Annotated in this window: 39 protein-coding genes and 2 pseudogenes; 14 read left to right on the forward strand and 27 right to left on the reverse strand. The window is 73.2% G+C overall.

The window, feature by feature from the left end; translation table 11 throughout:
* Positions 1-55: 55 nt before the first annotated feature.
* From KBX37_RS15615 to pgl, 4 genes are all read left to right on the forward strand, one after another.
* A complete protein-coding gene (locus KBX37_RS15615) occupies positions 56-1,696 on the forward strand; it encodes a glucose-6-phosphate isomerase (RefSeq protein ID WP_210776714.1) in 1,641 nt (546 codons plus the stop codon).
* A gap of 10 nt (positions 1,697-1,706) precedes the next feature.
* A complete protein-coding gene (zwf, locus tag KBX37_RS15620; protein WP_247658143.1) occupies positions 1,707-3,248 on the forward strand; it encodes a glucose-6-phosphate dehydrogenase in 1,542 nt (513 codons plus the stop codon).
* Between the two features lie 61 nt (positions 3,249-3,309).
* Complete coding sequence (locus tag KBX37_RS15625; RefSeq protein WP_210776682.1) at positions 3,310-4,326, forward strand: glucose-6-phosphate dehydrogenase assembly protein OpcA; 1,017 nt, start codon at positions 3,310-3,312, stop codon at positions 4,324-4,326.
* Between the two features lie 122 nt (positions 4,327-4,448).
* Positions 4,449-5,219, forward strand: a complete 771-nt coding sequence (gene pgl, locus KBX37_RS15630) for a 6-phosphogluconolactonase (protein ID WP_210776683.1) — start codon at positions 4,449-4,451, stop codon at positions 5,217-5,219.
* Between the two features lie 51 nt (positions 5,220-5,270).
* On the opposite strand, the gene KBX37_RS15635 is transcribed toward pgl, so the two are convergent.
* The 8 genes from KBX37_RS15635 to rapZ all read right to left on the reverse strand — a co-directional run bounded on the left by KBX37_RS15635 (position 5,271) and on the right by rapZ (position 12,263).
* Positions 5,271-5,615: an RNA polymerase-binding protein RbpA gene (locus tag KBX37_RS15635; protein WP_210776684.1), complete on the reverse strand. Its 345-nt coding sequence runs from the start codon at positions 5,613-5,615 to the stop codon at positions 5,271-5,273.
* A gap of 130 nt (positions 5,616-5,745) precedes the next feature.
* Positions 5,746-6,006, reverse strand: coding sequence for a preprotein translocase subunit SecG (gene secG / locus KBX37_RS15640; protein WP_210776685.1), 261 nt, complete (start codon positions 6,004-6,006; stop codon positions 5,746-5,748).
* A 95-nt stretch (positions 6,007-6,101) separates the two neighbouring features.
* Positions 6,102-6,893 (reverse strand): triose-phosphate isomerase, encoded by a 792-nt coding sequence (gene tpiA, locus KBX37_RS15645; RefSeq protein ID WP_210776686.1) that lies wholly within the window; start codon positions 6,891-6,893, stop codon positions 6,102-6,104.
* On the reverse strand, positions 6,893-8,092 hold the full coding sequence (gene pgk / locus KBX37_RS15650; protein WP_210776687.1) for a phosphoglycerate kinase: 1,200 nt from the start codon (positions 8,090-8,092) through the stop codon (positions 6,893-6,895). The genes tpiA and pgk overlap by 1 nt, the downstream gene beginning before the upstream one ends.
* Positions 8,089-9,093 carry a type I glyceraldehyde-3-phosphate dehydrogenase gene (gene gap, locus KBX37_RS15655; RefSeq protein WP_280840718.1) on the reverse strand — a complete coding sequence of 335 codons (1,005 nt, stop codon included), beginning with the start codon at positions 9,091-9,093 and terminating at the stop codon, positions 8,089-8,091. The genes pgk and gap overlap by 4 nt, the downstream gene beginning before the upstream one ends.
* A gap of 264 nt (positions 9,094-9,357) precedes the next feature.
* Positions 9,358-10,338: a DNA-binding protein WhiA gene (gene whiA, locus KBX37_RS15660; RefSeq protein WP_210776688.1), complete on the reverse strand. Its 981-nt coding sequence runs from the start codon at positions 10,336-10,338 to the stop codon at positions 9,358-9,360.
* Positions 10,339-10,392: 54 nt separating this feature from the next.
* A complete protein-coding gene (gene yvcK, locus KBX37_RS15665) occupies positions 10,393-11,355 on the reverse strand; it encodes a uridine diphosphate-N-acetylglucosamine-binding protein YvcK (protein WP_154943662.1) in 963 nt (320 codons plus the stop codon).
* Positions 11,352-12,263, reverse strand: a complete 912-nt coding sequence (gene rapZ, locus KBX37_RS15670) for an RNase adapter RapZ (RefSeq protein ID WP_210776715.1) — start codon at positions 12,261-12,263, stop codon at positions 11,352-11,354. Before rapZ ends, yvcK begins: the two co-directional genes overlap by 4 nt.
* Positions 12,264-12,493: 230 nt before the next feature.
* Here rapZ and recQ point away from each other — a divergent pair, with 230 nt between their 5' ends.
* The gene (gene recQ / locus KBX37_RS15675; RefSeq protein ID WP_210776689.1) at positions 12,494-14,335 is read left to right on the forward strand and encodes a DNA helicase RecQ; all 1,842 of its coding nucleotides are present in this window, start codon (positions 12,494-12,496) and stop codon (positions 14,333-14,335) included.
* Positions 14,336-14,394: 59 nt separating this feature from the next.
* On the opposite strand, the gene KBX37_RS15680 is transcribed toward recQ, so the two are convergent.
* From KBX37_RS15680 to rsgA, 5 genes are all read right to left on the reverse strand, one after another.
* Positions 14,395-15,072: a C39 family peptidase gene (locus KBX37_RS15680; protein ID WP_210776690.1), complete on the reverse strand. Its 678-nt coding sequence runs from the start codon at positions 15,070-15,072 to the stop codon at positions 14,395-14,397.
* 629 nt (positions 15,073-15,701) lie between these two features.
* A complete protein-coding gene (uvrC, locus tag KBX37_RS15685; RefSeq protein ID WP_210776691.1) occupies positions 15,702-17,642 on the reverse strand; it encodes an excinuclease ABC subunit UvrC in 1,941 nt (646 codons plus the stop codon).
* 134 nt (positions 17,643-17,776) lie between these two features.
* A complete protein-coding gene (locus KBX37_RS15690) occupies positions 17,777-18,259 on the reverse strand; it encodes a Rieske (2Fe-2S) protein (protein ID WP_210776692.1) in 483 nt (160 codons plus the stop codon).
* Between the two features lie 160 nt (positions 18,260-18,419).
* Complete coding sequence (gene uvrA / locus KBX37_RS15695) at positions 18,420-21,365, reverse strand: excinuclease ABC subunit UvrA (RefSeq protein ID WP_210776693.1); 2,946 nt, start codon at positions 21,363-21,365, stop codon at positions 18,420-18,422.
* 184 nt (positions 21,366-21,549) lie between these two features.
* Entirely contained in the window at positions 21,550-22,629 is a 1,080-nt protein-coding gene (gene rsgA, locus KBX37_RS15700) for a ribosome small subunit-dependent GTPase A (protein WP_210776694.1), read from the reverse strand.
* Positions 22,630-22,812: 183 nt separating this feature from the next.
* Between rsgA and KBX37_RS15705 the strand changes: the two genes are divergently transcribed.
* Together KBX37_RS15705 and KBX37_RS15710 are read left to right on the forward strand one after the other, a co-directional pair.
* On the forward strand, positions 22,813-23,529 hold the full coding sequence (locus tag KBX37_RS15705) for a maleylpyruvate isomerase family mycothiol-dependent enzyme (RefSeq protein ID WP_210776695.1): 717 nt from the start codon (positions 22,813-22,815) through the stop codon (positions 23,527-23,529).
* Positions 23,530-23,536: 7 nt separating this feature from the next.
* Entirely contained in the window at positions 23,537-24,190 is a 654-nt protein-coding gene (locus KBX37_RS15710; protein ID WP_210776696.1) for an MBL fold metallo-hydrolase, read from the forward strand.
* Between the two features lie 15 nt (positions 24,191-24,205).
* Here the strand turns inward: KBX37_RS15710 and KBX37_RS15715 are convergent, their stop codons facing one another.
* Both KBX37_RS15715 and KBX37_RS15720 read right to left on the reverse strand, forming a co-directional pair.
* Entirely contained in the window at positions 24,206-24,829 is a 624-nt protein-coding gene (locus KBX37_RS15715) for a DedA family protein (protein WP_210776697.1), read from the reverse strand.
* Between the two features lie 100 nt (positions 24,830-24,929).
* Complete coding sequence (locus KBX37_RS15720) at positions 24,930-25,643, reverse strand: methyltransferase (protein ID WP_210776698.1); 714 nt, start codon at positions 25,641-25,643, stop codon at positions 24,930-24,932.
* A 155-nt stretch (positions 25,644-25,798) separates the two neighbouring features.
* Between KBX37_RS15720 and KBX37_RS15725 the strand changes: the two genes are divergently transcribed.
* Positions 25,799-26,002 carry a cold-shock protein gene (locus tag KBX37_RS15725; RefSeq protein WP_088961229.1) on the forward strand — a complete coding sequence of 68 codons (204 nt, stop codon included), beginning with the start codon at positions 25,799-25,801 and terminating at the stop codon, positions 26,000-26,002.
* Positions 26,003-26,090: 88 nt separating this feature from the next.
* Here KBX37_RS15725 and KBX37_RS15730 read toward each other — a convergent pair whose 3' ends face one another.
* Together KBX37_RS15730 and KBX37_RS15735 are read right to left on the reverse strand one after the other, a co-directional pair.
* The gene (locus tag KBX37_RS15730) at positions 26,091-26,975 is read right to left on the reverse strand and encodes a hypothetical protein (protein ID WP_210776699.1); all 885 of its coding nucleotides are present in this window, start codon (positions 26,973-26,975) and stop codon (positions 26,091-26,093) included.
* A 322-nt stretch (positions 26,976-27,297) separates the two neighbouring features.
* Positions 27,298-27,802 (reverse strand): annotated as a pseudogene (locus tag KBX37_RS15735) (MarR family winged helix-turn-helix transcriptional regulator); the annotation flags it as partial.
* Positions 27,803-27,976: 174 nt separating this feature from the next.
* On the opposite strand from KBX37_RS15735, the pseudogene KBX37_RS15740 reads away from it, so the two are divergent.
* A pseudogene (locus KBX37_RS15740) lies at positions 27,977-30,102 on the forward strand (efflux RND transporter permease subunit).
* 154 nt (positions 30,103-30,256) lie between these two features.
* On the opposite strand, the gene KBX37_RS15745 reads toward KBX37_RS15740, so the two are convergent.
* Positions 30,257-31,615 carry a DedA family protein gene (locus tag KBX37_RS15745; RefSeq protein WP_210776700.1) on the reverse strand — a complete coding sequence of 453 codons (1,359 nt, stop codon included), beginning with the start codon at positions 31,613-31,615 and terminating at the stop codon, positions 30,257-30,259.
* 134 nt (positions 31,616-31,749) lie between these two features.
* Here KBX37_RS15745 and typA point away from each other — a divergent pair, with 134 nt between their 5' ends.
* Complete coding sequence (gene typA / locus KBX37_RS15750; RefSeq protein WP_210776701.1) at positions 31,750-33,618, forward strand: translational GTPase TypA; 1,869 nt, start codon at positions 31,750-31,752, stop codon at positions 33,616-33,618.
* A gap of 82 nt (positions 33,619-33,700) precedes the next feature.
* On the opposite strand, the gene KBX37_RS15755 is transcribed toward typA, so the two are convergent.
* Positions 33,701-34,375: a class I SAM-dependent methyltransferase gene (locus KBX37_RS15755; RefSeq protein ID WP_210776702.1), complete on the reverse strand. Its 675-nt coding sequence runs from the start codon at positions 34,373-34,375 to the stop codon at positions 33,701-33,703.
* Positions 34,376-34,446: 71 nt separating this feature from the next.
* Here KBX37_RS15755 and KBX37_RS15760 point away from each other — a divergent pair, with 71 nt between their 5' ends.
* Complete coding sequence (locus tag KBX37_RS15760) at positions 34,447-35,313, forward strand: serine hydrolase (RefSeq protein WP_210776703.1); 867 nt, start codon at positions 34,447-34,449, stop codon at positions 35,311-35,313.
* An 11-nt stretch (positions 35,314-35,324) separates the two neighbouring features.
* Here KBX37_RS15760 and KBX37_RS15765 read toward each other — a convergent pair whose 3' ends face one another.
* Positions 35,325-36,122 carry a tyrosine-protein phosphatase gene (locus KBX37_RS15765; protein ID WP_210776704.1) on the reverse strand — a complete coding sequence of 266 codons (798 nt, stop codon included), beginning with the start codon at positions 36,120-36,122 and terminating at the stop codon, positions 35,325-35,327.
* A 44-nt stretch (positions 36,123-36,166) separates the two neighbouring features.
* On the opposite strand from KBX37_RS15765, the gene KBX37_RS15770 reads away from it, so the two are divergent.
* Positions 36,167-37,264 carry a mandelate racemase/muconate lactonizing enzyme family protein gene (locus tag KBX37_RS15770; protein ID WP_210776705.1) on the forward strand — a complete coding sequence of 366 codons (1,098 nt, stop codon included), beginning with the start codon at positions 36,167-36,169 and terminating at the stop codon, positions 37,262-37,264.
* Positions 37,265-37,321: 57 nt separating this feature from the next.
* On the forward strand, positions 37,322-38,236 hold the full coding sequence (locus KBX37_RS15775; protein WP_210776706.1) for a C40 family peptidase: 915 nt from the start codon (positions 37,322-37,324) through the stop codon (positions 38,234-38,236).
* A 63-nt stretch (positions 38,237-38,299) separates the two neighbouring features.
* Here KBX37_RS15775 and KBX37_RS15780 read toward each other — a convergent pair whose 3' ends face one another.
* From KBX37_RS15780 to pnuC, 3 genes are all read right to left on the reverse strand, one after another.
* Entirely contained in the window at positions 38,300-39,298 is a 999-nt protein-coding gene (locus tag KBX37_RS15780; protein ID WP_210776707.1) for a TerC family protein, read from the reverse strand.
* Positions 39,299-39,666: 368 nt separating this feature from the next.
* Positions 39,667-40,743 (reverse strand): AAA family ATPase, encoded by a 1,077-nt coding sequence (locus KBX37_RS15785; RefSeq protein ID WP_307849084.1) that lies wholly within the window; start codon positions 40,741-40,743, stop codon positions 39,667-39,669.
* Complete coding sequence (gene pnuC / locus KBX37_RS15790; RefSeq protein WP_210776708.1) at positions 40,740-41,393, reverse strand: nicotinamide riboside transporter PnuC; 654 nt, start codon at positions 41,391-41,393, stop codon at positions 40,740-40,742. Before pnuC ends, KBX37_RS15785 begins: the two co-directional genes overlap by 4 nt.
* A 103-nt stretch (positions 41,394-41,496) precedes the next feature.
* Here pnuC and KBX37_RS15795 point away from each other — a divergent pair, with 103 nt between their 5' ends.
* Positions 41,497-41,790, forward strand: a complete 294-nt coding sequence (locus tag KBX37_RS15795; protein WP_210776709.1) for an antibiotic biosynthesis monooxygenase — start codon at positions 41,497-41,499, stop codon at positions 41,788-41,790.
* A gap of 186 nt (positions 41,791-41,976) precedes the next feature.
* Here the strand turns inward: KBX37_RS15795 and KBX37_RS15800 are convergent, their stop codons facing one another.
* From KBX37_RS15800 to uvrB, 4 genes are all read right to left on the reverse strand, one after another.
* Positions 41,977-42,900 carry a helix-turn-helix transcriptional regulator gene (locus KBX37_RS15800; protein WP_210776710.1) on the reverse strand — a complete coding sequence of 308 codons (924 nt, stop codon included), beginning with the start codon at positions 42,898-42,900 and terminating at the stop codon, positions 41,977-41,979.
* 127 nt (positions 42,901-43,027) lie between these two features.
* The gene (locus tag KBX37_RS15805; RefSeq protein WP_210776711.1) at positions 43,028-43,396 is read right to left on the reverse strand and encodes a VOC family protein; all 369 of its coding nucleotides are present in this window, start codon (positions 43,394-43,396) and stop codon (positions 43,028-43,030) included.
* A 24-nt stretch (positions 43,397-43,420) separates the two neighbouring features.
* Complete coding sequence (locus tag KBX37_RS15810) at positions 43,421-44,269, reverse strand: AraC family transcriptional regulator (RefSeq protein ID WP_210776712.1); 849 nt, start codon at positions 44,267-44,269, stop codon at positions 43,421-43,423.
* Between the two features lie 11 nt (positions 44,270-44,280).
* On the reverse strand, positions 44,281-46,389 hold the full coding sequence (uvrB, locus tag KBX37_RS15815) for an excinuclease ABC subunit UvrB (RefSeq protein WP_210776713.1): 2,109 nt from the start codon (positions 46,387-46,389) through the stop codon (positions 44,281-44,283).
* Between the last annotated feature and the right edge of the window lie 412 nt (positions 46,390-46,801).

Below are 46,801 nucleotides of genomic sequence, written 5' to 3' on the forward strand. Positions count from 1 at the left end.
CCCCGCCCCGCGAGGCACCACGCCGCCCCCCGGGGCGGGTGGCGACAGGGGTGACCTGCGGGCCGGCCCGGCGGACGCCGCCGCCGGGGTGCCCGGGCACGGCGCGGACGCGGCCGACAAGTCCGCGCCCGCGTCCGGGCGAGCCGCGCGGGCCGGCCGGGACGTCCCGGCCCGGCTGGCCGCCGGGGACCCTGGACTCTGGGGGCCGGCCGTCGAGGAGGAGGCGACGACCCGCCTCGGCTGGCTGGACACCCACCGCCGCAGCCGGGAGCTGCTCGACCAGCTCGCCGAGCTGGCGGCGGAGCTGGAGGATCTGGACCACGTGGTGCTCGCCGGGATGGGTGGTTCCTCGCTCGCCGCCGAGACCATCACGCGCACCCTGGGCCGGCCGCTGACCGTGCTCGACACCACCGACCCGGGCCGGGTCCGGGCGGCGTTGGCCGACCGGCTGGAGCGCACGGTCGTCGTGGTGGCCAGCAAGTCCGGCACGACGGTGGAGACCGACAGCCACCGCCGGGCGTACTGGCAGGCGTTTCTGGACGCCGGGATGACCGAGGCCGAGGCGGCCCGGCACTTCGTGGTGGTCACCGACCCGGGCTCCCCGCTGGAGGCCACCGCCGACGAGATGGGCGTGGTGGTGCTGCCGGCCGACCCGCAGGTGGGCGGACGGTACTCGGCGCTGACCGCGTTCGGCCTGGTCCCCGCCGCGCTGGCCGGGGTGGAGGTGACCGAGCTGCTGGACGACGCCGAGGCGGTGTCGGCCGCGCTGGGCGGGGACCGGGACAATCCGGGCCTGGCGCTCGGCGCGGCGCTCGCCGCGGCGGCCACCACCGGCCGGGACAAGGTCGCCCTGGTCCCCGACGGCACCGGCCTGGACGGCCTGGGTGACTGGATCGAGCAGCTGCTCGCCGAGTCGACCGGCAAGGCCGGGCTCGGCGTCCTGCCCGTGGTGGTGGAGTCCCCGCAGGCGCCGGGGGCCACCGGACCGGACGTGCTGACCGTCAGCCACGGCGGCGCGCTGACCGCGGGGGACGTCCCCGGCGGCGGCTGCGAACCCGACCTGGCGGTGAACGGGCCCCTCGGGGCCCAGTTCCTGACCTGGGAGTACGCGACCGCGGTCGCGGCGGTGGTGCTCGGCGTCGACCCGTTCGACCAGCCGGACGTCGCCGCGAGCAAGGACAACACCCGGCGGATCCTGGAATCCGGACCGTCGGCGCAGGCGCCCTCGTCCACCGAGGGCGCGATCGAGGTGCACGCCCCGCCGGGCACGCCCGCCGACCTCACCGGCGCGCTGCGCCACCTGCTGGACGGCGTGGGCGACGCGGGCTACCTCGCCGTGACGGCGTACCTGGACCGGGTGGACGACGCGGCTGCGGCGCGGCTGCGGCCGCTGCTGGCGCAGGCCGCCGGGCGGCCGGTCACCTTCGGCTGGGGCCCCCGGTACCTGCACTCCACCGGGCAGTACCACAAGGGCGGCCCGCCGGTCGGCAGCTACCTTCAGCTCACCGGCGCGGTGCACGTTGATCTCCCGGTACCGGGTCGGCCGTACTCCTTCGGGGAGCTGCAGGCGGCGCAGGCCGCCGGCGACCGGCAGGCGCTGGCCGACCGGGGCCGAGCCGTGCTACGCCTGCACCTGACCGACAGGCCGGCGGGCCTGGCCCAGCTGCTGGATGCGATCGAACGATGGCGGGCGTGAGATGAGCGACATGGACCAGACGGAGCGAGGAGACGGCGTGAACCCGCTGCGCGACGTGCAGGACCGGCGACTGCCCCGGATCCCGGAGCCCTGCGCTCTGGTGATCTTCGGAGTCACCGGTGACCTGGCGCGCAAGAAGTTGCTGCCAGCGGTCTACGACCTGGCCAACCGGGGGCTGCTGCCGCCCGGGTTCGTGGTGCTGGGCTTCGCCCGGCGGGACTGGGGCGACGGCGACTTCGAGTCGCTGGCCCACGACGCGGCCAAGAAGCACGCCCGTACCCCCTGGCGGGAGGAGGTCTGGTCGCGGCTCGCCGGCAACATCAAGTTCGTCGGTGGCTCGTTCGACGACGACTCCGCCTTCGACCACCTCGCCGCCACCCTCGACGAGCTGCGGAACAGCCACGGCATCCAGGGCAACGCCGCGTTCTACTTCTCCATCCCCCCGGCGGCCTTCCCGGTGGTGCTCAAGCAACTGGCCCGCACCGGGATGGCCGACAACGCCAAGTCCGGCGGCTGGCGCCGGGTGGTGGTGGAGAAGCCGTTCGGCAACGACCTGCCGTCGGCCAAAGAGCTCAACGACCTGGTCGACGACGTCTTCACCCGCCAGGACGTCTTCCGGATCGACCACTACCTGGGCAAGGAGACGGTCCAGAACATCCTCGCCCTGCGGTTCGCCAACAACCTGTTCGAGCCGCTGTGGAACTCCAAGTACGTCGACTCGGTGCAGATCACCATGGCCGAGGACGTCGGCATCGGCACCCGGGCCGGCTTCTACGACTCCGTCGGCACCGCCCGGGACGTGCTCCAGAACCACCTCCTCCAACTGCTCGCCCTGGTGGCGATGGAGGAGCCGACCAGCTTCGACGCCGACGAGATCCGGACCGAGAAGCTGAAGGTGCTCAAGGCGATCACCCTGCCCAGGGACATTGCCCAGGGCACCGTGCGCGGGCAGTACCTGCCCGGCTGGGTCGGCGGCGAGCGGGCGCTCGGCTACCTGGAGGAGAAGGGCGTCCCGGAGGACTCGACCACCGAGACCTACGTCGCCGTGGAGCTGGGCATCCAGAACCGCCGCTGGGCGGAGGTGCCGTTCTACATCCGGGCCGGCAAGCGGCTGCCGCGCCGGGTCACCGAGGTGGCGGTCGTGTTCAAGAAGGCGCCGCACCTGCCGTTCAACGCGGCCGACATGGAGTCGCTCGGCCCCAACCAGCTCGTCATCCGGGTGCAGCCGGACGAGGGCGTGGTGCTGAAGTTCGGCTCCAAGGTGCCGGGCACGACCATGGAGGTCCGGGACATCGCGATGGACTTCCAGTACGGCGAGGCGTTCACCGAGTCCAGCCCTGAGGCGTACGAGCGGCTGGTGCTGGACGTGCTGATCGGCGACCGGACGCTCTTCCCGGACGCCGCCGAGGTGGAGCAGAGCTGGCAGGTGGTGGACCCGCTGGAGCACGCCTGGGCGGGCACCAAGCCGGAGCCGTACCGGGCCGGCGAGTGGGGCCCCCGGGCGGCCGACGAGATGCTGGCGCGCGAGGGCCGCGCCTGGCGGCGGGCATGAGCGCGCGGATGATCGGACACAGCGGCGTGCGCGGGCACAGCCAGCGGACCGGGAGGCTCCAGTGATCGGCCTGTGGGACACCACCGGGAACGAGGTGGTCAAGGCGCTCGCCGCCGAGCGGCGCAGCGCGGGCGGGGTGGCCAGCGGCATGGCCCTGACCCTCATCGTGGTGGTGGACGAGAAGCGGGTCCGCGAGGCGGAGGCGGCGGCGACCATCGCCGCGGCGGCCCACCCGTGCCGACTGCTGGTGGTCGTGCGCACCGACGTGGAACGGGAGCGCAACCGGCTGGACGCGGAGATCGTCGTCGGCGGGCGGCTCGGCCCGGGCGAGGCGGTGGTGACCCGGATGTACGGCCGGCTGGCCCTGCACGCCGAGTCCGTGGTGATGCCGCTGCTGGTGCCGGACGTCCCCGTGGTGACCTGGTGGCACGCCGACCCGCCGGCGGAGATCGCCACCGACTTCCTCGGCGTGGTCGCCGACCGGCGGATCACCGACGCCGCCCAGGCGGTCGACCCGATCGAGGCGCTGCGCCAGCGGGCCCACGACTACGCCCCCGGCGACACCGACCTGGCGTGGACCCGGATCACCCCGTGGCGCACCCTGGTCGCCGGGGCGTTCGACACCACCGAGGCCCGGGTCACCGAGGCGACGGTGGTCGCGCCGAGAACCGACCCGACCGCGGCGCTGATGCGCGGCTGGCTGACCGCCCGGCTCGGCATCGACCCGGTGTGGGAGCACACCGACGAGCACCCGCGCATGCGCGAGGTGCAGCTGCGCTGCGCCAACGGCGACGAGCTGACGCTGACCCGCGACGACAACATGGCGGTGTTCCGCCGTACCGGTCAGGAGGACCGGGCCCTGCCGCTGGTGCGCCGCCCGCTCGGCGACGAGCTGGCCGAGGAGCTGCGCCGGCTCGACGCCGACCAGGTGTACGCCGAGGCGCTGGGCGCGGCGGCCGGCATCTCCGGCCTGGACCAGCGGCCCGCCGGGCGGGTGCACGTCTGGAAGGACCCGGCGACCGCGCAGCGGGCCGAGGCCGGGGTCACCGCCCACGCCGGCACCAGCGCGACCCCCTGACCGCTGCCCCGGGGGCCGACACGGTTCCCCGGGGCGTGGGAGGGGGCGACGGACGGGCCGACCGGCCCCCGGGCACGACGAACACGGACCGCGCGAGCGCGGTCGGGAGACGAAGGCACAACATGAGTGAGGCGAGTGTCGCCGTACACGCCGATGCCGACCTGCTGGCGCAGGCGGTGGCGGCCCGGCTGGTGGTGAAGCTGCTCGACGCGCAGGCGGACCGGGGTCAGGCGTCGGTGGTGCTGACCGGGGGGCGGATCGCCGCCGCGGTGTACCGGGCGGTGTCCGCGCTGCCGGCACGGGACGCGGTCGACTGGTCGCGGGTGGACGTCTGGTGGGGCGACGAGCGGTTCCTGCCCGCCGGCGACCCGGAGCGCAACGAGACGCAGGCCCGGGCGGCGCTGCTGGACTCCGTGCCGCTGGACCCGGCCCGGGTGCACCCCATGCCGGCCTCCGACGGCCCGCTGGGCGCCGACCCGGAGGCCGGTGCCGCCGCGTACGCCGAGGAGCTGGCCCGGGCCGCGCGGCCCGGCCACGCCGCGCTCCCCCACTTCGACGTGCTGATGCTCGGCGTCGGCGAGGACGGGCACGTGGCGTCGGTCTTCCCCGAGCACCCGGTGCACTACGACAACCGGCCGGTCAGCGCGGTGCGGGGCAGCCCGAAGCCGCCGCCGCTGCGGACCACGCTCACCCTGCCGGCGATCAACACCGCCGAGGAGGTCTGGCTGGTGGCCAGCGGCGCCGACAAGGCCCGGGCGGTCGGCATGGCGCTGGCCGGGGCGGGCCCGGTGCAACTGCCGGCGGCCGGCGCGCGGGGCGTGTCGCGTACCCTCTGGCTGCTGGACCGGTCGGCGGCGGCCGACGTGCCACCCCGGTCGCGCAGCCTGCGCTGAGCCATCACGACGAGGAGCCCCGGCCCCCGGTGGGGTCGGGGCTCCGGCGTGTCACTCCCGGCCGCGACGGCGGCGCAGCGCGGCGAGGGCCTCGGCCAGGATGGCCGCCCCCTCCTCCTCGCTGCGCCGCTCCTTCACGTACGCCAGGTGGGTCTTGTAGGGCTCGGGACGACTCCGCCCGGGCGGGTTCTCCGCGTCCCGGCCGGCGGGCAGCCCGCAGCGGGGGCAGTCCCACAGCGGGGGCGCCTCGGCGTCCACCGCCATTCTGATCTCGGTGGCGTGCCCGTTGCGGCACCAGTAGGTCACCGCCCGGCGGGGTGCGGGCTCGTAGCGCTCGGCGTGGCGTTCGGGGGCGGACCCGATCCGTGAGCCACGGATGACGTTGCCACTGGGCACGGCTGCTCGCTCCTGTCGTCGGAGGGACCGCCGCTCGGCAGGGGGTGGGCGGCGGCGACGCGCTGCACAACGAACTGCGCGCGGTCCGTGACGGACCGCGCGCAGATTGTACGCCGAGACTCCGACGGGCTCAGGCCCCGGTGTTGAGCTGGAGCCGGAGCCAGAGGCCGAGCCCGACGATGCAGGCGAACCAGACGATGCTCACCAGGACGGTGTAGCGGTCGAGGTTCTTCTCGGCCACGGACGAGCCGGCCAGGCTGGAGCTGACGCCGCCGCCGAACATGCTCGACAGCCCGCCGCCCTTACCCCGGTGCAGCAGGATCAGCATGGTGAGCAGAACGCTCGTGATGACCAGCAACACGATCAACGTGTATGCGAACCAGATCGGCATGGCTGGGGTCAGTCCTCTCGTTACGATCCTCGCCCGGACAGATCGGGCACGGTGGCACCGACCGGTGGACGGGCGGCCTCAAGGATAGCGAGCGATCAGCGGGCGGTGTGCTCCGGGAACCGGCAGATCTTCGCGAACTCCTCGGCGTCCAGGCTGGCGCCGCCGATCAGGGCCCCGTCCACGTCCGGCTGGGCCATGATCGCGGACACGTTCGAGGACTTGACCGACCCGCCGTAGATGATCCGGACCTGGTCCGCCGTGCCCTGGTCGTGGGTCTCGACCAGCCGCTTGCGCACCTCGCCGCAGACCTCCTGGGCGTCCTCCGGCGTCGCCGTCTTGCCGGTGCCGATCGCCCAGACCGGCTCGTACGCCACGACGACCTTGGCCACCTGCTCGGCGGTGAGCCCGCGCAGGGCGCCGTCGAGCTGGTCGCAGCAGTGCGGCACGTGCCGCAGCTGCTCCCGGATCTCCAGGCCCTCGCCGATGCAGAGGATCGGGGTGAGCCCGTTGGCCAGCGCCGCCGCCACCTTGGCGTTGACGATCGCGTCGTCCTCGTAGTGGAAAGCGCGCCGCTCGGAGTGCCCCACCACCACGTACGTGCAGCCCAGCTTGGCCAGCATCGGCCCGGCGACGTCCCCGGTGTAGGCGCCCGACTGGTACGGCGACAGGTCCTGCGCGCCGTAGCCGATCAGCAGCTTGTCGCCGTCCACCGCGGTCTGCACGGTGCGCAGGTCGGTGAAGGGCGGCAGGACCACCGTCTCGACCTCGGTGAGCTGCTTCTCGGTGAGGCTCGCGGCCAGCTTCTGCACCAGCAGGTTGGCCTCGAGGTGGTTCAGGTTCATCTTCCAGTTGCCGGCCATCAGCGGCCGGCGGGTGACGCTCGCCATCACTTCTCCAGGGCCGCGATGCCGGGGAGGGTCTTGCCCTCCAGGTACTCCAGGGAGGCGCCACCGCCGGTGGAGATGTGGTCGAAGGCGGACTCGTCCAGGCCCAGGGCACGGACCGCCGCCGCGGAGTCGCCGCCACCGACCACCGTGAACGCGCCGGACTTGGCGATCGCCTCGGCGACCCCACGGGTGCCGGTGGCGAACGCCGCCATCTCGAACACACCCATCGGGCCGTTCCAGAAGATCGTCTTCGCGCCCTTGAGCGCGGCGGCGAACCCGGCCACCGTCTCGGGGCCGATGTCCAGCCCGACGCGCTTGCTCGGGATGCCGTCGGCCGGCACGGTGTCGTGCGCGGCGTCCGGGGCGAACGCGTCCGCGGCCACCACGTCGACCGGGAGCAGGATCTTCCCGCCGGAGCGCTCCATCAGGTTGCGGCAGGTCTCGACCATCTGCTCCTCGAGCAGCGAGCTGCCCACCTCGTGGCCCTGCGCCTTGAGGAAGGTGAAGCACATCCCGCCGCCGATGAGCAGCCGGTCCACCGTCGGCAGCAGCGCCTCGATGACCGCCAGCTTGTCGGAGACCTTGGAGCCGCCGAGCACCACGACGTACGGGCGCTCCGGCTGACCGGTCAGCTTGGAGAGCACCTCCACCTCGCGCAGCACCAGCCGGCCCGCGACGTGCGGCAGCCGGGCGGGTACGTCGTACACGCTGGCGTGCTTGCGGTGCACCGCGCCGAACGCGTCGTCGACGTACGCGTCGCCGAACGCGGCGAGCTGGTCGGCGAACGCGCCCCGCTCGGCGTCGTCCTTGCTGGTCTCCCCCTTGTTGAACCGGAGGTTCTCCAGCAGGGCGACCTGGCCGTCGGCCAGCGCATCCACGGTGGAGCGGGCCGAGTCGCCGACGGTGTCCTCGGCGAAGTGCACCGGCGCGTCGAGCAGCTCGCCGAGGCGACCGGCGACCGGGCGGAGGCTGAACTGCGGGTCCGGCGCGCCCTTCGGGCGGCCCAGGTGCGAGCAGACGACCACCTTGGCGCCGGCGGAGACCAGCGCGCTCAGGGTCGGCAGGACCGCGCGGATGCGGCCGTCGTCGGTGATCTCACCGGTCTGCTTGTCGAGCGGGACGTTCAGGTCGGCGCGCACCAGCACGCGCCGACCCGACACCCCTTCGGCGAGCAGGTCGTCGAGGTTGCGGATGCTCACAGCGAGGAACCCACCAGCTTGACCAGGTCCAGGAGGCGGTTGGAGTAGCCCCACTCGTTGTCGTACCAACCGACGACCTTGACCTGGTTGCCGACGACCTTGGTCAGCGGCGCGTCGAAGATGCAGGACGCCGGGTCGGTGACGATGTCCGAGGAGACGATCGGGTCCTCGTTGTAGACCAGGATGCCCTTGAGCGGGCCGTCGGCGGCGGCCTTCATCGCGGCGTTTACCTCGTCCACCGTGGTCTCCCGGCCGACGTTGACGGTCAGGTCGGTGGCGGAGCCGGTCGGGATCGGCACCCGCAGCGCGTAGCCGTCCAGCTTGCCCTTCAGCTCCGGCAGCACCAGGCCGATCGCCTTGGCGGCGCCGGTCGAGGTCGGGACGATGTTCAGCGCGGCGGCCCGGGCCCGACGCAGGTCCTTGTGCGGCGCGTCCTGCAGGTTCTGGTCCTGCGTGTACGCGTGGATGGTGGTCATCAGACCGTGCTGGACGCCGAACGTGTCGTGCAGCACCTTCGCCATCGGGGCGAGGCAGTTGGTGGTGCAGGACGCGTTGGAGATGATGGTGTGCTTGGCCGGGTCGTACTGGTCCTGGTTGACGCCCATCACCACCGTGACGTCCTCGTTCTTCGCCGGCGCGGAGATGATGACCTTCTTGGCCCCGCCGTCGATGTGCGCCTTGGCCTTGGTGGCGTCGGTGAAGAAGCCGGTCGACTCGATGACCACGTCCGCGCCGACCTCGCCCCACGGCAGCTTCGCCGGGTCCTTCTCGGCGTACGCCTTGATGGTCTTGCCGCCCACCGTGATCTCGTCGGCGGTCGCCTTCACCTCGTGCGGAAGGCGGCCCAGGATGCTGTCGTACTTGACAAGGTGGGCGAGCGTCGCGTTGTCGGTCAGGTCGTTGACCGCCACAACCTCGATGTCAGCGCCAGACGCCAGCACTGCCCGGAAGAAGTTACGGCCGATCCGGCCGAAGCCGTTGATGCCAACCCGGATGGTCACAGGTCCCATCTCCTCGCGTTCTGGTCCGCCGGCGTAAGACCCGGGCCGGCGGAGATTTGTGCGCCGACCGTTGGAGCCGGCCGTTGACGGTTCATCTCGGCCACCCCGCCGCGGTCCGTGAAGACCTGACCGCCCGAGGCGGTGAGCACGGCGAGGAGAGCCTGTGCCGGCCCCCTTGCCGTACCCAGCGACCTTATCCGAGCGTGCGGCGTCGCGCTGCGGCGGGTGGTGATCCCGCTCGCATCGTGGAGCCCCACCGTCCTATCAGACCACGAGCATGTCGGGCGTGACGGCCGCTTCCGTATCCGGGATGCCCAGGTCGCGGGCTCGCTTGTCGGCCAGGGCCAGCAGCCGGCGGATCCGGCCGGCGATGGCGTCCTTGGTCAGCGGCGGGTCGGCCAGCGCACCCAGCTCCTCCAGCGAGGCCTGCCGGTGCTCCAGGCGCAGCCGCCCGGCCGAGGTCAAATGGTTCGGCGCGTCCTCGGCCAGGATCTCCAGCGCCCGGGTCACCCGGGCGGCGGCGGCCACCGCGGCGCGGGCCGAGCGGCGCAGGTTGGCGTCGTCGAAGTTGGCCAGCCGGTTGGCGGTGGCCCGGACCTCGCGGCGCACCCGGCGCTCCTCCCAGGCCAGCACGCTGGAGTGCGCCCCGATCCGGGTGAGCAGCGCGGCGATCGCGTCACCGTCCTTGACCACCACCCGATCCACCCCGCGCACCTCGCGGTTCTTGGCGGTGATGCCGATCCGGCGGGCCGCGCCGACCAGGGCCAGCGCGGACTCCGGCCCCGGGCAGGTGATCTCCAGCGCGCTGGAGCGGCCCGGCTCGGTCAGCGAGCCGTGCGCCATGAACGCGCCCCGCCAGGCGGACACCGCGCAGCAGACGTTGGCCGCCACCACGTGCGGCGGCAGGCCGCGTACCGGGCGACCGCGCACGTCGAGCAGGCCGGTCTGCCGGGCCAGCGCCTCGCCGTCCTTGACCACCCGGACGATGAAGTGGCTGCCCTTGCGCAACCCGCCGGAGGCCAGCACGTGGATCTCGCTCGGATAGCCGTACACCTCGGCGACCTCCCGGCGCAGCCGCCGGGCCACCGCCCCGGTGTCCAGCTCGGCCTCCACCACCACGCGACCGGAGACGATGTGCAGCCCGCCGGCGAAGCGCAGCAGCGCGGCCATCTCCGCCCGCCGGCAGCAGGGCTTGGGCACGTCGACCCGACTCAGCTCGTCCTTGACCGCAGCCGTCATCGCCATTCTGCGCCCCTCCACGGACCGGTACCGGCGTGTCGCCGGTGATTACGTACGTGCTTAACGATCGGCGCCCAGGACAGGCACCAACGCGGCGCCCAGGGCGGCCGGATCATGACGGGGAGAGCCGTCGGTGACGGCGACAGGGGCGAGGACCAGCCGGGCACCCAGCGATTCTGCCGCACGTCCGGCCGGTTCGGGATCACCCACCGCCTTCGAATCGGCCAGCACGAAGTCCACGGTGAGCTGCGGAAGGTACGAGTGCAGGGCGGCCAGGTGGTCGGCGACGGAGAGGCCGAGGGTCTCCTTCTCGGCCGCCAGGTTGAGGGTGACCAGCCGTCGGGCCCGGCTCGCGACGATCGCGGCGGCCAGCCCCGGCACCAGCAGGTGCGGCAGCACGCTGGTGTACCAGCTGCCCGGCCCGAAGATCAGCCAGTCGGCCTCGCCCACCGCGGCGACCGCCTCGGCGCACGCGTCCGGCGCGGTCGGGGTGAGCCGCAGCGACTCCACCCGGCCGGTGGTCACCGCCACCTGGTGCTGGCCGCGCACCGTGCGCACCTCGTCGGGGCGGGCCGGATCGGCGCCGCGCACCCGCGCCTCGATCCCCACCGGCTGGCGGGACATCGGCAGCACCCGGCCCACCGCGCCGAGCATCGCCCCGGCGTGCTCCAGCGCGGCCACCGGGTCGCCGAGCTGCTCCATCAGGCCGCAGAGCACCAGGTTGCCCACCGCGTGCCCGGCCAGGCCGTCGCCGGAGTCGCCGGCGAAGCGGTGCTGGAAGAGCCCGGCGCTGCGCCGGGTGGCGGGGTGGTCGCCGGCCAGCGCGACGAGGGCCTGCCGCAGGTCGCCCGGGGGCAGCCCGCCGCGCTCGGCGCGCAGCCGGCCGCTGGAGCCGCCGTCGTCGCCGACGGTCACCACGGCGGTGATGTCCAGGTCGAGGTCGCCGGCGCAGTGACGCAGCGCGCGCAGCGAGGCGGAGAGCCCGTGCCCCCCGCCGAAGGCGACCACCTTCGCCGCCGTCATTCCCGCCCCAGGTCCCGGTGCTGAGCGTTGGCGGCCAGATCCGACTGGCGCAGCCGGCCGGCCAGTTCCTCCGCGATGGCCACGCTGCGGTGCTTGCCACCGGTGCAGCCGACGGCCACGGTCAGGTAGCGCTTGCCCTCCCGCTCGAAGCCCGCGGTGGTGGCGTTGACCAGGTCGGCGTACGCCGCGACGAACGCGTCCGCACCCTCCTGGCCCAGCACGTACGCGCTGACCGCCTCCTCCCGCCCGGTGTGCTCGCGCAGCTCCGGCACCCAGTACGGGTTGGGCAGGAACCGGGCGTCGAGCACGAAGTCGGCGTCGGTCGGCAGGCCGTACTTGAAGCCGAAGGAGATCACGGTGACCCGCAGCCGGCGGGCGTCCTCACCGCCGAAGAGCTCCTCGATGCGCCGCCGCAGCTGGTTGACGTTGAGGTGGCTGGTGTCGATGATCACGTCGGCCTGGTCGCGGGCCTCCTCCAGCAGGCCGCGCTCCACGGCGATGCCGTCAGCCAGCCGCCCCTCGCCCTGCAACGGGTGCGAGCGCCGGACGCTCTCGAACCGGCGGATCAGCACCTCGTCGTCGGCGTCGACGAAGACCACCCGGGGTGAGAAGCCCCGGTCTCGCAGCTCGCGGATCGCCCCGGCGAGATCGGTGGAGAAGGCGCGCGAGCGAACGTCGAGCACCATCGCGGTACGCCGGGCCGCGCCGCCGGCCTTGACCGCCAGCTCGGCCATGTCCAGCATCAGCGCCTGGGGCAGGTTGTCCACCACGTAGTAACCGACGTTCTCCAGCGCCCGGGCGACCGTGCTCCGGCCGCCTCCGGACAGCCCGGTGACCACCACCAGGCTGGTGTCCGCCTCCGCCGTCGCCGCGCCGCCGTCCGGGGCGTACCCGTCGGTCGTCCGCACCTCGCTCACCCACTACCCCCCAGCCGTGCCGCGTCCGGTTCGTCCCGGACACGCATGGTCGATCAGCGACTCTATCCCGCCGGGCGGCGTCGATCGGTTCCCGCCCGTCCGACCGGTGCCGGTGTCGGTGTCGGCACGGCGGCCTTTTCAGGAAGCGGCGACGGCGGAGCGGGTATTCCCGCGCGGGTCGGCGGCGGCGGGTTGTCGGCGTCGGCTCGTAGACTCCGCGGATGACCTCCCCCACCGACCTGCGCACCGAGGACGCGCTGCGGGTGCTCCGCCGGGTCTTCGGCTACGACGCCTTCCGCGGCTTCCAGCGGGAGGTCATCGACCACGTGGTGGCCGGCGGCGACGCGCTGGTGCTGATGCCCACCGGCGGCGGCAAGTCGCTGTGCTACCAGATCCCCGCCCTGGTCCGCGAGGGCGTCGCGGTGGTCGTCTCCCCACTGATCGCGCTGATGCAGGACCAGGTCGACGCGCTGACCGCCGTCGGCGTCCGGGCCGGGTTCCTCAACTCGACCCAGGACCTGGAGGCCCGCCGCCAGGTCGAGAAGGCCTTCCTCGCCGGCGAGCTGGACCTGCTCTACCTCGCCCCGGAGGCGCTCGGCTCCCGGGCCACCCTCGGCCTGCTCGACCGGGGCCGGATCGCCCTGTTCGCCATCGACGAGGCGCACTGCGTCTCGCAGTGGGGGCACGACTTCCGCCCCGACTACCTGGCCCTGTCGATGCTGCACGAGCGGTGGCCGACGGTGCCCCGGATCGCGCTCACCGCCACCGCGACCAGCGCCACCCGCGCCGAGATCGCCAGCCGGCTCAAGCTGACCGACGCCCGGCACTTCGTGGCCAGCTTCGACCGGCCCAACATCCAGTACCGGATCGTGCCGAAGAAGGAGCCGCGCAAGCAACTGCTCGCCCTGCTGCGCGACGAGCACCCCGGCGACGCCGGCATCGTCTACTGCCTGTCCCGGGCGTCGGTGGAGAAGACCGCCGAGTTCCTGGTCGCCAACGGGGTCGCCGCGCTGCCGTACCACGCCGGCCTGGACGCGGCCACCCGCGCCGCCAACCAGCAGCGATTCCTGCGCGAGGACGGCCTGGTGATGGTGGCGACGATCGCGTTCGGGATGGGCATCGACAAGCCCGACGTCCGGTTCGTCGCCCACCTCGACCTGCCGAAGTCGGTGGAGGGCTACTACCAGGAGACCGGCCGCGCCGGGCGGGACGGCCTGCCGTCCACCGCCTGGCTGGCGTACGGCCTCCAGGACGTGGTGCAGCAGCGCAAGATGATCGAGACGTCGGAGGGCGATCTCGCGCACCGGCGCAACCTCGCCACCCACCTCGACGCGATGCTGGCCCTCTGCGAGACGGTCCGCTGCCGCCGGGTGCAGTTGCTCGAATACTTCGGCCAGAGCGGGGCGGCCGGCTGCGGCAACTGCGACACCTGCCTCACCCCGCCCGAGACCTGGGACGGCACGGTGCCGGCGCAGAAGCTGCTCTCCACCGTCTTCCGGCTGGACCGGGAGCGCAACCAGCGCTTCGGCGCCGGGCACTGCGTCGACATCCTGCTCGGCAAGCAGACCGACAAGATCACCCAGTACGGCCACGACTCGCTGAGCACCTTCGGCATCGGCACCGAACTGCGGGAGGCCGAGTGGCGCGGGGTGGTCCGGCAACTGCTCGCCGAGGGGCTGCTCGCCGTCGAGGGCGACTACGGCACCCTGGCCCTCACCGAGGCCAGCGCGGAGGTGCTGGGCCGCCGTCGCACGGTGACCATGCGGCGGGAGCCGGAACGGCCGGTGTCCGGCCGGTCCGCGAAGCCCCGGGGCGCGGCCACCGTCGTCGCCGACCTCGCCCCGGAGGCGGCGGCGGTCTTCGAGCGGCTGCGCGCCTGGCGGGCCGCCACCGCCAAGGAGCAGGGCGTGCCGGCGTACGTGATCTTCCACGACGCCACGCTGCGACAGATCGCCACCGAGGCGCCCACCTCGCTGGCCGGGCTCTCCCAGATAACCGGCGTCGGCGAGAACAAGCTGGCCAAGTACGGCGAGGGCATCCTCGCCGTACTCGCCGAGGGCTGACCCCCCGGAGACGACGAAAGGGCCGGCCCCGGGTGGGGCCGGCCCTTGTCGGTGGTGGGTCAGGCGGTGGCGGAGTAGCCGCGGGTGGCGATCCAGTCGGCGAGGTTGTCGACGCTGATCCGGTAGGAGGCCTGGTCGGGGTTGGCGGAGTCGGCGATGGTGACGGTGTTGCCGCCGTCGCGGTAGCCGATGACGCTGATGTAGTGGCCGCCTTCGAAGGAGTGGGTGGTGCCGTCGGTGTCGGTGGCGGTGCCGGCGATGTTGGCGACCACGGCGCGGCCGTCGTCGATGGTGCGGACGATGTCGGTGCGCAGCTTGTCGGTCTGCTTGCGGTCGGCCTTGCTGTCGCGGATCTCCACCGACCGGTAGGCGTTCTTGGTGCCGGTTTCCTTGTTCAGCACGGGGGTGATGTCGTTGATGCTGTTGGTGCCGGCCTCGGTGGTGCCCATCTGCTTGGCCATGGCGTCGACGTCAATGTTCTTGCCCTGTACGGAGAGGGCGTTGCGGGTGGCGGCGGGGCCGCAGTAGTAGAAGTTGGGCTGGGCCTCGTAGCGCACGTTGAGTTCCCGCTCGCCGTGCGACTTGCGGTCGCTGCCACGGTCGGCCTGCACAGAGGCGGTGGTGGTGGCCTGGGTGGGGGCGGCGTGCGCGGCGAGGGCCGGGCCGGCGATCCCACCGGCGGTAGCGGCGACACCGGCGAAGGTCAGGGCGGTCTTGCGGATCAGATCGGTACGCATGAGGGGTGCACCTTTCGATCGGGGGATAACGCGCACACCGCCGGGGGACGGTGCGCGGGAAAGGAAGTCAAAGAAAGGGATCCCGGCGGCCGCGCATAGGGGCTCTGCTCGGGTGTCCGGGGGGATGTAACCAACCGGGGCGGGCCGGCATTCCGCCGGGCCTGACTCTCCGGTACTCCCGTCCGGGCCGGGGGGGCCACGGCGGTCTGCCATGTACAACGACCCCGCCCCGCCGACCATTCCACCAGCCCAGTGACTCCGAACCCGGACGCCAAGGGCCGAACCGGACAGCTGGCCGGCGAACACCCGAGGTAACCCGAACATTCGGAGTCGAACAGGCGAAGCGGAACGGCGACCCGAGGCATAAGACGATCGAGCGATATGCCTGTGAGGCATAAAAAATGACTCAGAGGCATATCGCTCATGTGGTAAGTGAGGGGCGGACACAGCCTGAACGTTCCCCACCAACCAGCTGCATTGCTGCGGGTGGTGGAAGCTCACGCGCGCCGCGAGCCCGGCAGCCGCCCCGGCCGGGACGGCGCGCTCAGACGGCGAACAGCCGACCGGCGGCCACCCGGTCGGGGCGCCGCGCTCAGCCGGCGAGCGGCCGGCAGGAAGCTGACGAATGGTCAGCGACCGGGACCCGCCTTGGTGCCCTCGTCCAGGGCGGCCAGGATCGCCTCGGCGGTCCGCTTCCCCACCCCGGGCACCTCGGTGATCTCCTCCACGCTCGCGGCGGAGAGCCGCTTGAGCGAGCCGAAGTGCCGCAGCAGCGCCTTGCGGCGGACCTCGCCGAGGCCCGGCACGTTGTCCAGCGCGGATTCGGTCATCCGCTTGGAGCGACGCTGCCGGTGGAAGGTGATGGCGAAGCGGTGCGCCTCGTCGCGGACGCGTTGCAGCAGGTAGAGCCCCTCGGAGGTGCGCGGGAGGATGACCGGGAACTCGTCGTCGGGCAGCCAGACCTCCTCCAGCCGCTTGGCCAGGCCGCAGAGCGCCACGTCGTCGATGCCCAGCTCGGCCAGCGCCTGGGCGGCCGCCGCCACCTGCGGTGCGCCGCCGTCAACCACCACCAGCTGCGGCGGGTACGCGAACCGGCGCGGCCGCCCGGTGGTCGGGTCGATGCCGGGCCGGTCCGGGTCGGAAGCGGTCTCCTCGCCGATCTCGCCGCTCTCGGCCCGGGCGTCGAGGTAGCGGGCGAAGCGGCGGCGCAGCACCTCGGACATGGCGGAGAGGTCGTCGGTGGCGCCCCGGACGATGAAGTGGCGGTATTCGCTCTTGCGGGGCAGCCCGTCCTCGAAGACGACCATGCTGGCCACCACGTCGGTGCCCTGGATCTGCGAGACGTCGAAGCACTCGATGCGCAGCGGGGACGTCCGCATGCCGAGCGCCTCGCTGATCTCGTCGAGCGCCTTGCCGCGGGTGGTCAGGTCGCCGGCCCGGCGCAGCTTGTGCCGGGCGAGCGCGTCCTTCGCGTTGCGCTCGACCGTCTCCATGAGCGACCTCTTGTCGCCGCGCTGGGGCACCCGCAGCGACACCCGGCTGCCCCGGTGGCTGGAGAGCCAGTCGGCCAGCGCGTCGGCGTCGGCCGGCAGCTCCGGGACCAGCAACTCGCGGGGCACGTCCGCCTCGCCGTGCTCGCCGCCGTAGACCTGGGTGCAGAAGTGGTGCACCAGGTCGCCGGTGCTCAGCTCCTCGGTCTTCTCCACCACCCAGCCGCGCTGGCCGCGCACCCGCCCGTCGCGGACGTGGAAGACCTGCACGGCGGCTTCCAGCGGGTCGTCGGCGAAGGCCACCACGTCGGCGTCGGTGCCGTCGCCGAGCACCACGGTCTGCTTCTCCATGGCCCGGCGCAGCGCGGCGACGTCGTCGCGCAGCCGCGCGGCCCGCTCGAACTCCAGTTGTTCGCTGGCCTCGGTCATCTCCCGTTCCAGCTTGCGGACCATCGTGTCGGTGCGGCCGGCCATGAAGTCGCAGAAGCCGTTGACGATGTCGCGGTGCTCGTCGGCGGAGACGCTGCCGACGCAGGGCGCGGAGCACTTGCCGATGTAGCCCAGCAGGCAGGGCCGGCCCACCTGGCCGGCCCGCTTGAACACCCCCGAGGAGCAGGTCCGCGCCGGGAAGACGCGCAGCAGCAGGTCGAGGGTCTCGCGGATCGCCCAGGCATGCGAGTACGGCCCGAAGTAGCGCACCCCCTTGCGCTTGGCGCCGCGCATCACCTGCAGGCGGGGGTACTCCTCGTCGAGGGTGACCGCCAGGTACGGGTACGACTTGTCGTCGCGGTAGCGGACGTTGAACCGGGGGTCGTACTGCTTGATCCAGGTGAACTCCTGCTGGAGCGCCTCGACCTCGGTGGCGACGGTGATCCAGTCCACCGACTCGGCGGTGAAGACCATCTGCCGGGTGCGCTGGTGCAGGTTGACCGGGTCGGCGAAGTACGAGTTGAGCCGGCTGCGCAAGTTCCTCGCCTTGCCGACGTAGATCACCCGGCCGGTGCCGTCACGGAAGCGGTAGACCCCCGGTGACTCCGGGATGGTGCCGGGTGCGGGACGGTAGGTCGAGGGGTCAGCCACCCGTCAAGACTAATCCGCACCCCCGACACGCTCCCCCGACCCGCGGGGACGCCCCCCCGCCGCCCGGCCGGTGGATCATGAGGCCGGCATCGCCGGCCTCATGATCACGTAGGCCCGGTGCCGGCGCCGGCGGTTCAGGCCAGGCTGATCTGGTCGCCCTGGACCTTGAGCGGCTTCGGCGCGAGCGGCTTGGTGGCCGGGCCCTGCTTGACCGAGCCGTCGGTGATGGAGAACTTGCTGTTGTGGCAGGTGCAGTTGATGGTGCCGCCGTCGACGTTCGACACCGGGCAGCCCTGGTGGGTGCAGATCGGGTCGAAGCCCTTGAACTGCCCCGGCTCCGGCTGGGTGATCACCACGCCCTGGGCGGCGTAGACCTGCCCGCCACCGACCGGGATGTCGCCGGTGGTCGCCAGCGAGGACGAGCCCTCGCGGTCGCCGCCCTCCGCGTCGCCGGCGGTGGCGCCCGGTCCGCCGCTGGTCGGCGCGGTCGTCCCGGCCCCGGAGTCGTCGCCTCCGCAGGCGGTCAGGAGGACCGACGCCCCCACCGCGCCGGCGCCCGCGAGCAGGGCCCGCCGCGTCTGCGTACCGGGTCCGGTCAACACCTGGTCGTCACTCATCTCCGGCCTTTCTCTCGACTGCCGCCGCCGGTCGTCGACCTCGCGGCCTCACCTCGGCACACGCAACACTGTGCCGGACGGTTCAATCCGGTCGACCCGCGGCTCGCCGGGGTACGGGACGGGCGGGCCGGTTTCCCGACCCGCCCCGCCGTACCGTCGCTCAGCGCGCCGCGGCCGGCACCTTCCGGGTACGCGACTTCGTGGCGCTGCCGTTGGCCTTGGCCGCCCGGCTGGTCGCCGCCCTGGCGCCCTTGGCCTCGCCGTCGAGCTTGAGCACCTGGCGCAGGAACTGACCGGTGTGGCTCTCGGCCACCTCGGCGACCTCCTCCGGGGTGCCGGTGGCCAGCACCGTGCCGCCCCGGTGGCCGCCCTCCGGACCCATGTCGATCAACCAGTCGGCCGTTTTGATCACGTCGAGGTTGTGCTCGATGGTGATCACCGTGTTGCCCTTGTCGACCAGGCCCTCCAGCACCATCAGCAGCTTGCGGATGTCCTCGAAGTGCAGGCCGGTGGTCGGTTCGTCGAGCACGTAGACCGTCCGCCCGGTGGAGCGCTTCTGCAGCTCGGAGGCGAGCTTGACCCGCTGCGCCTCACCGCCGGAGAGCGTCGGCGCCGGCTGGCCGAGCCGGACGTAGCCCAGGCCGACGTCGACCAGCGTCCTGAGGTGCCGGTGGATGGCCGGGATGGCGGAGAAGAACTCCGCCGCCTCCTCGATCGGCATCTCCAGCACGTCGGAGACGGTCTTGCCCTTGTAGTGCACCTCCAGCGTCTCCCGGTTGTACCGGGCGCCCTTGCAGACCTCGCAGGGGACGTAGACGTCCGGCAGGAAGTTCATCTCGATCTTGATGGTGCCGTCGCCGGAGCACGCCTCGCAGCGGCCGCCCTTGACGTTGAACGAGAACCGGCCCGGGCCGTACCCCCGGACCTTGGCCTCGGTGGTCTCGGCGAAGAGCTTGCGGACGTGGTCCCAGACGCCGGTGTAGGTGGCCGGGTTGGAGCGCGGCGTCCGGCCGATCGGCGACTGGTCGACGCCGACGACCTTGTCCACGTGCTCCAGGCCGCTGACCCGGGTGTGCCGGCCCGGCACCAGTCGGGCGCCGTTGATCTGGTTGGCCAGCACCGCGTAGAGGATGTCGTTGACCAGCGTCGACTTGCCGGAGCCGCTGACCCCGGTGACCGCGATGAGCTGGCCCAGCGGGAAGGAGACGGTGAGGTTGCGCAGGTTGTGCTCGCGCGCGCCGTGCACCACCAGCTCCCGCTCCGGCGTCTGCGGGCGGCGCTGCCGGGGCGTCGGGATCGACCTGCGCCCGGACAGGTACGCCCCGGTGACCGAGTCCGGGTTCTCCAGCAGCGCCGGCACCGAGCCGCTGTGCACGATCTCGCCGCCGTGCTCGCCGGCGCCCGGACCGATGTCGACGATCCAGTCGGCGACCCGGATGGTGTCCTCGTCGTGCTCCACCACGATCAGCGTGTTGCCCAGGCCGCGCAGCCGCAGCAGCGTCTCGATCAGCCGGTGGTTGTCCCGCTGGTGCAGGCCGATGGAGGGCTCGTCGAGCACGTAGAGCACGCCGACCAGGCCGGAGCCGATCTGGGTGGCGAGCCGGATGCGCTGCGCCTCGCCGCCGGAGAGGGTGCCGGCCGGGCGGTCCAGGGAGAGGTAGTCCAGACCGACGTCGAGCAGGAACTTCAGCCGGGCGTTGATCTCCTTGAGCACCCGCTCGGCGATCATCTTCTGCCGGTCGGTCAGCTCGATGCCGGCGAGCAGCTCGGCCGCCTCACCGACGGACAGGTTGCAGACCTCGGCGATGCTCTTGCCGGCCAGGGTGACCGCGAGCACCTCGGGCTTGAGCCGGGCGCCGCCGCAGGCCGCGCAGGGCACGTCCCGCATGTAGCCCTCGTACTTGTCCCGCGACCAGTCCGACTCGGTGTCGGTGTGCCGGCGCTCGATCCACTGCACCACGCCCTCGAAGCCGGTGTAGTAGGAGCGCTCGCGGCCGTACTTGTTGCGGTAGCGCACGTGCACCTGGTCGTCGGAGCCGTGCAGGATCGTCTTCTGCGCCCGCGACGGCAGCGCCCGCCAGGGCGTGTCGACGTCGAAGTGCTGGCTCTCGCCGAGCGCCTCCAGCAGGCGGAGGAAGTATTCGAGGTTGTGCCCGGTGGCCCAGGGCTGGATCGCGCCCTCGCGCAGGGTGCGCTCCGGGTCGGGGACGACCAGCTCGGGGTCGACCTCCTTCTTGGTGCCCAGGCCGGTGCACTCCGGGCAGGCGCCGTACGGCGCGTTGAAGGAGAAGACCCGGGGCTCCAGGTCCTCGATCGCCAGCGGGTGGTCGTTGGGGCAGGCCAGGTGCTCGGAGTAGCGGCGCTCCCGGTCGGGGTCGTCCTCGGCCAGGTCGACGAAGTCGAGCAGCACCAGGCCGCCGGAGAGGCCCAGCGCGGCCTCGACCGAGTCGGTGAGCCGCTGCTTGGCGCCGGCCTTGACGCTGAGCCGGTCGATCACCACCTCGATGGTGTGCTTCTCCTGCTTCTTGAGCTTGGGCGGCTCGGTCAGCGGGTGCACCACGCCGTCCACCCGGGCCCGGGCGTAGCCCTTGGCCTGGAGCTCGGCGAAGAGGTCGACGTACTCGCCCTTGCGGCCGCGCACCACCGGCGCGAGCACCATGAAGCGGGTCCCCTCGGCCATGCCGAGGACCCGGTCGACGATCTGCTGCGGGGTCTGCCGGGAGATCCGCTCCCCGCAGACCGGGCAGTGCGGCTCGCCGATGCGGGCGAAGAGCAGCCGGAGGTAGTCGTAGACCTCGGTGATGGTGCCGACGGTGGAGCGGGGGTTGCGCGAGGTCGACTTCTGGTCGATGGAGACCGCGGGGCTCAGGCCCTCGATGAAGTCGACGTCGGGCTTGTCCATCTGGCCGAGGAACTGCCGGGCGTACGACGACAGCGACTCGACGTACCGGCGCTGGCCCTCGGCGAAGATGGTGTCGAAGGCCAGGCTCGACTTGCCGGAGCCGGAGAGCCCGGTGAAGACGATCAGGGCGTCCCGGGGCAGGTCGAGACTGACGTCACGCAGATTGTGCTCGCGCGCGCCACGGATGATCAGTCGGTCGGCCACTGTCCGTGTACTCCCGGGTGAAGAAGTGAGGCGGATCTGTCCGCTCGGAGCGTGATCTGAGCGGTTTACGGGCGCAGAAATGACGCCTGGGCAACTCTAGCCCCGAGGTACGACAACTTTCCCCGCCCGCACATTCCCCCAGCTCACACCGGTCGGGCCGGGACAACCCACGCCGGTGCGGGGTTCAGAATCCGCCCGGCGACGCCGGCGGTGCCGGACGTGCCGTCCGCCGACGGCCACCCCGCCACCCGCCGCGCCGCTCGGCCGCCAGCCGGGTCTCCCGGCGGCGGCTCTCGAACGCCACCTCCCGCTGCAACCGGCTCCAGTTCTCCCAGCGCCGCGCGGGCAGCTCCCCGGTCTCCAGCGCCTCCCGCACCGCGCAGGCCGGCTCGGCCTCGTGCCCGCAGTCGGCGTACCGGCAGCCGGTGGCCAGCTCGGCGATGTCGGAGAAGGCGCGGTCCAGCCCGGCGGAGCCGTCCAGCAGGCCCACCGCCCGTACCCCCGGGGTGTCCAGCACCGCGCCGCCGCCCGGAACCGGCACCAGCGCCCGCCAGGTGGTGGTGTGCCGGCCCTTGCCGTCCACCCGGCGGATCGCCTGGGTCGGCATGACCGAGGCCCCGGCCAGCGCGTTGACCAGGCTCGACTTGCCGGCCCCGGACGGACCGAGCAGGCCGAGCGTCAGCCCGGAGGCGACGAGCGGACGCAGCGGCTCCAGCCCGGTGCCCCGCTCGGCGCTGACCGGCAGCACCGGCACCCCCGGCGCCACCGCGGCGAGCTGCCGGGCCACGGCGGCCGGATCGGCGGCCAGGTCGACCTTGGTGAGCACGACCACGGGCCGCGCCCCGGACTCGTGGGCCAGGGAGAGCAGCCGCTCGATGCGGGCGACGTCCGGTTCCGGGTGCACCGGCTCGACGACCGCGGCGGCGTCGAGGTTGGCGGCGAGCACCTGCCCGCTGGCGTCCTTGCCGGCGGTCCGGCGCACCAGCGCGGTGCGGCGCGGCAGCACCGTCTCGACGGTGACCGGGCCGTCCGGCCAGGTGGCCAGGAGCACCCAGTCGCCGGCGCAGGGCAGGGCGGTCAGGTCGCGGGCCGCGGCGGCGAGCACCGCCGGGCCGAGACTGGCGCGGACGGGTCCGTCCGCGCAGAGCACGGTGCAGACCCCGCGGTCGACCCGGGCCACCCGGCCGGGTCGGCGGTCGGGGCGCCGTCGTGCGTACGCCGCCCGGTCGGCGTCGAGGCCGAGGGCGGTCAGATCGATGGTCATGGCATCCTCATCGGAGTCGGAACTGGTCGTGGTGGTACACGCGTGCTGCTGCTACCGGCATGGCCACCACCTCTCCTCCGATGTCCGGGTACCGCGTTCGATGCCGACGGTAGGTGCCGCGGCGACGCACCGAAAGCGATTTCCCCGGCGACGGGCCGGCCCGGTACCGCTAGGGTCGTGTGCGTGACCACTGATCCGCTGCTGCTGACCGGTGAGGTGGACGACGCCATGGCCCGGCTCCTGCGCGCCGCGGCCGCTCTCGACGACGCGGACGTCGCGGCGCCCTCGCTGCTGCCCGGCTGGACCCGCGGGCACGTCCTGGCGCACCTCGCCCGCAACGCCGACGGCTTCGTCAACCTGCTGACCGCCGCCCGCACGGGCGAGCCCATCCCGATGTACGCCAGCCCGGAGGCCCGCGCCACCGACATCGAGGCCGGCGCGTCCCGGCCACCGGCGGCCCACCTGGACGACCTGCGCCACTCCGCCGAACGGTTCGCCGAGGCGGTCGCGGCCATGCCCGTCGAGGCGTGGTCGGCCACGGTGCAGACCCGGCGCGGCCCCTGGAAGGCCGCGATGCTGGTCTGGGGGCGGCTGCGCGAGATCGAGGTCCACCACGTGGACCTCGACATGGGTTACCGGGCGGCCGACTGGCCGGCGGCGTTCGCCCACCACCTGCTGCATGAGGTGGGCGGCGGCCTGGCCGCCCGCACCGACGTCCCGGCGATGGTGCTGCGCTTCGACGGCAGCCGACACGAGCGGGTCGTCGGTGAACGTGAGGCCGCGCCGCTGGTCAACGGCCCGGTCGCCGAGCTGGCCGCCTGGCTGATCGGGCGCAGCCGCGGCGAGGCGCTGACCGTCACCCCCGACGGACCCCTGCCGACTCCACCGGAATGGATATAGACACGTCATGAGCTACACCGGAGACGTCACCGCCGGCGGCCCGCCCGCCGTGCGGGAGCTCGACCGGCTCACCGTCACGAAGTTGTCGGTGGGCCCGATGGACAACAACGCGTACCTGCTGCGCTGCAAGGGCACCGGCGAGCAGGTGCTCGTCGACGCGGCGAACGAGGCCCCGCGGCTGCTCGACCTGGTCGGCGACGGCGGGTTGGTCGCGGTGGTCACCACGCACCGGCACATGGACCACTGGGTCGCGCTGGAGGAGGTCGTCGCGAAGACCGGCGCCCGCGCCCTGGTGCACGCCGACGACGCCGAGGGCCTGCCGATCGAGGCGGAACGACTCGCCGACGGCGACACCGTGCCGGTCGGCGACTGCGCCCTGGAGGTGATCCACGTCCGGGGGCACACGCCGGGCTCCATCGCCCTGCTCTACCGCGACCCGGCCGGCACCCCGCACCTGTTCACCGGGGACAGCCTCTTCCCGGGCGGGGTCGGCAACACCGACCAGGACCCGGAGCGCTTCGGCCAGCTCATCGACGACGTGGAGGACAAGCTCTTCGACCGGCTGCCGGACGAGACCTGGTTCTACCCGGGGCACGGCAAGGACAGCACCCTCGGGGCGGAGCGCCCGTCGCTGCCGCAGTGGCGGGCCCGCGGCTGGTGAGGCGTCCGGCGCCGGTCAGCTCGGCTGGCCGGCGCCGGTCAGGGCGCGCAGCCGGCGCCGGGTGCCCAGCAGCACCACGCCGGCCAGCGCCAGGCCGACCGCCATGGTGACCAGCATCGGGCTGCCCTCCCCCGGCAGCAGCCCGGCCAGCGACCGGGACGCGGTGCCCAGCGCCAGGTAGAGGCCGGCCCAGAGCGCGGCGCCCGCCGTCGCGCAGGCCACGAACCTCCGGTACGACATCCGCAGCCCGCCCGCCGCCAGCGGCAGCAGCGCGTTGAACACCGGCAGGAAGGGCGCGACCAGCACCATCCGCCCGCCGCCGGAGCGCAGGATCCCCTCGGCCGCGGCCCAGCGGGCCTCGCCGATCCAACCGCCGACCCGGCTGTGCCGCAGCCGCTCGCCGTACACCCGGCCGGCGAGGAAGCTCAGCGACCAGCCGGCGACGCAGCCCACCACCACCGCGGCGACGGTGGCCGCGCCGGTCGCCGGGCGGCCCACCCCCACCGCCGCGAGGACCGCGACGTCGCCGGGGACCAGCACCCCGAGCAGCGGTACGGCGTCGGCGAGCATGACCAGCCCCAGCGCCCCCATCAGCAGGGTGGTGGGCAGCTCCCCGACCTGGGCCAACGTATCCAGCATGGCCATGACGCTATGGGCCGCGGGCGATCCGCACATCGGGTCCGGTCCCCCACCCCGCCCTGAACCCCGGCTCGGGGTCACCCCTGAGCCGGCCGTCGGGTCAGCGCGGCCGGAGCACCTGCACCCGGCGTACCGGCGAGTCGACGTACGGCTCGGTGGTGGGCACCGGATAGCTGGCCACGACCTCCAGGGCCCCGGCCGGCAGGTGCCCCCGGTCGGGGTCGCCGACCAGCACCACCGCCCCGGCGGCGGCGGCCCGACGCAGGAACGGCAGCACCCGTCCGGCCAGCCCCGCGTCGTAGAGCACGTCGCCGGCGAGCAGCAGGTCCACCCCGGTACCGTCGCCGTCGAGCAGGTCGCCCTCGGTGGCCGTGACCGCCACCCCGTTGGCCCGGGCGTTGACCGTCACCGCCGCCACCGCCCACGGGTCGACGTCGTTGGCGACGACCTCGGACGCGCCGGCCAGCGCGGCGGCGATGGCCACCAGACCGGAGCCGGCGGCCAGGTCGAGCACCCGACGTCCGGCGGCCAGCTCGGGATGGTCGAGCAGGTAGCGGGCGAGCCCCTGCCCGCCGGGCCAGGCCGACGCCCAGTACGGCGGCGGGAGGGTACGGCCGGCCGCCGCCTCCATCCGGGCCCACCAGACGATGGCGTCCTCGGCGAGGTGCAGCCACACCTCCGGCACGAACGGCGTGGGCACCAACCGCAGCCGGTCCAGCCCGTCGCCCGGCGCGCCGATCTCACGCGTCAGGACGCTCAACGCCGCCGTGCTGGGTCCGCCCACCGGTCGAGCATGCCGGAGCCGACCGGGCATCGCGCGGCTTTCGCGTCCGACTCGCGACTTTTCTGTTTGCCGCCTTGCGGCACTTCAGCCAGCGAACGACCGTTCCGCCGGTTACCCTCGGGGAGATACAGGGCGATCATCCGTCGACACGCGGGTGCTCACCCGTCTTGAACAGGGAGAGATGCATGGCAACCGGCACGGTCAAGTGGTTCAACTCGGAAAAGGGCTTCGGCTTCATCGAGCAGGACGGCGGAGGCCCGGACGTCTTCGTCCACTACTCGGCCATCGCCTCCAGCGGCTACCGCGAACTGAACGAGGGCCAGAAGGTCGAGTTCGAGGTGACCCAGGGGCAGAAGGGTCCGCAGGCGGACAACGTCCGTCCGCTGTAGTTCCGTGCCGGTGGCGGCGGTCGGGTCGGCCGCCGCCACTGCGCGTCCCCCGGACCGGTCCGACGCGACCGGCCGGTGTCCGGCCTGCTCAAGCGACCATGCGTCGGGCGAGTTCGTCGGCGACCTGTTTGGCGATGGTCGGCGGAATCGCCGCGGCGATCTTCTCCGGCGTGAGGCCGGCCAGGACACCCTGGACGATCGCCGCCTCGTCGGTGAAGTCCTTGTTGCCGAGTGCGGTCAGCGCCGTCTGCAGCGCGGTGAGTTGCGCGCCGAGCGACTTCAGGGTCGGGTGCTGGACGACGAACGCGGGGTCCGTGTGGTCCTCGCCCAACGCCATCCGGGTGTAGATCTGGCCGACCGGGTTACGTCCGTCCAGCACGGTCAGGTTGCGGTGGACGGTCTGCAGCCAGTTGTGCTCTTCGGGGGTCATGTCGTCGTCCTCCAGGAGTCCGATGGTGGTGAGGTAGCGCCGGAACAGCGGTCGCTGGTCCCGGTTCGCCTTCGTGGAGTCGCGGAAGTAGCTGAAGTGGGTGTGGTACAGGTGCGAGTCGTCGCCGCTGCTGCGCCTGCCCAGCCGGTCCCACCGGCGGACGACCCTCCCGTCCGGTGAGTAGATGATCTCGCGCAGGTCGCGGCTGTCCGGCGTGTTCGCCACGCACTGGGCGACACACCAGGTGGAGAACGTGTGCAGGTTGTGCGTCCGGCCGCCGGAACGGACCTCGAAGATGCCGACGTCCATCGCGGAGGCGTACAGGGTGAGCCCGGTCGAGTCCCGGGTGGACTCGACCACCGAGTAGTCGTTGGTCACCACCCGGTCGGAGCCGCAGTGGTAGCCGCCACGATGTGCGGGATCGCCGACGATGCCGACCTCACCGGGTTCGAGGTCGTCGTCGCGAGACGTGTCGGGGTCGATGTTGAGGTTGTCGAGCAACAGGCGGCGGGCGGCCAGCAGATTGGCCGGAGCCGTTGTCATGGGATCCCCCTTCCGTAGGTCAGGGGCCGGGCACGACAGTGACACCGCGTGGCGGTGTACGGATGCGGGAGCGAGCCCGACCGGGAGATGCACTTCGTCGGGCGTTTGCTGAACGATAACCGGACGAACGGACAAACGCCCAGCTCAAACGGCCTCTCTTCAGATGGGACGAAGCTGTGAGCCGGCTGAGACGGCCGGGGCCGTGGCACGTCGTGCCACCCGCGCCGCCACCCGACATGGACTGAAGTCCACAACGGAGAGTGACCGCCGGACGGCGGGCGCGCGGAACCCTCGGCCGCAAGCCTCGCCCGGGTGCCGGCTCAGCTCGTCGGGCGGCGGGCCGACTCGGCCCGGACGGCGTCCCGGTGCGCCCGCATGGAGTCGACCATGGTCGCCATGAAACGGTGCACGATCTCCAGCTCCTCGTCGCTGAAGCGGGCCATCACCTCGTCGGTGCGCCGGCCGAGCGGGCCGAAGAAACTCATCGCCAGCGCGGCGCCCTGGTCGGCGTAGTGCAGGAAGACCTTGCGCCGATCGGCCGTGTCCCGGTCGCGGCGGATGTGCCCGGCCCGCTCCAGCCGGTCGATCAGTGCGGTCACCGAGCCGGAGGAGAGGTTGAGCTGCTCTCCCAGCCGCCCGGGGGTGATCGGGTCGCCGGTCAGTTCCGCGTCCATGACGGCGATCAGGGCGTGCAGGTCGGTGGGGTTGAGCCCGTGCAGGCCGGCGAACGCGTGCCCGATGTGCTGCGCGTCCACCGAGTACCGCCGCAGGTCGTTGGTGATTTCGGCGACCAGCTGGCTGCGTCGGTCGTCCCGCCGTCGATACATGCCGTGCGCTGCCACGTCTGGTCGTTCCCCCTGTCGGACCGCCGCCCGGGTGCAGCATAGAGCAGCCCTCGACAATCTCGCTTGTCAAGATACTCGACAACTTGCACCAATGCTCTCGCTCGACAAGACTCTTGACAGACGAGATTTCGAGTCGAAGGACCGTGAGGGCATCCGATGTCTGTGTTCACCCGCGTCGCCCGCGGCCGGCTGGCCGCCTGGCTCACCGTGGTAGCCGCGCTCGTCGTCGGCGCGGCGGTCTTCGGGCTGCCGAAGCCCGCCAATCCCGACCCGGTCTCCGCCACCGGCCTGTCCGTCGAGTGGCAGTCGACCCAGGTCGAGCGCCTGCAGGACCAACTGCCCGCCAGCGACACCCAGCCGGCGATCGTGGTGCTCAACCGCGTCGACGGCGGGGCGCTCACCGAGGCCGACCGCGCCGCGCTGACCGCGCGCTCGGGCGAACTGGCCCGGTTGGCCGTCGGCGGCCGGATCAGCCCGCCGCAGGTCGCCCCGGACGGCACGGTGGCGCTGGTCGCCGTACCGCTGTCCACCGCCGGTGGTCAGGAACAGGTCGGGCGGACGGTGGACCAGCTCCGCGCCGCCCTGGCCGGCCTGCCCGACGGGCTCGCCGTGCAGGTCACCGGCGGGCCGGCCTTCACCGCCGATCTCACCAAGGTCTTCGAGGGCGCCGACACCACGCTGCTCCTGGTCACCGCAGCCGTGGTCGCCCTGCTGCTGCTGATCACCTACCGCAGCCCGTTCCTGTGGATCGTGCCGCTGGTCGTCGTCGCGGCGACCGAGCAGCTCACCCTGCGCGCCCTCGACACGATCGTCCCGGCGCTCGGCATCAACATGCCCGGCGGTGCCGTCACCGGCATCGCCAGCGTGCTGGTCTTCGGCGCCGCCACCGACTACGCGCTGCTGATCATCGCGCGGTACCGCGAGGAACTGCGTCGCAAGGAGGACCGCTTCGTCGCCATGCGCGCCGCCCTGCGCCGCACCGCCGAGCCGATCCTGGCCAGCGGCATCACCGTGGTCCTGGGCGTGCTCACCCTGCTGCTGTCCGAGCAGGAGCTCAACCGGGCCCTCGCGGTGGCCTGCGCCACCGGTGTGGTCTTCGCCATGCTCTCCGCGCTCTTCGTCCTCCCCGCCGCGCTGGTGATCTTCGGCCGGGGGCTGTTCTGGCCGTTCGTCCCGCGGGCCGGCAGCGCGGCGCGGGAGGGCCGGCTGTGGGGCCGGCTCGGCGCCGTCGTCGTCCGTCGGCCGGCACCCGTCGCCCTCCTCGCCACGCTGCTGCTCGCCGGCTTGGCGCTCGGTGGGCTCGGCATCCGCACCGGCCTGTCCGAGACCGAGCAGTTCCGGGTGAAGCCCGAGGCCGTCGCCGGCGCCGAGACGCTGGCGAAGGCGTTCCCGGCCGGAACCACCCAGCCGGTCGCCGTGCTCACCACTCCCTCGGCCGCACCGGCCGTCACGGCCGCCGCGGCGGCCGTCCCCGGCGTCGCCTCCGCCCGGCCCGGCGAGTCCGGCGGCGGCATCGCCCAGGTCGACGTCGTGCTGGCGGCCGAGCCGGGCACCGCCGCCTCCGACCGGGCGATCGAGGCGCTGCGGGACGCGGTCGCCCGGTCCCCCACTCCGCCCCGGCCGCGGTCGACGGCGCGGACGAGTTCTCCGGGGCGGTGGTCGGCGGTCCGGTGGCCGCCACCTACGACTCGACCGAGGCCGACGGGAAGGACCTGCGGCTGATCCTGCCGATCATCCTCCTGCTCGTCGGCGCCGTGCTGGTGCTGCTGCTGCGGGGCCTGGTCGCCCCGGTGCTGCTGGTGCTCACCGTGATCGCGTCGTTCTTCGCCAGCCTCGGCGCGGCGTGGCTGCTCTTCGACCACGTCCTCGGGTTCCCGGCGCTGGACAGCGGGGTCCTGCTGATCGCGTTCGTGTTCCTGGTGGCGCTCGGCGTGGACTACAACATCTTCCTGGTCACCCGGGCCCGGGAGGACGCCCGCAGCGCGGGCACCCGGGACGGCATGCTCTCCGCGCTCCGGGTCACCGGCGGGGTCATCACCAGCGCCGGCATCCTGCTCGCCGCGGTCTTCGCCGTCCTCGGCGTCCTGCCGCTGATCACGCTGACCCAGGTCGGGATCATCGTCTGCATCGGTGTGCTGCTCGACACCCTGCTGGTGCGCACGGTCCTCGTCCCGGCGCTGGCCTTCCTGCTGGGCGACCGGTTCTGGGCGCCGGGCCGCATCCACCGCGATCCCGCGCCCGACGCGCCGGCGGAGCCGGAGCCCGTCGCCGCACGGCACTGACCGGTCCGGGGCCGGGGCGCGCGGCGCGTCCCGGCCCCGGACCGGTCGGGGCGGTTGCTGGTCGCCGGCCCGCGCGGTGCGCACCGACCGGGAGTCACCCCACCCCGGCGTCGCCGCCGTCACGAGGCACCGGGCCGGCGGGAGCGGGGCGCGGCTATCGGGACAGTGGGGCGCCGGTGGCGCGTACCGCCCGGTCCCGGGTGGCCCAGGCGACCACGAACACCGCCGTCCAGGCCACCCCGAGCAGCACCGAGGTGACCGTCCCGCTGGCCGTGCTCCAGCCCAGGTAGAGGCGGGCCCCGCCGAGCACGGCGATGCCGGCCGCCGCCGCCGTGCAGGCGGCCACCGCCACCGGCCAGCGGGCGTCGCGGGAGACCAGCCAGGCGAGCGTGCAGAGGCTCGCGGCGACCACCGCGTTCTGCGTCGGGAACATGACAGCCGCCCGGGCCGACGGGGTGGCGTCGGCGACCACCGCCAGCACCACCAGCGGCAGGAAGGCCCCGACCGTGCCGAAGACACTGAGCAGGTCCGCCCGCCAGGGCCGGTGCCGCCAGGCGAGCACCCCGGCCACCACCGCCACCAGCACGATCAGGAACGACCCCCGCAGCACGGAGACCGTGGTCAGGGCGGCCTGCATCGCGCCCGGGGTACGGCGGTGGGCGAACCAGTCCGCGATCGCGCCGTCGACCACGGCCAGCCCGCTGAAGCGGACCACCGCCTCCAGCAGCCAGGCGACGGCGAACCCGGCCGCCGACAGCAGCAGCAGGCCGGCGCCGAGGTTGAGCAGCAGCGCCCAGCCCGGCCCGAGGTGCATGGCGATCAGGAAGAAGAGGATGCCGTACCGGCCGGTGACCCAACGCACAGTCGGCAGGGCGGCGGCCCGGGTCAGCAGCGCCCGCGCCGGGTCGGGATGGCGTCCCAGCCACCGCCCGGCCAGCACGATCGCGGCCAGCACGGCCAGCAGCACCAGCACCACCCCGGTGGCCCGGCCCAGCAGCCGGGAGACCGTCTCGTACGACTCGCCGGCCAGGTAGCCCAGCAGCACCGAGCCGCCCACCCAGGTCGTCACCCCGGCCAGGTTCCACGGCGCGAACCGCCGGTACGGCAGGCCGGCCGCACCGGCCAGCCGGGGCACCAGGGTGCGGGCGAAGGCGATCCACCGGGCCGTTAACACCCCCCGCCCGCCCAGCCGCCCCAGCAGCGCGTCGGCCCGGGCCCACCGCTCGGGCCCCACCCGGGTGCCCAGCCCGCTGGCGCGCAGCCGGGGGCCGTACCGGCGGCCGGACCGGAAGGCGAGTGTGTCTCCCATCACCGCCGCACCTGTCATGACGAGCAGCGCGGGAACAAGCTGAAGCGTCCCCGCGTAGGCTAAGAAGCCGACCAGCAACAGGGTCGCCTCGCCCGGCACCAGCAGACCGAAGATCACCGCGGTCTCCCCCGCGACGATTGTCGCGGCGATCACATAGATCAGCAGGGACGGCAGGCCCTGCAGCGAGGTCAGCAGGTCATGCATCCGGTCCCCATGAACACGGGGGTCAGCATGCCAGCCGCGCGAATGGTCGGAACAGCAGTTCCGGCACAGATCCGGGCCATCTGGGGGTGACCCCGACACGTGCCCCGGCAACCGTAGACAGGAGTATGGAGGGTATGCAGCTTCGCACCGACCTCCGCAACGTCGCCATCATCGCCCACGTCGACCACGGCAAGACGACCTTGGTCGACGCCATGTTGCGGCAGGCCGGCGCCTACGGCGCCCGCGGCGAGGTAACCGAGCGGGTCATGGACTCGATGGACCTCGAACGGGAAAAGGGCATCACCATCCTCGCCAAGAACACCGGCGTGCGGTACATGCCGGCGGACGGCTCCGACCCGGTCACCATCAACATCATCGACACCCCCGGCCACGCCGACTTCGGCGGCGAGGTGGAGCGCGGCCTCACCATGGTCGACGGGGTCGTCCTGCTGGTCGACGCCAGCGAGGGCCCGCTGCCGCAGACCCGGTTCGTGCTCCGCAAGGCGCTCAAGGCCCGCATGCCGATCATCCTGGTGATCAACAAGGTGGACCGCCCGGACGCCCGGATCAAGGAGGTCGTGGACGACACCTACGAGCTCTTCCTGGACCTGGACGCCGACGAGGAGCAGATCGACTTCCCGATCATCTACGCCTGCGCCCGCGACGGCATCGCCTCGCTGACCCAGCCGGCCGACGGCTCGGTGCCGGACGACAGCAGCTCCCTGGAGCCGCTGTTCCGCACCCTGCTGGACACCATCCCGGCGCCCGCGTACGAGGACGGTGCGCCGCTGCAGGCGCACGTCACCAACCTCGACGCCTCCCCGTTCCTCGGCCGGCTGGCGCTGTGCCGGGTCCGGCAGGGCACCATCAGCAAGGGCCAGTCGGTCTCCTGGTGCCGCGCCGACGGCAGCACCCAGCGGGTGCGCATCTCGGAGCTGCTGATGACCGAGGGCCTGGAGCGCAAGCCGGCCGACTCGGCGGGCCCGGGCGACATCATCGCGGTCGCCGGCATCCCGGAGATCATGATCGGTGAGACCCTGGCGGACGCGGAGAACCCGATCCCGCTGCCGCTGATCACCGTCGACGAGCCGGCCATCTCGATGACCATCGGCACCAACACCTCGCCGCTGGTCGGCCGGGTCAAGGGCGCCAAGGTCACCGCCCGGATGGTCAAGGACCGGCTCGACAAGGAGCTGGTCGGCAACGTGTCGCTGCGGGTGCTGCCGACCGAGCGGCCGGACGCCTGGGAGGTGCAGGGCCGTGGTGAGCTGGCGCTGGCCATCCTGGTCGAGCAGATGCGCCGGGAGAACTACGAGCTGACCGTCGGCAAGCCGCAGGTGGTCACCCGGGAGATCGACGGCAAGATCTGCGAGCCGGTCGAGCGGCTGACCATCGACGCCCCGGAGGAGTACCTGGGTGCGATCACCCAGCTGCTGGCCACTCGTAAGGGTCGGATGGAGCAGCTGGTCAACCACGGCACCGGCTGGATCCGGATGGAGTGGCTGGTCCCGGCGCGCGGCCTGATCGGCTTCCGCACCGAGTTCCTCACCGACACCCGGGGCACCGGCATCCTGCACCACGTGTTCGAGTCGTACGAGCCGTGGTTCGGCGAGCTGCGGACCCGGCAGAACGGTTCGCTGGTCGCGGACCGGGCCGGCGCCGTCACCTCGTTCGCCATGATCAACCTCCAGGAGCGCGGACAGCTCTTCGTCGAGCCGACCACCGAGGTGTACGAGGGCATGATCGTCGGGGAGAACTCCCGCTCCGACGACATGGACGTCAACATCACCAAGGAGAAGAAGCTCACCAACATGCGGGCGTCGACCTCCGACGAGACCGAGAAGCTGATCCCGCCGCGCAAGCTCTCCCTGGAGCAGGCGCTGGAGTTCTGCCGCGAGGACGAGTGCGTCGAGGTCACTCCGAGCGCGGTCCGGATCCGCAAGGTGGTGCTGGACCAGCAGCTGCGCGGCCGCGCCGCCGCCCGCCGCAAGCACGCCGGCTGACCCACCGCCCGGCACACCACCGGAGCCCGGACCGCCCCTGCGGTCCGGGCTCCGCCCGTTCCCGCTCCGCACCGGCCGTCGGTCACGACCGGACCGGTTTGACGGCGAGCAGGGCGAAGAGGTCCGGCACCGGGCCGGACCCGGACTCGGTGGTCCGGGTCAGCGTGAGGCCCGCGGCGGTGACCGCGTTGAGCAGGTCGGCCAGGGGTACGTGCCAGGCGCCGACCCGGGCCCGCACCCCGTGCGTCGACCAGACCCCCCGGAAGCTGCGTTCCCGCTCGGCGTAGCCGCCGTCGACGACGATCCGCCCGGGGTCCGACCGGTCGGCGAACGGGCCGATGAAGCACGGATGCACGCCGACGTGGACGAAGCGCCCGCCGGGCGCCAGCACCCGGGCCGCCTCGGCGATCACCGCCGGATAGTCGGGCACGTCGGTGTGCGCGAGCACGCAGGCCACCGCCGGCAGCGCCGAGTCGGCGACCGGCAGCGCGGCGGCGTCGCCCCGGGTCACCGGCAGCCGGGCGCGGGCGTGCCGGAGCTGCCCGCCGGAGAGGTCGACGCCGACCGGCTCCCAGCCCGACCGGCGCAGCTCGGCGGCGTGCGCGCCGGTGCCGCAGCACAGGTCGAGGCAGCGGCCCGGGCCGGGGCCGAGCAGGTCGGCGAGCTGCCGGCGGACCCGGGTCATGTAGTCGGCGGCGGTGTCGGCGGCGAACTGTTCGTACCAGTCGGCGTGGGCGTCGTACGCGGCAACCGTCATGTCGGCACGGTAGGCGCCGGGGCCGGGGTCGCGCTGTCCCGCGCCGGGGAAGATCGGCTACGGTCACCGGCATGACCTGGGATGATCTCGACGCGCGGCTGGAGCGGGTGCCCGGCACCGTCTCGGCGTACGTGGGGCGGCTGGGCGCGGAGCCGACCTGGACCCGCCGGCCCGACGCCACCCACTACGCGGCCAGCACGATGAAGGTCGCGGTGCTGCTCGCGCTGCACCGGGCCGCCGAGGCGGGCGAGCTGGACCTGGACGCGCCGATCCCGGTGGTCAACGGGTTCGACTCGGCGCAGCCCGGGACGCCCCGCTTCTCCTGCGCCCAGCGCTACGACAACGACGACGCGGTGTGGGCGCGGGTGGGCGGGAGCGCCCCGCTGCGCTGGCTCGCCGACCGGATGATCACCCGGTCCAGCAACCTGGCCACGAACATCGTGCTCGGCCGGGTGGGCCTGCCGGCGGTGGCGCGCGCCTGGGCGCTGGCCGGGGCCCGGCACAGCGTCACCGGCCGGGGCATCGAGGACTTCGCCGCCCGGGACGCGGGCATCACCAACCTGGTCACCGCCGCCGACCTTGCGGCGCTGCTCGGCGGGCTGGTGACCGGGGCCACCCGCCCGGGGCCGCTGGCCTCCCCGACGGCCTGCGCGGCGATGACAGACGTGCTGCTGGCCCAGGAACACCGCGAGGACCTGGCCGCCGGGCTGCCCGAGGGCACCCGGATCGCGCACAAGAACGGCTGGGTACGGGGCGTCCGGCACGGCGCCGGCGTGGTCCTGCCGGACGACGCCCCGCCGTACGTGATCGTCGTCTGCACCACCACCGACCTCGCCGACGGCAGCGCGACCGGCGAAGAGGTCGAGGACGACGCCTGCCGGCTGATCGCGGAGGTCTCGGCGGCGGTCTGGGCGGCCCGGCACGACCTGGCCGGCTGAGCCCGGACGGGTCACTCCAGCAGGTTGTCCCGCAGCGCGTCGCGCACCTCGTCGGTGACGCCCAGCCCGTCGCGCAGGTACGCGTCGAACGAGCCGTGCACCCGGCGCACCTCCTCGTAGGCGGCGTCCAGGTACTCCGGGCGCACCTCCAGCACCGGGCGCACCGTCTCCGGGTCCAGGGCCGGTTGCCGCCCCACCATCGCCTCCAGCAGCACCTCGCGCAGGCTCACGGTCAGCTCGTTGTGGCACAGGTAGTCGGCGCGGATCGCCGCGGGGTCCACGTCCAACGCGGTGAGCAGCAGCACCGCCAGCCAGCCGGTGCGGTCCTTGCCGGCCGAGCAGTGGAACAGCAGCGGCAGGTTGTCCGCGTCCGCCGCCAGCCGCAGCGCCGTGCCGAACCCCGCCCGGGCCGCCTCCCCGGTGACGAACCAGCGGTAGATCGCCGCCATCGCCGCCGGGGTGCCCTCCCGGGCCAGCTCGTCGTACGCCTCCAGGTCGTGGCCGAGCAGCAGCGCCGAGACGTACGTGAAGACCGGGTGCGCCGGGTCGAGGACCGGCAGGTGCACCACCCGGGGCTCCCCCACCAGCCGGTCCGCCGGGGCGACCACCATCTCGGAGGCGTCCCGCAGGTCCACCACGCAGGCCGGGGCGAGCTTGCCCAGCACCGGCAGGTCGGCGTCGGTCAGCCGGCCCAGCGCCGGGGTGCGGATCAACCTCCCGGCGCGCACCCGACGCCCGTCGGCGGTGGGCAGCCCGCCCAGATCACGCGCGTTCGGCGCGCCCACCAGCTCCCAGTCCCGCCTGCTCATTCGGCCTCCCCCTGCGCTGCCCGTCTCCATATAGGGTGCCGCACATGACGATCGCCGCGGTACGCACCCACCGGCTTTCCGCCCCCCTGCACACCCCGTTCGTCACCGCGCTGCGCCGCACCACCACCGTGGACACCCTGGTGGTCGAGGTGATCGACTCCGACGGGCGGTCCGGCTTCGGCGAGGCGCCCCAGGTCTGGAAGGTGACCGGCGCCTCGGTCGCCGGCGCCGAGGCGTGCGTACGCGACATGCTGGCCCCCGCGGTCGCCGGCCGGGACGCCGACGACCTGGTGGCCCGCTGCGCCGAGGTGCGCACGGCGGTGACCGGGAACGAGTCGGCCAAGGCGGCGCTCGACGTCGCGCTGCACGACCTGGCGGCCCGGCGGCTCGGCGTACCCCTGGTGCGGCTGCTCGGCGGCACGGCGCTGCGCGTCCCGACGGACGTCACGCTGGCCGCGGGCGACGCGGTGGAGCTGGCGGCGGCGGCCAAGCAGCGCCGCGCCGAGGGTTTCGACGTGCTCAAGCTCAAGGTCGGCACGGACGCGGCGACCGACCTGGACCGGGTCCGCGCGGTGCGGGCGTCGGTGGGCCCCGGGATGCGGATCCGGCTGGACGCCAACCAGGGCTGGACCCCGCGCGAGGCGGTGCGGGTGATCCGGGGCATCGTCGACGCCGGGCTCGACGTCGAGCTGGTCGAGCAGCCCGTGTCCCGGTGGGACCTGGACGGCCTGGCCTGGGTCAGCGACCGGGTGGACGTGCCGATCCTGGCCGACGAGTCGGTCTTCGGCGTCCGCGACCTGGTCGAGGTCATCCGCCGCCGGGCGGCCGACATGGTCAACGTCAAGCTGGCCAAGTGCGGCGGCCTGCACACCGCCCGCACCCTGCTCGACCTGGCCCGCGCCCACGACATGGGCACCATCGTCGGTTCCATGATGGAGAGCGCGGTCGGCATCGGGGCGGCCGCCAGCCTGGTCGCCGCATACCGCACCACGGCCGTGTCGGACCTGGACGCCGCCTGGTGGCTCGCCTGGTCGCCGGTGCGGGGCGGGGTCCGGTACGACGGCGCCACCGTCGTGCTGCCGGACGCGCCCGGGCTGGGCATCACCTCCGTCGCTGAAGCAAAAGTGCAACCCCGCAGTTGATGATCGTTGGTTTCTTTCATAGGCTCGGCTAGGCGCCCGCTCGAACCGGAGGTCGACGTGAAGCTGCAACCGGGCCGCGAGGCCGTCGTCCGGGTCGCCGTCGCGACGCTCTGGGCCACCCCCGAGGCGGTACGCCCCGTCGACCGCCCCGCCCTCGCCCCGCGCACCGACATCCCGGCCTGGGTCGCCGGGATGGACACCGACCAGCGGGTCGGCGAGTGCGTGCTGAGCCAGCTGCTGCTCGGCGAGCGGGTGCTGGTCACCGAGCTGCGCCCGGACGGCTGGGCCCGCGTGGTCGCCGTCGAGCAGCCCGCGGCGGAACTCGACCCGCGCGGCTATCCCGGCTGGCTGCCCACCGCCCACCTGGCCCCCGCCGATCCGGCCGCCCCCGCCGGTGAGCCGCTGGTGGTCGACGCCGGCGTCACCGCCCTGCACGCCGCGCCCAACGGCCCGGTGGTCGTGCCCGGCGTCGTCCTCGGCACCCGACTGATCCCGGCCGACGGCCCGGTCGACGGGTGGCGTCCGGTGCACGCCTCCGGCCACCCGGGACCGCTGTGGATTCCCGAGGCGGACGTGGTCCCGCTGCCCACCGGCCAACCGGAGCCCGGCGAGGTGCTGGCCGTCGCGGAGCGCCTGCGCGACGTGGTCTACATCTGGGGCGGGGTCTCCAGCCACGGCATCGACTGCTCCGGCCTGGTGCACCTGGCCTGGCGCCGGTTCGGGGTGACCCTGCCCCGCGACGCCGACGACCAGGCCGAGGCCACCGCGCCGGTGCCGCTGGGCGAGGAGCACCCCGGCGACCTGTACTTCTTCGCCCGCCCCGGGCGCCCGATCCACCACGTCGGCATCGTCACCGCCGAACCCGGCGGCGACCGCCGGATGCTGCACGCCTGCTACCGGCAACGGCGGGTGCTGGAGGAGCAGCTCCCCGCCGACCGGGCCGCCACCCTGGTCGCCGTCCGCCGGGTCTGACCCGTACGCGAAAGGGGCACCCCGGCGAACGGGGTGCCCCTTTTCCGCGTACGCGGGTGCGGCTCAGCGCCGCGCGTCCGCCAGCTCGCGGCGCCGGTCCCGGGACGACTTGACCAGGCTGGCGGCGGTGGCCGCGGCGAGGGTGCCGAGGATGACCGTCAGGGAGAGCCAGATCGGGATGTGCGGGGCCCACCCGACGTGCTCCCCGCCGTTGATGAACGGCAGGTTGTTGTCGGCCAGGGCCTCCAGCACCAGCTTGACGCCGATGAAGCCGAGCACCACCGCCAGGCCGTAGCTGAGGTAGATCAGCCGGTCCAGCAGGCCGCCGAGCAGGAAGTAGAGCTGCCGCAGCCCCATCAGCGCGAAGACGTTCGCGGTGAAGACCAGGTACGGCTCCTGGGTGATGCCGAAGATCGCCGGGATCGAGTCCAGCGCGAAGATCAGGTCGGTGGTGCCGATGGCGATCATCACGATCAGCATCGGGGTGAACAGTCGCCGGCCGGCCTGGTGCGTGGTCAGCTTCGCGCCGTCGTAGTCCTTGGAGATCGGCAACGCCTTGCGGCTCCACCGGATCAGCAGGTTCTCGCTGAACTCGTCCTCGTCCGGCTCGCCCTGCCGGGCGAGGTTCACCGCGGTGTAGATCAGGAACGCGCCGAAGATGTAGAAGACCCAGGAGAACTGGGAGATCAGCGCCGCGCCGGCGGCGATGAACCCGCCCCGCATGACCAGGGCCAGCACGATGCCGACGAGCAGCACCTTCTGCTGGTACGGCCGGGGCACCCCGAACCGGGCCATGATGATCACAAAGACGAAGAGGTTGTCGACCGAGAGGCTGTACTCGGTGAGCCAGCCGGTGTAGAACTGGCCGGCCGCGCTCGCCCCTGAGGTGAGCCAGAGCCCGGCACCGAAGATCAGGGCCAGGGCCACGTAGAAGCCGACCCAGAGGCTCGACTCCCGGACACTGGGTTCGTGCGGTCGTCGACCGACGATGAGAAGGTCGACGAGCAGGACCGCCGTCATCGCGACGAGGGTCCCGGCCCACACCACTCCGGACACGTTCAATTCATTCCTCCGGCAGACACGCGACGTCGGGCACACCGTAACGCCGGTTGGCGGCGAGACGAGCAGCGACGCGGACTCTGGTGACTGTCGGAGGTCTCTTCCGTCAGCGCCCCGCGGGCGGGGCGATGACCGACGGTGCCGGGTCGGGCCGCCGGGTTCGGCGGTCGACCGTGCTGACGACTCCGTCGCGGGGGAATACTCCCCTCCTCGCGGGCCATTCTTCCCCATCCCGGCCGGCCACCGCATCTCCAGGTACCTGGATTGCCGGCAGTATCACCTTCCGGCACGATCCGTGGCACACTCCCTACGCCGTCCTAGGAGGCTAGGTGCCATCGGAGGGTCGGCGCGGCCGGCGGTGGATCCGCTGCTCAGCCGGGTGGCAGCAGCGGATCGGCGAGCGACCAGCCGGCGGCCAGCAGCGCGTCGCAGGCCGCCACCGCCCGGGCCAGCCGCTCCGGGTGCGGCCCGGTGAGTTCGATCACCGGCACCCCGCAGCCGGCCAGCTCGGCCCGGAACCGCTCGGTCATCCAGGCCCGCAGGTGCGCGCCGTCGCGCAGCCCGTCGTCGGAGAACGGCACCCCGACGTGGTCGGTCAGCAGGTAGAGCGCCGGCCGGCGGGCCGCCGCCCGGACCGGCTCCGACGCCGAGCCCAGGTAACGCTCCTCCCACACCGCGGTCGCCCGGGCGTCGGTGTCGCAGACCAGCAGCGGGCCGCTGGACCGGGCGGCGGCGTCCTCCGCCGCCTGCTGGGCGCGGACCACCTCGACGAAGTCCTCCCGGTCCCAGGTGACGTCGAAGACCGTCGCCGCCGGCCGACCGGCGCGCAGCCGGGCCAGCTTGCGGGCGGTCAGCTCCCGGCCGTACTCCGGCACCCAGGCCGTGCCGTAGTGCGCGGCGAGGGCGCCGGCCATCGTGGTGGTGCCGGTGGACTCCGCCCCGACCACCACCACCCGCCGGACGAACCAGGCCCGCACCGCCGGGCTCAGCCGGTCCCAGTGCGCGGCCGGGTCCGCCCGCACCGCCGTGCCGGAGACCGGCACGACCCGCCGGTCCGGGTCCACGCAGACCGCCGTGGCGTCGAACCGCCGGGCCAGTTCCCCGCCGTACGCCTCGGAGGAGAACACCGCGTCCACCGGGCGCCCGCCGAGCGCGGCGGAGAAGACCGCGCAGTGCGCGTCCCAGGCCGCCGGGTCGGCGTAGTCCACCGGGTGGTCGTCGTAGCGGCCGACGAACCGGACCCAGGGGGTGTGCGCGTGCGCCTCGCGCAGCCAGTCCAGCCGCAGCTCGAGCGGGATGGACTCCCGGCGCGACGGCGCGACCACCACGGTCACCGCCGCGCAGCGGCCGGCGGCGGCCTCGATCAGGGCATGGTGCCCGGCGTGCGGCGGGTAGAACTTGCCGACCACCATGCCGTGCCGGAACTCCGGCCGGGGCGGGCCGCTCACGCGGTCGCGGGGGCCGGACCGGGCGGCACCAGGGTCGGGGTGCCGGCCGCGCGCAGGTCGGCCCGCCAGGCCCGCAACCCGAGCACGCAGAGCGCCAGGAAGACCAGGTAGAGCGCGCCGGTGAGCCAGAGCCCCTTGTACGCGTAGAGCGGGATGTAGACCAGGTCGGCCATGATCCAGAGCCACCAGCTCTCCACCAGCTTGCGGGTCTGCCCGTAGGTGGCCAGCAGCGACAGCGCGGTGGTGAACGCGTCGGCCAGCGGCACGGTGGAGTCGGTGGCCCGGTCCAGCAACGCCCACAGCCCGCCGGTGAGCAGCACCCCGGCAACCGCCAGCCCGGCCCACTCCCGGCCGCTCGTCCGGCTGACCGCGAGCCGGCTGCGCCGCTCGCCGCCGAAGAGCCAGTGGTACCAGCCGTAGAGGCCGAGCAGCACGTAGACGACCTGGAGGCCGGCGTCGGCGTACAGGCCGGCGGTCCAGAACAGCACCATCAGCAGCAGCACGTTGGCGATGCCCACCGGCCAGTTCACGATGTGCTGCCGGGCGACCAGCCAGACGTTGAGCACGCCGGTGGCGAAGCCGAGCAGCTCCGCCCAGGTCGTCCCGACGTCCCCGACGGTGAACGCCACCGTGGTCAACCAGTCCAGCATGATCCGCCCCTCCCCTGGCCCGAGCGATCACCCTAGGGCCGGGGCGGCCGGCGGAGAAGACCCCTCCGTCCGGTTCCACCGCCGGGCGTGCGAGGCTTCGGTCATGGTGCTTGAGGTCGCGCTCATCGACGTACTGCCCGGACACGAGGACGAGTTCGCCGCCGCCTACGCGCAGGCGCACGGGATCATCACGGCCGTCGAGGGCTGCCGGTCGGCCCGGATGACCCGGGGCATCGAGACCGCGACCCGGTTCGTGCTGCTGGTCGAGTGGGACTCGGTCGAGGCGCACGAGCAGAACTTCCGGGGCACCGAGGCGTTCGACAAGTGGCGGGCGCTGATCGGCCCGCACTTCGCCGGCCCGCCCCGGGTCGAGCACTTCGTCGACGTCCCGGCCTGATCCGGCGGATCCACACCCGTCATTGTCGTACCCCCCGGTTACCGTGCGACGCACGCGCGGCACACCGGCCCCGACGCGTTCGGGGGTGCCGGGTCCGGTGGCCGCGCGGCGTCCTGCCGGCCTACCGCTGACCGGCCAGGTGACCGACCCGGCGGACGGCTTCCGGCGGCACCGCCGAGCGCCCGTTCACCCGCCGGCCGGCTGACCCGCCGGCTCCCCCTCGGCACCGCCGGGGCGCGCGCCGTTGGCGACCTCGCCGGCCCGGTCGCGCAGCAGCGCGGCGGTCTCCTCCGCGCTCAACGCCACCGCCGACAGCCAGCCGGTCATCCGCTCGTAGCGGGCCACGTCGGCGTCGGTCACCAGCCGCACGTCGTTGGTGAGCGTCTCCAGCATGACGGTGCGCGGGTCGGCCGGGTCGGGGAAGGAGTAGCAGGAGTAGGCGGTCAGCGCGTGCACCGCCCCGGGCGGGGCGGCGGTGCGGGGCACCACCCGGATCGTCACGTTCGGCAGGTCGGCCAGGGCGAGCAGGTGCGCCAACTGCTCCTGCCAGATCTCGGCCGGGACGCCGGCCGGGTCGCAGACCCGTTCGTCCAGCAGGCCGGTGTAGTGCGGCGGGTCGGGGCGGCGCAGCACCTCCTGGCGGGCCAGCCGCGCCCGCACGTCGGCCTCCACGTCGACGTCCGGGTGCAGCAGCCGGCCGGCGAGGACCCGCAGGCGGGCGTACCCGGGGGCCTGGAGCAGACCGGGTACGACGGCCAGCTGGTACTCGACGATGGCCGCCGCCCCCGCCTCCAGTTCGGCGTACGTGCGCTGCCGCTCGTGCATCTCGCCGAGCGCCTTCCACCAGCCGCGGCTGGTCGCGGCGTCCCGGGCGATGACGATCAGCGCCTCCCGCTGCGGCGACGGCACCTGGTAGACGTCCAGCAGGTCGAGCACGTCGGCGAGGTCGGGCCGGCTCTGCCCCAGCTCGATGCGGGACAGCTTCGACGTGGAGGCCCAGCCCAGCAGCCCACACACCTGTTCCAGGGTGAGCGCCTCCCGTCTGCGCAGCTGGCGCAACTCGGCGCCGAGGCGCGCACGGCGAATGACAGGACTCGATGACAACGGCATCCCGGCCTCCCCACGACGGAGGGTACGCAGGACCGTCACCCAGGGCAATACCTCGCTTGCGCACCGCAACCGCCCGGCGACGCCCCCGTCGGGTGTGCCCCCCGCGCCGCCGGGCGGAGCGCACCGGTCAGGGCCGGTACGTGCCGAACGACCAGACGTTGCCGGCGATGTCGCGGGCGGTGTAGTCGCGGGAGCCGTAGTCGGTGTCGAAGGGCTTCCGGACGATCTCCGCGCCGGCCGCCGCGGCCCGGCCGTGATGGGCGTCGACGTCGTCGACCGCCACGTAGACGACGTAGTCGTCGTCGGCCGGCCGGACCCGCGGACCGCTCCCGGTGGCCAGCATGATCAGATCGCCGCCGTAGCCGAGTTGGGCGTGCGCGACGGACCCGTCGGGCGCGTCGTGCACCTCGTGGACCTGGAAGTCGAAAGCCGCGCAGAGCCAGTCGATCGCGGCACGGGCGTCGGGATACCGGAAGACCGGGTAGATGCTTCGCATGGCCCGAGTCTGCCGCCGGCCCGGTCAGCCGGGATTGGACGAAAGCGATCCGGAGCGCGCCAGCGTGGCCAGCGTCGTACCGGCGAACTCGCGGAAGTCCCGGATCAGGTGCGACTGGTCGTAGTACCCGCAGCGCGTGGCCAGCTCCGCCCAGCCGCCCGGCCCCACGGAGGCATCGGCGCCCGGCCGTGGGACGAGTTCGCGGGCCAGCGTCGCGTACGCCCGGCCGAAGCGCAGCAGCCGGGCGGTTGCCTTGGGCGTCAGCCCCAGCTCCGCGCCGAACCGGACGGCGAGGTGCCGGCTGCTCCAGCCCAGCTCGTCGGCGAGGTCACCGACGCCGATCCGGCCGCCGGTGCCGGCGAGCCGGCGCCACGCCCGGCCCAGCGTCGGATCGAGCGGGGCGGAGCCGGCCAGCCGCGCGCCGAGCGCCGCGTCGAGCAGGGCGAAGCGGCGCGGCCAGTCCGGCGCGTCGGCCAGCCGGCAGCGCAGCCTGTCCAGCCACCGGTCCGGCAGGTCGCCGACCGGCACGGCCCGGTTGGCCAGCTCGCCCAGCGGCAGGCCGAGGACCCGGCGGGCCGCCGGTGGGGTGAGCACCAACTGCACGCCGAGCCCCACACCCAGGGTCGAGGTGATGCAGTAGCGATCGAAGGGCCCGGCGACGAAGGAGTCCACCCCGTACACCCCGCGCCCGGACGCCCGCGGGTCGACGACGTCGAGCGGGGCGCCCCAGCCGAGCACCAGCACCACGAAGGCGCCGGCCACCTCGCGGCGGACCAGCGGCAGCGGGGCGGACTCGCGGTAGCCGAGGTACCGGTCGACGAACGGGCGCAGGCGGGGGTCGGGCAGACCGACGCAGGCCTCGATCCCGCCCATCCCCCGCTCCCCTACTTCACGCCCGCGGCGTCCATCCCGCGCAGTTCCTTCTTGAGGTCGGCGACCTCGTCCCGGATCCGGGCGGCCAGCTCGAACTGCAGCTCCCGGGCGGCGGCCAGCATCTGGTCGTTGAGCTCCTGGATGAGCTGCGCCAGATCGGCGCGGGCCATCCCCTCCCGGGACGGGCCGGCCGCGCCACCCCGACTGCGGCTGCGGGTCTCCTTGACCGGAGCCTTGCCCCGGGAGAGCTGGCGCACCGCCCCGCCGACCCGGCTGTTCTCGGTGTCCTCCGCCTCGCGGTAGATGTCGTCGAGGATGTCGTGGATCTTCTTGCGCAGCGGCTCCGGGCTGATGCCGTGCGCCTCGTTGTGCGCGATCTGCTTGGCCCGGCGCCGGTCGGTCTCGTCGATCGCGGCCGCCATCGACGGAGTGATCTTGTCGGCGTACATGTGCACCTGGCCGGAGACGTTACGGGCGGCGCGGCCGATGGTCTGGATCAGCGACCGGCCGCTGCGCAGAAATCCCTCCTTGTCGGCGTCGAGGATCGCGACCAGGGACACCTCGGGCAGGTCGAGGCCCTCCCGGAGCAGGTTGATGCCGACCAGCACGTCGTACTCGCCCTTGCGCAGCTCGCGCAGCAGCTCGACCCGGCGCAGCGTGTCCACCTCGGAGTGCAGGTAGCGCACCCGGATGCCGTTCTCCAGCAGGTAGTCGGAGAGATCCTCGGCCATCTTCTTGGTCAACGTGGTGACCAGCACCCGCTCGTCGCGCTCGGTACGCAGCTTGATCTCGTGCATCAGGTCGTCGATCTGCCCCTTGGTGGGCTTGATCACGACCTCCGGGTCGACCAGCCCGGTCGGGCGGATCACCTGCTCGACGAACTCGCCCTGCGCCTGTTCCAGCTCCCACGGACCGGGGGTGGCGGAGAGGTAGACCATCTGGCCGACCCGCTCCAGGAACTCGTCGAAGCGCAGCGGCCGGTTGTCGGCGGCGCTGGGCAGCCGGAAGCCGTGGTCGATCAGCATCCGCTTGCGGGACGCGTCGCCCTCGTACATGCCGCCGATCTGCGGGATGGTCACGTGCGACTCGTCGACGACGGTGAGGAAGTCGTCGGGGAAGTAGTCGAGCAGGCAGTGCGGCGGGCTGCCGGGCAGCCGCCCGTCCATGTGCATGGAGTAGTTCTCGATGCCGGAGCAGAAGCCGACCTGGCGCATCATCTCGATGTCGTAGGTGGTGCGCATCCGCAGCCGCTGCGCCTCCAGCAGCTTGCCCTGCCGCTCCAGCTCGGCCAGCCGCTCGCCCAGCTCGGTTTCGATGTCGCGGATCGCCCGCTCCATCCGCTCCGGGCCGGCCGCGTAGTGGGTGGCCGGGAAGATGACCAGCTGGTCGACCTCGCGGACCACGTCGCCGGTCAGCGGGTTGAGGTAGTAGAGCTTCTCCACCTCGTCACCGAACAGCTCGATCCGGACCGCCAGCTCCTCGTACGCCGGGATGATCTCCAGGGTGTCGCCGCGGACGCGGAAGGTGCCCCGCTGGAAGGCCATGTCGTTGCGGGTGTACTGGATGTCGACCAGGCGACGCAGCAGCTGGTCCCGGTCGAGCTCCTGCCCCACGGCGACCCGGACCGCGCGGTCCAGGTATTCCTCCGGGGTGCCCAGGCCGTAGATGGCGGAGACCGTGGCGACCACGATCACGTCCCGGCGGGTGAGCAGCGACATGGTTGCCGAGTGGCGCAGCCGCTCGACCTCCTCGTTGATCGACGAGTCCTTCTCGATGTAGGTGTCGGTCTGCGGAATGTACGCCTCGGGCTGGTAGTAGTCGTAGTAGGAGACGAAGTACTCCACCGCGTTGTGCGGGAGCAGCTCGCTGAACTCCTTGGCCAGCTGGGCGCAGAGCGTCTTGTTGGGCGCGAGCACCAGGGTGGGGCGTTGCAGCCGCTCGACGAGCCAGGCCGTGGTGGCGCTCTTACCGGTGCCGGTCGCGCCGAGCAGCACCGTGTTGCGGTCGCCGCGCCGGACCCGACGCTCAAGGTCGTCGATGGCAGCCGGCTGGTCGCCGGCCGGCTGGAACTCGCTGACGACCTGGAAGCGGCCGTCGAGCCGGGGAATGTCGAGCGCCATGACACCAACGGTACGCCGAGGGTCCGACACTCCGTCGCGACTACGGGCGGTCCGTGATCGGCTTCGATATTCCCATTGTGGGCCACATCCCACCGCGCTAGCCTGAACACCGTAGGCCGCTCGCGGCGGCCGACCGGGCAGGTGGCCGGGCCCTCACTGGGCTCCCGCCCCCGGCACAGGAGGGTCGCAGCACCCGGACATCGCCGGCGTGCGCACCCGACGTGGTCGCGCCCATGGCGCAGACCGGCCGCCGCGAGCGCCCCTGCCGCGGCACCGTCTTCCTCGTCACCCTCGCCGCCGCCGGGCGTTCAACCACTCGTGGAGACCTCCCCCGACCGGCCGCCGCCCCCGTCCACCCCGACGGGTCCGCCCCCCGACATCCCGGTCGCCGCGCGGCCGCCCACGCGTACCC

The sequence above is a fragment of the Micromonospora sp. U56 genome, from assembly GCF_018070095.1.
GTDB classification, from domain to species: Bacteria; Actinomycetota; Actinomycetes; order Mycobacteriales; family Micromonosporaceae; genus Micromonospora; species Micromonospora purpureochromogenes.

Coding starts and splice junctions, on each gene's coding strand:
- KBX37_RS15745 (WP_210776700.1), bottom strand. CDS start 31,615: ATGCATGACCTGCTGACCTCGCTGCAGGGCCTGCCGTCCCTGCTGATC.
- KBX37_RS15680 (WP_210776690.1), bottom strand. CDS start 15,072: ATGCGTACCGATCTGATCCGCAAGACCGCCCTGACCTTCGCCGGTGTC.
- typA (WP_210776701.1), top strand. CDS start 31,750: ATGCAGCTTCGCACCGACCTCCGCAACGTCGCCATCATCGCCCACGTC.
- KBX37_RS15770 (WP_210776705.1), top strand. CDS start 36,167: ATGACGATCGCCGCGGTACGCACCCACCGGCTTTCCGCCCCCCTGCAC.
- uvrB (WP_210776713.1), bottom strand. CDS start 46,389: ATGGCGCTCGACATTCCCCGGCTCGACGGCCGCTTCCAGGTCGTCAGC.
- KBX37_RS15710 (WP_210776696.1), top strand. CDS start 23,537: ATGAGCTACACCGGAGACGTCACCGCCGGCGGCCCGCCCGCCGTGCGG.
- tpiA (WP_210776686.1), bottom strand. CDS start 6,893: ATGGCGAGCGTCACCCGCCGGCCGCTGATGGCCGGCAACTGGAAGATG.
- pnuC (WP_210776708.1), bottom strand. CDS start 41,393: ATGCTGGACTGGTTGACCACGGTGGCGTTCACCGTCGGGGACGTCGGG.
- whiA (WP_210776688.1), bottom strand. CDS start 10,338: ATGGCGATGACGGCTGCGGTCAAGGACGAGCTGAGTCGGGTCGACGTG.
- yvcK (WP_154943662.1), bottom strand. CDS start 11,355: ATGACGGCGGCGAAGGTGGTCGCCTTCGGCGGGGGGCACGGGCTCTCC.
- KBX37_RS15765 (WP_210776704.1), bottom strand. CDS start 36,122: ATGAGCAGGCGGGACTGGGAGCTGGTGGGCGCGCCGAACGCGCGTGAT.
- recQ (WP_210776689.1), top strand. CDS start 12,494: ATGACCTCCCCCACCGACCTGCGCACCGAGGACGCGCTGCGGGTGCTC.
- KBX37_RS15805 (WP_210776711.1), bottom strand. CDS start 43,396: ATGCGAAGCATCTACCCGGTCTTCCGGTATCCCGACGCCCGTGCCGCG.
- KBX37_RS15800 (WP_210776710.1), bottom strand. CDS start 42,900: ATGCCGTTGTCATCGAGTCCTGTCATTCGCCGTGCGCGCCTCGGCGCC.
- KBX37_RS15720 (WP_210776698.1), bottom strand. CDS start 25,643: ATGCCCGGTCGGCTCCGGCATGCTCGACCGGTGGGCGGACCCAGCACG.
- rsgA (WP_210776694.1), bottom strand. CDS start 22,629: ATGACCATCGATCTGACCGCCCTCGGCCTCGACGCCGACCGGGCGGCG.
- pgl (WP_210776683.1), top strand. CDS start 4,449: ATGAGTGAGGCGAGTGTCGCCGTACACGCCGATGCCGACCTGCTGGCG.
- KBX37_RS15690 (WP_210776692.1), bottom strand. CDS start 18,259: ATGAGTGACGACCAGGTGTTGACCGGACCCGGTACGCAGACGCGGCGG.
- zwf (WP_247658143.1), top strand. CDS start 1,707: ATGGACCAGACGGAGCGAGGAGACGGCGTGAACCCGCTGCGCGACGTG.
- KBX37_RS15730 (WP_210776699.1), bottom strand. CDS start 26,975: ATGACAACGGCTCCGGCCAATCTGCTGGCCGCCCGCCGCCTGTTGCTC.
- KBX37_RS15760 (WP_210776703.1), top strand. CDS start 34,447: ATGACCTGGGATGATCTCGACGCGCGGCTGGAGCGGGTGCCCGGCACC.
- secG (WP_210776685.1), bottom strand. CDS start 6,006: ATGCCGATCTGGTTCGCATACACGTTGATCGTGTTGCTGGTCATCACG.
- KBX37_RS15715 (WP_210776697.1), bottom strand. CDS start 24,829: ATGCTGGATACGTTGGCCCAGGTCGGGGAGCTGCCCACCACCCTGCTG.
- KBX37_RS15755 (WP_210776702.1), bottom strand. CDS start 34,375: ATGACGGTTGCCGCGTACGACGCCCACGCCGACTGGTACGAACAGTTC.
- KBX37_RS15725 (WP_088961229.1), top strand. CDS start 25,799: ATGGCAACCGGCACGGTCAAGTGGTTCAACTCGGAAAAGGGCTTCGGC.
- KBX37_RS15795 (WP_210776709.1), top strand. CDS start 41,497: ATGGTGCTTGAGGTCGCGCTCATCGACGTACTGCCCGGACACGAGGAC.
- KBX37_RS15810 (WP_210776712.1), bottom strand. CDS start 44,269: ATGGGCGGGATCGAGGCCTGCGTCGGTCTGCCCGACCCCCGCCTGCGC.